General features: G+C 70.2%; 52 protein-coding genes (2 of these 52 only partly in view). 22 read left to right on the top strand and 30 right to left on the bottom strand.

The window, feature by feature from the left end; translation table 11 throughout:
* Nucleotides 1–1,986, top strand: partial view of a 1,4-alpha-glucan branching enzyme gene (gene glgB, locus ACWGIH_RS07400; protein WP_453449979.1) — the 3' portion only. 465 nt of this gene lie to the left of the window's left edge; 1,986 of the gene's 2,451 nt are visible here — the last part of the coding sequence; its start codon lies beyond the left edge, outside the window; it ends in the stop codon at nucleotides 1,984–1,986.
* Between the two features lies 1 nt (nucleotide 1,987).
* Here glgB and ACWGIH_RS07395 read toward each other — a convergent pair whose 3' ends face one another.
* The 9 genes from ACWGIH_RS07395 to ACWGIH_RS07355 all read right to left on the bottom strand — a co-directional run bounded on the left by ACWGIH_RS07395 (nucleotide 1,988) and on the right by ACWGIH_RS07355 (nucleotide 10,874).
* The gene (locus ACWGIH_RS07395; RefSeq protein WP_453449969.1) at nucleotides 1,988–4,243 is read right to left on the bottom strand and encodes a HelD family protein; all 2,256 of its coding nucleotides are present in this window, start codon (nucleotides 4,241–4,243) and stop codon (nucleotides 1,988–1,990) included.
* A gap of 175 nt (nucleotides 4,244–4,418) precedes the next feature.
* Nucleotides 4,419–4,757, bottom strand: a complete 339-nt coding sequence (trxA, locus tag ACWGIH_RS07390; protein ID WP_451207392.1) for a thioredoxin — start codon at nucleotides 4,755–4,757, stop codon at nucleotides 4,419–4,421.
* Nucleotides 4,758–4,783: 26 nt separating this feature from the next.
* Nucleotides 4,784–5,176, bottom strand: a complete 393-nt coding sequence (locus ACWGIH_RS07385; protein WP_453449968.1) for a MerR family transcriptional regulator — start codon at nucleotides 5,174–5,176, stop codon at nucleotides 4,784–4,786.
* A 71-nt stretch (nucleotides 5,177–5,247) separates the two neighbouring features.
* Nucleotides 5,248–5,610 carry a VOC family protein gene (locus tag ACWGIH_RS07380; protein ID WP_453449967.1) on the bottom strand — a complete coding sequence of 121 codons (363 nt, stop codon included), beginning with the start codon at nucleotides 5,608–5,610 and terminating at the stop codon, nucleotides 5,248–5,250.
* 48 nt (nucleotides 5,611–5,658) lie between these two features.
* Complete coding sequence (locus ACWGIH_RS07375; protein WP_453449966.1) at nucleotides 5,659–6,543, bottom strand: NAD(P)-dependent oxidoreductase; 885 nt, start codon at nucleotides 6,541–6,543, stop codon at nucleotides 5,659–5,661.
* A gap of 124 nt (nucleotides 6,544–6,667) precedes the next feature.
* A complete protein-coding gene (locus ACWGIH_RS07370) occupies nucleotides 6,668–7,273 on the bottom strand; it encodes a mycothiol-dependent nitroreductase Rv2466c family protein (RefSeq protein ID WP_453449965.1) in 606 nt (201 codons plus the stop codon).
* Nucleotides 7,274–7,371: 98 nt separating this feature from the next.
* Nucleotides 7,372–8,286 carry an SGNH/GDSL hydrolase family protein gene (locus ACWGIH_RS07365; protein ID WP_453449964.1) on the bottom strand — a complete coding sequence of 305 codons (915 nt, stop codon included), beginning with the start codon at nucleotides 8,284–8,286 and terminating at the stop codon, nucleotides 7,372–7,374.
* 240 nt (nucleotides 8,287–8,526) lie between these two features.
* Nucleotides 8,527–8,994 carry an HIT family protein gene (locus ACWGIH_RS07360; RefSeq protein ID WP_453449963.1) on the bottom strand — a complete coding sequence of 156 codons (468 nt, stop codon included), beginning with the start codon at nucleotides 8,992–8,994 and terminating at the stop codon, nucleotides 8,527–8,529.
* Between the two features lie 179 nt (nucleotides 8,995–9,173).
* Nucleotides 9,174–10,874 carry an MFS transporter gene (locus tag ACWGIH_RS07355; RefSeq protein ID WP_453449962.1) on the bottom strand — a complete coding sequence of 567 codons (1,701 nt, stop codon included), beginning with the start codon at nucleotides 10,872–10,874 and terminating at the stop codon, nucleotides 9,174–9,176.
* Between the two features lie 141 nt (nucleotides 10,875–11,015).
* Here ACWGIH_RS07355 and ACWGIH_RS07350 point away from each other — a divergent pair, with 141 nt between their 5' ends.
* Nucleotides 11,016–11,654, top strand: coding sequence for a TetR/AcrR family transcriptional regulator (locus ACWGIH_RS07350; protein ID WP_453449961.1), 639 nt, complete (start codon nucleotides 11,016–11,018; stop codon nucleotides 11,652–11,654).
* On the opposite strand, the gene ACWGIH_RS07345 is transcribed toward ACWGIH_RS07350, so the two are convergent.
* Nucleotides 11,651–13,039 (bottom strand): cation:dicarboxylate symporter family transporter, encoded by a 1,389-nt coding sequence (locus tag ACWGIH_RS07345; RefSeq protein ID WP_453449978.1) that lies wholly within the window; start codon nucleotides 13,037–13,039, stop codon nucleotides 11,651–11,653. The genes ACWGIH_RS07350 and ACWGIH_RS07345 overlap by 4 nt on opposite strands.
* 181 nt (nucleotides 13,040–13,220) lie before the next feature.
* On the opposite strand from ACWGIH_RS07345, the gene ACWGIH_RS07340 reads away from it, so the two are divergent.
* The 6 genes from ACWGIH_RS07340 to ACWGIH_RS07315 all read left to right on the top strand — a co-directional run bounded on the left by ACWGIH_RS07340 (nucleotide 13,221) and on the right by ACWGIH_RS07315 (nucleotide 21,333).
* A complete protein-coding gene (locus tag ACWGIH_RS07340) occupies nucleotides 13,221–14,894 on the top strand; it encodes a sensor histidine kinase (RefSeq protein WP_453449960.1) in 1,674 nt (557 codons plus the stop codon).
* Entirely contained in the window at nucleotides 14,891–15,577 is a 687-nt protein-coding gene (locus ACWGIH_RS07335; RefSeq protein ID WP_453449959.1) for a response regulator, read from the top strand. Before ACWGIH_RS07340 ends, ACWGIH_RS07335 begins: the two co-directional genes overlap by 4 nt.
* Nucleotides 15,578–15,787: 210 nt before the next feature.
* Nucleotides 15,788–17,149, top strand: coding sequence for an extracellular solute-binding protein (locus ACWGIH_RS07330; RefSeq protein ID WP_453449958.1), 1,362 nt, complete (start codon nucleotides 15,788–15,790; stop codon nucleotides 17,147–17,149).
* Nucleotides 17,150–17,267: 118 nt separating this feature from the next.
* Nucleotides 17,268–18,191, top strand: coding sequence for a carbohydrate ABC transporter permease (locus ACWGIH_RS07325; RefSeq protein WP_453449977.1), 924 nt, complete (start codon nucleotides 17,268–17,270; stop codon nucleotides 18,189–18,191).
* A 36-nt stretch (nucleotides 18,192–18,227) separates the two neighbouring features.
* Complete coding sequence (locus ACWGIH_RS07320; RefSeq protein ID WP_453449976.1) at nucleotides 18,228–19,055, top strand: carbohydrate ABC transporter permease; 828 nt, start codon at nucleotides 18,228–18,230, stop codon at nucleotides 19,053–19,055.
* A 61-nt stretch (nucleotides 19,056–19,116) separates the two neighbouring features.
* On the top strand, nucleotides 19,117–21,333 hold the full coding sequence (locus ACWGIH_RS07315; RefSeq protein WP_453449957.1) for a protein kinase domain-containing protein: 2,217 nt from the start codon (nucleotides 19,117–19,119) through the stop codon (nucleotides 21,331–21,333).
* 15 nt (nucleotides 21,334–21,348) lie between these two features.
* On the opposite strand, the gene ACWGIH_RS07310 is transcribed toward ACWGIH_RS07315, so the two are convergent.
* A complete protein-coding gene (locus ACWGIH_RS07310) occupies nucleotides 21,349–21,837 on the bottom strand; it encodes an HIT family protein (RefSeq protein WP_453449975.1) in 489 nt (162 codons plus the stop codon).
* Nucleotides 21,838–22,000: 163 nt separating this feature from the next.
* Between ACWGIH_RS07310 and ACWGIH_RS07305 the strand changes: the two genes are divergently transcribed.
* From ACWGIH_RS07305 to ACWGIH_RS07295, 3 genes are all read left to right on the top strand, one after another.
* Nucleotides 22,001–22,657, top strand: coding sequence for a hypothetical protein (locus tag ACWGIH_RS07305; protein ID WP_453449956.1), 657 nt, complete (start codon nucleotides 22,001–22,003; stop codon nucleotides 22,655–22,657).
* Nucleotides 22,645–23,700, top strand: coding sequence for a hypothetical protein (locus tag ACWGIH_RS07300; protein WP_453449955.1), 1,056 nt, complete (start codon nucleotides 22,645–22,647; stop codon nucleotides 23,698–23,700). The genes ACWGIH_RS07305 and ACWGIH_RS07300 overlap by 13 nt, the downstream gene beginning before the upstream one ends.
* A gap of 174 nt (nucleotides 23,701–23,874) precedes the next feature.
* A complete protein-coding gene (locus tag ACWGIH_RS07295; RefSeq protein WP_453449974.1) occupies nucleotides 23,875–24,510 on the top strand; it encodes a helix-turn-helix domain-containing protein in 636 nt (211 codons plus the stop codon).
* A gap of 25 nt (nucleotides 24,511–24,535) precedes the next feature.
* On the opposite strand, the gene ACWGIH_RS07290 is transcribed toward ACWGIH_RS07295, so the two are convergent.
* On the bottom strand, nucleotides 24,536–25,561 hold the full coding sequence (locus ACWGIH_RS07290) for a 6-phosphofructokinase (protein WP_453449954.1): 1,026 nt from the start codon (nucleotides 25,559–25,561) through the stop codon (nucleotides 24,536–24,538).
* Nucleotides 25,562–25,869: 308 nt separating this feature from the next.
* Here ACWGIH_RS07290 and pta point away from each other — a divergent pair, with 308 nt between their 5' ends.
* From pta to pyk, 3 genes are all read left to right on the top strand, one after another.
* A complete protein-coding gene (gene pta / locus ACWGIH_RS07285) occupies nucleotides 25,870–27,954 on the top strand; it encodes a phosphate acetyltransferase (protein WP_453449953.1) in 2,085 nt (694 codons plus the stop codon).
* Between the two features lie 23 nt (nucleotides 27,955–27,977).
* The gene (locus ACWGIH_RS07280; RefSeq protein WP_453449952.1) at nucleotides 27,978–29,186 is read left to right on the top strand and encodes an acetate kinase; all 1,209 of its coding nucleotides are present in this window, start codon (nucleotides 27,978–27,980) and stop codon (nucleotides 29,184–29,186) included.
* A gap of 100 nt (nucleotides 29,187–29,286) precedes the next feature.
* On the top strand, nucleotides 29,287–30,705 hold the full coding sequence (gene pyk, locus ACWGIH_RS07275; protein WP_453449951.1) for a pyruvate kinase: 1,419 nt from the start codon (nucleotides 29,287–29,289) through the stop codon (nucleotides 30,703–30,705).
* Nucleotides 30,706–30,780: 75 nt separating this feature from the next.
* Here pyk and ACWGIH_RS07270 read toward each other — a convergent pair whose 3' ends face one another.
* The 4 genes from ACWGIH_RS07270 to ACWGIH_RS07255 form a co-directional block, all read right to left on the bottom strand.
* Nucleotides 30,781–32,115 (bottom strand): hypothetical protein, encoded by a 1,335-nt coding sequence (locus ACWGIH_RS07270; protein WP_453449950.1) that lies wholly within the window; start codon nucleotides 32,113–32,115, stop codon nucleotides 30,781–30,783.
* Nucleotides 32,105–32,659 (bottom strand): DUF6114 domain-containing protein, encoded by a 555-nt coding sequence (locus tag ACWGIH_RS07265; RefSeq protein WP_453449949.1) that lies wholly within the window; start codon nucleotides 32,657–32,659, stop codon nucleotides 32,105–32,107. Before ACWGIH_RS07265 ends, ACWGIH_RS07270 begins: the two co-directional genes overlap by 11 nt.
* Nucleotides 32,660–32,798: 139 nt before the next feature.
* A complete protein-coding gene (locus ACWGIH_RS07260) occupies nucleotides 32,799–33,416 on the bottom strand; it encodes a DUF6230 family protein (RefSeq protein ID WP_363209339.1) in 618 nt (205 codons plus the stop codon).
* Nucleotides 33,417–34,053: 637 nt separating this feature from the next.
* Nucleotides 34,054–35,037, bottom strand: coding sequence for a tetratricopeptide repeat protein (locus tag ACWGIH_RS07255; protein ID WP_453449948.1), 984 nt, complete (start codon nucleotides 35,035–35,037; stop codon nucleotides 34,054–34,056).
* 363 nt (nucleotides 35,038–35,400) lie between these two features.
* Here ACWGIH_RS07255 and ACWGIH_RS07250 point away from each other — a divergent pair, with 363 nt between their 5' ends.
* On the top strand, nucleotides 35,401–36,036 hold the full coding sequence (locus tag ACWGIH_RS07250) for a TetR/AcrR family transcriptional regulator (RefSeq protein ID WP_453449947.1): 636 nt from the start codon (nucleotides 35,401–35,403) through the stop codon (nucleotides 36,034–36,036).
* Here the strand turns inward: ACWGIH_RS07250 and ACWGIH_RS07245 are convergent.
* Complete coding sequence (locus tag ACWGIH_RS07245; protein WP_453449946.1) at nucleotides 36,024–37,031, bottom strand: SDR family NAD(P)-dependent oxidoreductase; 1,008 nt, start codon at nucleotides 37,029–37,031, stop codon at nucleotides 36,024–36,026. The two genes, ACWGIH_RS07250 and ACWGIH_RS07245, sit on opposite strands and share 13 nt — an antisense overlap.
* The gene (gene murG, locus ACWGIH_RS07240) at nucleotides 37,028–38,221 is read right to left on the bottom strand and encodes an undecaprenyldiphospho-muramoylpentapeptide beta-N-acetylglucosaminyltransferase (RefSeq protein ID WP_453449945.1); all 1,194 of its coding nucleotides are present in this window, start codon (nucleotides 38,219–38,221) and stop codon (nucleotides 37,028–37,030) included. The genes ACWGIH_RS07245 and murG overlap by 4 nt, the downstream gene beginning before the upstream one ends.
* A gap of 79 nt (nucleotides 38,222–38,300) precedes the next feature.
* Here murG and ACWGIH_RS07235 point away from each other — a divergent pair, with 79 nt between their 5' ends.
* Together ACWGIH_RS07235 and ACWGIH_RS07230 are read left to right on the top strand one after the other, a co-directional pair.
* On the top strand, nucleotides 38,301–39,041 hold the full coding sequence (locus ACWGIH_RS07235) for a response regulator transcription factor (RefSeq protein ID WP_453449944.1): 741 nt from the start codon (nucleotides 38,301–38,303) through the stop codon (nucleotides 39,039–39,041).
* Entirely contained in the window at nucleotides 39,038–40,423 is a 1,386-nt protein-coding gene (locus tag ACWGIH_RS07230; RefSeq protein ID WP_453449943.1) for a sensor histidine kinase, read from the top strand. Before ACWGIH_RS07235 ends, ACWGIH_RS07230 begins: the two co-directional genes overlap by 4 nt.
* Nucleotides 40,424–40,438: 15 nt before the next feature.
* Here ACWGIH_RS07230 and ACWGIH_RS07225 read toward each other — a convergent pair whose 3' ends face one another.
* From ACWGIH_RS07225 to ACWGIH_RS07205, 5 genes are all read right to left on the bottom strand, one after another.
* Nucleotides 40,439–41,539 (bottom strand): alpha/beta fold hydrolase, encoded by a 1,101-nt coding sequence (locus tag ACWGIH_RS07225; protein ID WP_453449941.1) that lies wholly within the window; start codon nucleotides 41,537–41,539, stop codon nucleotides 40,439–40,441.
* 168 nt (nucleotides 41,540–41,707) lie between these two features.
* Nucleotides 41,708–43,408, bottom strand: a complete 1,701-nt coding sequence (locus ACWGIH_RS07220; protein WP_453449940.1) for an acyl-CoA mutase large subunit family protein — start codon at nucleotides 43,406–43,408, stop codon at nucleotides 41,708–41,710.
* A 108-nt stretch (nucleotides 43,409–43,516) separates the two neighbouring features.
* Entirely contained in the window at nucleotides 43,517–43,849 is a 333-nt protein-coding gene (locus ACWGIH_RS07215; protein ID WP_453449939.1) for a DUF3817 domain-containing protein, read from the bottom strand.
* 68 nt (nucleotides 43,850–43,917) lie between these two features.
* Nucleotides 43,918–44,427: a MarR family winged helix-turn-helix transcriptional regulator gene (locus ACWGIH_RS07210; RefSeq protein ID WP_363308244.1), complete on the bottom strand. Its 510-nt coding sequence runs from the start codon at nucleotides 44,425–44,427 to the stop codon at nucleotides 43,918–43,920.
* 10 nt (nucleotides 44,428–44,437) lie between these two features.
* A complete protein-coding gene (locus ACWGIH_RS07205; protein ID WP_453449938.1) occupies nucleotides 44,438–45,751 on the bottom strand; it encodes an MFS transporter in 1,314 nt (437 codons plus the stop codon).
* 106 nt (nucleotides 45,752–45,857) lie between these two features.
* Here ACWGIH_RS07205 and ACWGIH_RS07200 point away from each other — a divergent pair, with 106 nt between their 5' ends.
* Nucleotides 45,858–46,844 carry a DUF5937 family protein gene (locus ACWGIH_RS07200; protein WP_453449937.1) on the top strand — a complete coding sequence of 329 codons (987 nt, stop codon included), beginning with the start codon at nucleotides 45,858–45,860 and terminating at the stop codon, nucleotides 46,842–46,844.
* 81 nt (nucleotides 46,845–46,925) lie between these two features.
* Nucleotides 46,926–47,957 (top strand): glycoside hydrolase family 6 protein, encoded by a 1,032-nt coding sequence (locus ACWGIH_RS07195; protein ID WP_453449936.1) that lies wholly within the window; start codon nucleotides 46,926–46,928, stop codon nucleotides 47,955–47,957.
* 15 nt (nucleotides 47,958–47,972) lie between these two features.
* On the opposite strand, the gene ACWGIH_RS07190 is transcribed toward ACWGIH_RS07195, so the two are convergent.
* The 7 genes from ACWGIH_RS07190 to ACWGIH_RS07160 form a co-directional block, all read right to left on the bottom strand.
* The gene (locus ACWGIH_RS07190) at nucleotides 47,973–49,937 is read right to left on the bottom strand and encodes a galactose oxidase-like domain-containing protein (RefSeq protein ID WP_453449935.1); all 1,965 of its coding nucleotides are present in this window, start codon (nucleotides 49,935–49,937) and stop codon (nucleotides 47,973–47,975) included.
* Between the two features lie 3 nt (nucleotides 49,938–49,940).
* Nucleotides 49,941–51,776, bottom strand: a complete 1,836-nt coding sequence (locus ACWGIH_RS07185; RefSeq protein ID WP_453449934.1) for a glycosyltransferase family 2 protein — start codon at nucleotides 51,774–51,776, stop codon at nucleotides 49,941–49,943.
* Nucleotides 51,777–52,196: 420 nt separating this feature from the next.
* Nucleotides 52,197–52,829, bottom strand: a complete 633-nt coding sequence (locus ACWGIH_RS07180; protein WP_453449933.1) for a TetR/AcrR family transcriptional regulator — start codon at nucleotides 52,827–52,829, stop codon at nucleotides 52,197–52,199.
* The gene (locus ACWGIH_RS07175) at nucleotides 52,826–53,509 is read right to left on the bottom strand and encodes a DUF4166 domain-containing protein (RefSeq protein WP_453449932.1); all 684 of its coding nucleotides are present in this window, start codon (nucleotides 53,507–53,509) and stop codon (nucleotides 52,826–52,828) included. Before ACWGIH_RS07175 ends, ACWGIH_RS07180 begins: the two co-directional genes overlap by 4 nt.
* Complete coding sequence (locus ACWGIH_RS07170; protein ID WP_453449931.1) at nucleotides 53,509–54,201, bottom strand: hypothetical protein; 693 nt, start codon at nucleotides 54,199–54,201, stop codon at nucleotides 53,509–53,511. The genes ACWGIH_RS07175 and ACWGIH_RS07170 overlap by 1 nt, the downstream gene beginning before the upstream one ends.
* 139 nt (nucleotides 54,202–54,340) lie before the next feature.
* Entirely contained in the window at nucleotides 54,341–54,634 is a 294-nt protein-coding gene (locus ACWGIH_RS07165; RefSeq protein ID WP_453449930.1) for an MTH1187 family thiamine-binding protein, read from the bottom strand.
* Entirely contained in the window at nucleotides 54,631–54,975 is a 345-nt protein-coding gene (locus ACWGIH_RS07160) for a DUF3817 domain-containing protein (RefSeq protein ID WP_453449929.1), read from the bottom strand. The genes ACWGIH_RS07165 and ACWGIH_RS07160 overlap by 4 nt, the downstream gene beginning before the upstream one ends.
* Nucleotides 54,976–55,142: 167 nt before the next feature.
* Between ACWGIH_RS07160 and ACWGIH_RS07155 the strand changes: the two genes are divergently transcribed.
* The 3 genes in view from ACWGIH_RS07155 to ACWGIH_RS07145 are tightly spaced (at most 20 nt apart) and all read left to right on the top strand, a layout consistent with a single transcriptional unit that may run on beyond the window.
* A complete protein-coding gene (locus tag ACWGIH_RS07155; protein ID WP_453449928.1) occupies nucleotides 55,143–55,781 on the top strand; it encodes an AIM24 family protein in 639 nt (212 codons plus the stop codon).
* Nucleotide 55,782: 1 nt separating this feature from the next.
* Complete coding sequence (locus ACWGIH_RS07150; protein WP_453449927.1) at nucleotides 55,783–56,433, top strand: AIM24 family protein; 651 nt, start codon at nucleotides 55,783–55,785, stop codon at nucleotides 56,431–56,433.
* A 20-nt stretch (nucleotides 56,434–56,453) separates the two neighbouring features.
* Nucleotides 56,454–56,711: the start of an AIM24 family protein gene (locus ACWGIH_RS07145; protein ID WP_453449973.1), read on the top strand. It continues 549 nt past the right edge of the window; only the first 258 of its 807 coding nucleotides appear in the window; it begins with the start codon at nucleotides 56,454–56,456; its stop codon lies off the right edge, out of view.

Below are 56,711 nucleotides of genomic sequence, written 5' to 3'. Positions count from 1 at the left end.
GACTACCGGCTGCACATCACGTACGAGGACGCCGAACTGGAGATCCACGACGCGTACCGCTTCCTGCCCGCGCTCGGCGAGTTCGATCTGCACCTGATCGGCGAGGGCCGGCACGAGCAGCTGTGGCACGCTCTCGGGTCACGCCCGATGGTGCACGAGGGGGCGACGGGAACCCGCTTCACGGTGTGGGCGCCCAATGCCCTGGGCGTGCGCGTGGTGGGGAGCTTCAACTTCTGGGACGGGACGGGGTTCCCGATGCGCTCGCTCGGCGGCAGCGGCGTCTGGGAGCTGTTCGTGCCCTCCGTGGGCGAGGGCGAGCTCTACAAGTACGAGATCACCCGGCCCGACGGCACGAAGACGCACCGCGCCGACCCGCTCGCGCGCCGCACGGAAGCGCCGCCCGCGAACTCCTCGGTGGTGCACGAGTCGCACCACGAGTGGCGTGACGCGGAGTGGCTGGTGCGCCGGGCGGAGGTGCCGGTCCACCAGGCCCCCTTCTCCGTGTACGAGGTTCATCTGGCGTCCTGGCGCCCCGGTCTGACGTACCGCCAGCTCGCCGAGCAGTTGCCCGCGTACGTGGCCGACCTGGGGTTCACGCACGTCGAGCTGATGCCGGTCGCCGAGCATCCCTTCGGTGGTTCGTGGGGCTATCAGGTCACCGGCTTCTACGCCCCCACGGCACGCCTCGGCACGCCCGACGACTTCAAGTACCTCGTCGACGCCCTGCACAGGGCGGGCATCGGCGTCCTGATGGACTGGGTGCCGGCGCACTTCCCGCGCGACGACTGGGCGCTCGCCGAGTTCGACGGTCGGACGCTGTACGAGCACGAGGACCCGAACCGGGCCGCGCACCCCGACTGGGGCACCCTGGAGTTCGACTACGGCCGCAAGGAGGTCCGCAACTTCCTCGTCGCCAACGCCAGTTACTGGTGCGAGGAGTTCCACATCGACGGCCTGCGCGTCGATGCCGTCGCCTCGATGCTGTACCTGGACTACTCGCGCGAGGAAGGCGAGTGGACACCGAACGCGCACGGCGGACGCGAGAACCTGGACGCCGTGGCCTTCCTCCAGGAGATGAACGCCACCGTCTACCGCCGCGCGCCCGGCGTCGTCACCATCGCCGAGGAGTCCACGGCATGGGACGGCGTGACCCGCTCGACGCACCACCAGGGGCCCGGTGCCCCCAACAGTCCAGCACGCGGTGGGCTCGGCTTCGGCCTGAAGTGGAACATGGGGTGGATGCACGACTCCCTCGACTATGTGTCGAAGGAGCCCGTGCACCGCAAGTTCCACCACAACGAGATGACGTTCTCGATGGTGTACGCCTACAGCGAGAACTACGTCCTGCCGATCTCGCACGACGAGGTCGTGCACGGCAAGCGGTCCCTGGTGTCGAAGATGCCGGGCGACTGGTGGCAGCAGCGCGCCAACCACCGCGCCTACCTGGGCTTCATGTGGGCCCACCCCGGCAAGCAACTCATCTTCATGGGGCAGGAGTTCGCCCAGGGCGCCGAATGGGCGGAGGGCCACGGTCCCGACTGGTGGCTGCTCGATCCCGCGTACGGGGCGGAGGCCGACCACCGGGGCGTACGCGATCTCGTGCGCGACCTCAACACCGTCTACCGCGGCGAACCGTCGCTGTGGCAGCGCGACACCGACCCCGGCGGCTTCGCCTGGGTCGAGGGCGACGCCGCCGAGGACAACGTCTTCGCGTTCCTGCGGTACGCCGAACAGGAGACGGACGAGACGCCGCTCCTGGCCGTCTCGAACTTCTCGCCGGTGGTGCGGCACGAGTACCGCCTGGGCGTCCCCGGCGAGTACACCGCCTGGCACGAGGTCCTGAACACGGACGCGGGACGCTACGGCGGCGGCGACGTCACCAACCCGGACCCGGTCAAGACCGAGCCGGTGGCGTCGCACGGCCGCCCGGCGTCCCTGCGTCTGACCCTGCCGCCGCTGGCCACGGTGTGGCTGCGACCCGTGTGAATCAGTCGGCTGTGAACTGGTCGAACTGCTTGAGCGCCACCGGCAGCTCCTCGGCGTGCAGGATGCCGAGGCGCTGCGTGGCCCGGGTCAGGGCCACGTACAGGTCGCTCGTGCCGTAGCGGCCCGGCTCCACGACCAGGACCGTGTCGAACTCCAGGCCCTTCGCCTGACGCGGGTCGATCAGGACGACCGTCCGCGTCAGGTCCGGGGCCTCCCCGGCCGTCACACCGGGGAGCTTTCCGGCGAGCTCCTCATGCAGCTCGCGCGGGGCGATCACCGCGAGGCGGCCCTCGTCCCGTGCCTCGGTCGCCACCGCATCGGCCACGGCCGCGGCGAGGTCGACCGTGCGGCGCGCCCACGGGAGCACCCCGGTGGACCGCACGGAACTCGGCGGCTCGAAGTCGGGGTACGCGACGCGGGGCACCTCGGCTGCCACGTCCATGATCTCCACCGGTGTGCGGTAGTTGACGCCGAGCCGTGTGTACTCCCAGCGGTCGTCGACGTACGGCGACAGGATCGTCTCCCAGGAGCCGCAGCCGCCGGCCTCGGCCGTCTGCGCGGGGTCGCCGACCAGTGTCATGGACCGGGTCGGGCAGCGCCGCATCAGCAACCGCCAGGCCATGGCGGAGAGTTCCTGCGCCTCGTCCACGATGATGTGCCCGAACGTCCAGGTCCGGTCGGCCGCCGCGCGCTCGGCGGCGCTGCGGTGGTCCTCCTCTTCCTGGCGCTCGGCCATGCGCTCGGCGTCGATGATGTCGTGCGCGAGCAGGACCTCTGATTCCTCGTCGTCCTTGTCCTCGAACTCGTAGGTCCGGGAGGCGTACGAGACGTCGAGCACGCCCTGGGCGTAGGCGATCTGCCTGGCCCGTTCGGCTTCCGCCCTCGCCCGCGCCGCGCTGTCGTCGTTGCCGAGCAGCTCCGCGGCCTCGTCGAGCAGCGGAACGTCGGCCGCCGTCCACGCGGCACCGTGCGGGCGCCGCACCAGCCGGGCGTCCTCCTCCGACAGATGCGGGGTCGGCTCCTCCAGGAAGTCGGCGAGGAAGCCCTCCGGGGTGAGCTGGGGCCACAACTCGTCGATGGCCGCGTGCACTTCGGGGCTCGCGGCGATCGCCTTGCCGAGCTGGGCGATGTCGTCGGGGCCGAGGAAGTTCGGGCCGCCGTACGGGTCGGCGCCGAGTCGCTCGGCGAGCTGCTCGGTGAGCATGTCGATGACGCGGAAGGCGAAGTGCGGCCGGCCGAGGTTGTGCGGGACGTCCGCCTCGCGGGCCGCATCCCGGGCTTCGGTGGCGATCGTCCAGTCCAGGACGAGGTCGCCGTCGTCGTGCTCGATGATGATGGGGGCGCCGGGCTCCGGGGTCCGCTGCCGGTCGCGCACGGCGGCGGCGAGCACGTCCGCCATCTCGGCGCGGCCCTTGACCTCGGTCGCCTCGGGGGTGTCGGTGCCGGTGGCGCTCACCCCGGGGAACAGCTCACCGACCGTCGACAGGAGCACGCCCGTCTCGCCGAGCGCGGGCAGGACCTCGCTGATGTAGCCGAGGAAGGCGGGGTTCGGGCCGACGATCAGGACGGCACGCTTGGCGAGCAGCCGGCGGTGGGCGTAGAGGAGGAACGCGGCACGGTGCAGCGCCACGACCGTCTTGCCGGTGCCGGGGCCGCCCTCGACGACGAGGACGCCGTGGTGCGGGGCCCGGATGATGCGGTCCTGCTCGGCCTGGATGGTCTGCACGATGTCGTGCATGCGCCCGGTGCGTACCGAGTCGAGCGCGGCGAGCAGCACCTCGTCGGCGTCCGCGCCCTCGTGTCCGGTGCGTGTGGTGTCGCCGAGATCGAGGATCTCGTCGTGCAGGGCCGTCACGTCGCGGCCCTCCGTGGTGATGTGCCGACGCCTGCGGAGCCCCATCGGCGTATGCCCGGTGGCGAGATAGAAGGGGCGTGCGACTTCCGCGCGCCAATCGATCACCAGTGGGGTGCGTTCGACGTCGGGCGCGCGGATTCCGATGCGTCCGATGTGGTGATCCCGGCCGTCGCGGAATTCGAGCCTGCCGAAGCAGAGGCCGTTCTCTCCCGCATGGAAGGCGGCCAGCAGTCCGGACCGCTCGGCCACCAGGACGTCACGCTCAAGCCTGGCCTGCAGACCGTTGCCGACCTGCGTCAACGACGCCTGCACGGCGGCTTGTGCCTCCTCCCGCAGCGCGTCGAGGCGCGCGTACAGCCCGGAGACGAATTGCTGCTCTTCCCGCAATTCCTCGGTTGACAATTCAGCCCCTCGCCAGTTACAGTGCTCTTATACAGATTCTCGCGATACCGGTATGCCCGGATGGGTATGAGGTCGCGAAAGGATCTAATATACGCCAGGAAATGCCCCGGACGCCAATTCGTCCGGGGCATTTCTCTTTTCTGTTCGCGTGCCGCGCGGGTCTGAGCGCCTCGACCTAGAGCACCTCGGCCTCCGCGAGCTCGGCGAGGAGCTTGCGCTTGGGGCGCGCGCCCACCATCGACTTCACCGGCTCGCCGCCGCGGAATACCAGGAGTGACGGCACCGAGAGAATCCCGTACGCCATCGCCGTCTCCGGGTTGTGGTCCACGTCCAGCTGCACGATCTTCAGCCGGTCCGCCTCCTCGCGCGAGATCTCGCTCAGCACCGGCGCGAGCTGCCGGCACGGGCCGCACCACTCAGCACCGAACTCCACGAGCACCGGCAGTTCCGCCTTGAGCACCTCCCCCTCGAAGTCCGCGTCCGTCACCTCGGCCACGCCGTCCGCCTTGACCATCGCCATGCCGTGCTCCTCCCTCTCCCTCAACCCGTCAGTCCGCACCGGGGCTCCGGGCCCCCCGGGACCGCCGCCTCGGCGCGCACCAGCTGCGCCCCGACCTGTTCGCGCACCGCCGTCAACTCCCCTATCAGGGCGTCGAGTTCACCGAGCTTGCGGCGGTAGACGTCGAGTGACGCGGGGCAGGAGTCGCCCGCCGGATGCCCCGACCGCAGACACTCCACGAAGGGCCGCGTCTCCTCCAGCTCGAACCCGAAGTCCTGCAGGGTCCTGATCTGCTCCAGGAGACGCACGTCGTCCTCGTCATAGGTGCGGTAGCCGTTGCTCCCGCGACGGGCGGGCAACAGCCCCCGTGACTCGTAGTACCGAAGCGTCCGCGTGGTGGTGCCGGCCCGCTCCGCAAGTTCGCCGATGCGCATGCGTACGACGGTAATCCTTGACGCGGGCGTCAAGGCCAGCGTGCCGGGCGCCTCTTTCAGCGGGCTAGGGGCTAGCGGGCTTTCGGCGACTGGTGCAGGCCGAAGGGTGAGCCCTGGTCGTCCCTGCAGAGGCGGAAGCGGCCGAAGGCGGCGTCGGAGTCGTCGCTCTCCGCGCCGATGGGTGCCTCGACCGTGCCGCCCAGTTCGATGACCCTGGCCAGGGCCGTCTCCAGGTCGTCCACCTGGAAGAAGAGGTACGGCGCGGCCCCCGCGTCACCGCCGTGCAGGCCGCCGGAGACACCCGGGGTCCCGATCACATACCCCTCGCCCGAGGGCCCCGGCTCGAAGGACCAGCCGAGCAGTCCCCCGTAGAAGGCCCGCCCCCGCTCCGGATCCTCGACGCCGATCTCGAAGAAGCTCGGTTCACCGGTCATCGCACTGCTCCTGGTCCGGGACAGCGGTCACTTTCACCGTACGCCGCTTCAGCGCGTGCCGCGTACGGCCTCGATCGTCGCCGTCCAGCCGTCCGCGCCGTGCCCCTTGGCGATGGCTCGGTCCAGAACGGCCTTCATGCCGGTCAAGGTGCCCACGTCCAGGCCCCGGTGCTCGGAGGCGTGGATGATGTGGTCGACGTTGGCGGCCTCCGTGACCAGCGGGGCCTGCTCGCCCGGGTACGCGCCGGAGTCGACCTCGACCGCCGTCGACTCGATGGCCTCCGGGAAGATGGAGAGCAGGGCGCTCAGATACGGGGCCAGCTCCGCGCCCTTCACGCCGTCCGCCCCGGCCAGCGCGAAGGCGTGCACCAGGCCGGACATGCTGGTCCAGAAGAAGTCGAGCAGGGCGTTGTCGTAGAGGGCCGCGAGTCCGTGGTCCTCACCGAGGTACACGGTGTTGCCGCCGAGGACCTCGAGCGTGCTCTCGTGCCGCTCGTACACCGGCCTCGGTCCGCTGTGGAAGAGCAGCGCGTCAGCGGTGCCGATCACTGTCACCGGCACGAGGATGGCGCCGTCCAGGTACTCGATGCCGTGCCCGGCGGCCCAGGCCGCCGCCTCGCGCGAGCGCTCCGGGGTGTCCGAGGTGAGGTTGACCAGAACGCGGCCGCGCAGTTCCGCGGCGAGCGGTTCGAGCACGGTGTGCGAGGCGGCGTAGTCGTAGAGGCAGACGATCACCACATCCGAGGCGCGGACGGCCTCGGCCGCGGTCGTGGTGCGCGTGGCCCCGTCGGCCACCAGGTCTTCGCCCTTGCCGGGCGTGCGGTTCCAGATGGTGGTGGGGTGCCCGGCCCGGAGGAAGGCGGCGGCGAGGGCCTGGCCCATGGCGCCGAGGCCGAGGACGGTCACAGAGGTCTTGTGCTGCTGGTTCGTCATGTCGACCATGCTTGGCGAGCGCCCGCTGCCCCACAAGTACGGACTAATTAGTCAGGTACTGAGGAAAAGGTAAGCATGCGGGGGGACTTGGGGCTCCGCGGTCGGTTCGGGGTCGGCTCGGGAGTCAGCCGAAGTCGAGGTCGCCGTAGGCCCGCTTCAGCTCGCAGAAGCTCTCGACGCCCGCCATCAGCAGCACCCCGTCCCACAGCCGTCCCGCCGCCTCCCCCTTCGGCGCCGGGGAGACGACCGGGCCGAAGACGGCGCCGACGCCGTGGACGGACAGGACCGGCGTCCCGACGTCGGGGCCGGCCAGCGCGATGCCCCGCTCGTGCGAGGCCCGCACGGCTTCGTCGTACTCCCGCGTCCAGGCCACCGCCGCGAGTTCCGTGGGCAGGCCGGCATCGGCGAGCGCGCGCTCGGCCCCGTCCCACTCGTCCCGTTCGTGCAGCCGCACCCCGAGCGCGTCGAGATACCTGCCCAGCGCCTCGCTCCCGTGCCGCGCGGCCACCGCCGCGCAGACCCGGCCCGGGCCCCGCATGTAGTCGCCCCACTGCCCGTCGGGGTCCTCGGGGTCGACGTCGAGGTGTTCGTTCAGCGCCGAGAGGCTCATCACCCGCCACCGCACGCGGACGTCCCGCACCCGCTCGACCTCTCGGATCCACCGGGAGGTCAGCCAGGTGTAGGGGCACACGGGGTCGAACCAGAAGTCGACGTCTCGCGGCGCGCTCATTCAACTACCCTACTCTTGCGGGCAGTTGGCGCGCCGCGGTCAGTCGATGGCGGAGGACTGCGTGGCGGGGTGGACGGAGCGGCCCCGAGCCCGCGGGATCAGCCCAGCTTCAGTACGCCGATGGCCTGGTCGGCCATCCTCGACTCGCCGAGCGCGTTCGGGTGCACCGGCACGAAGTTGGTGCCGAACAGCACCGGCTCGATCCAGCGCGTACCCACCGGCTTGCAGGCGTCGTGCCCGTCCGACGCGGCGGCCATGTCGACGAACGTGGCCCCCGTCTCGGACGCGGCGCGCTGCACGGCCTTGTTCAGGTGGGCCTGGAGATCACGCAGGTAGGGGACGTCCCCGGTGGCGATCGGCATCTTGGCGAAGCAGTTGGGGTCGGCCTTCTCCGGCACGATCCACGGGTAGCCGAGTACGCCGACGCGCGCGTTCGGGGCCTTGGCCTTGACCGCCTGCAGGGCGGTCTTCAGCGCCGGGTACGTGCTCGCGTCGATCTGCCGGGTGAACTTGTCGCCGTTGGCGTCCTTGCAGGGGCTGCCCTTGCCACCGGAGAGCACTCCGGCGGAGCCGCAGGCGAGGATCGCGCTGATGAACGTGTTGTTGTCGTTGCCGCCGATGGTCAGCGTCACGACATCGGTGTCGGCCTTGACGGCGTCGAGCTGCGGCGCGACACCCGGGTACTGCGACCCGGCGAAGTCCTTGGTCTGAGCTCCGCCGCAAGTCACGTCGGTGAGCCGGGCACCGGTCCGGTTGGCCACGACGTGCGGGTAGTTGGCGGTCGAGCGCGCACAGAGCAGGGGCGCGGTCACGTCGAGGGGCAGGACGCCGGAACCTGCGCTGAAGCTGTCGCCGAGGGCGACGTAGTCGAGCGGGTCGCCGCCGGTCGCCTGGGCGGGTGCGGCGAGGCCGAGGGTGGCGGTTCCCGCGGCGGCGAGCGCGGCCGCCAGGCGCAGGGTGCGGGGGCGAGGGTGAGGGCTGGAGCCTGCGTGGGCGCGTGCGCGGATCACCATCTGGAGTCTCCTTTGAATCCGATGGGGGGCAGTCCCGGAGAGGAGCAAACAAGCCGCGGGCGCCAACAGCCGTACTGTGGAGGCGTTTTGAGCAGGCTTCAGCGGCTTTCGGCGGTTCTCAGTGGTGCAACGCTGAAGTTACTGGCAGGTTTGAACAAGAGTCAACAGTTTGCGCACGCGCCCACCTGGATGGCGGAATCCCCGTCCGGCGCGGCGGAATCCTCGCCCACCGAGAACCCCTCAGCCCAGCACGCGCCGCAAGCCCGCGCAGAACTCCTCCACCTCGCCCGGCTCCGGCGTCACGCCCCCGGCGAACATCGCCGTCTGGAGGGCGGGCCCGTACGCCTCGCCGTGCCGCTCGATGTCCGAGGTACGGGCGGGGTGCACCACGAAGTGGATGTGTCCGGGCACGCGCCCGGCGTGCGACCAGAGGCAGACGTAGACCTGCTCGCACTCGTCGCCGACCGCCGTGCGCAGGGCGGAGGTCACGCGCCCCAGCAACGGCCCGAGTTCCGCGCTCTCCGCCGCGCTCATCTCGTGTACGCCGGTGATGTGCCGCAGCGGCTTGACGACGAGGGTGCCGACCCCGAGGGGGCCGACACAGTGCTCGACGGTCCAGCGGTCGGTGCGCAGCAGGGTGCCGCCGGGCAGTGGGCGGGTGCCGTCGGCGAGCGCGCAGGCGACGCAGTCACGAGTCTTCTCCGGCAAGTCGGCTCCCCGTGACTCAGAACGGGACGCCGCCTTCACCGGCCCGCCGCTTCGCGGCGGATCTATCCCGCCCACCCACCTGTCTACCCCGGGTGGGCGGGTAAGCATTCGCCGCGAAGCGGCGGCTCAGACCGGAACGGTGCCCCACCCGCCCCCGGAACCGGGGCACCGCCCCACGACTACCGCCGCCCCGCACCTTCGGGGATCTCCGCAGCCTCCGGAACCTCTGCGGTCTCCTCGGCCTCGGCCGTAGCCGTAGCCCCCTTCCGCCGCCCCGGCAACAGCACCGCCACGACAACGGTCCCCACGCCCAGGATCACCGCGCCGACGAGGCTGGTGTGCGCCACCGCGTCGGAGAACGCCGAGCCCACTGCGTCGGCCATCTGGTGCGCGCCACCGGCGAGTTCCTGCGCCTGCGACTTCAGCTGCGCCGCCTCCTTGGGCGACGAGGCTCCCGCCGCCTTCTCCGAGAGCGCACGCGCCTGCTCGGCGATGCCCTGCGCCACGCCGTTGCCCGCGCCCACGGAGTCCTGGGCCGTGTCGAGCGCGGAGGCGGGAAGCTTGCTGCCCGAGGTCTCGTCGGCCAACTTCGAGGAGTACGCGTTCGCGAGGACCGAACCGAGCACCGCGATCCCGAGCGAGCCGCCGAGTTCGAGCGAGGTGTCGTTGACCGCGCCGCCCACGCCGAGCTCCGACTCGGGGAACGCGCCCATGATGACGTCCGTGCACGGCGAGACCGCGAAGCCGAGCGACAGGCCGAGGATGACCAGCGGCGCCACGAAGTCCCCGTACGTGGAGCCCGCCTCGATCTGCGTCAGGAGCGCCAGCGCGACCGTGCCGCCGACCATGCCAGCGACCACCATGATCTTGCCGCCGATGCGCGGCGCGAGGATCCCGGTGACCGCCGAGCCGACGAACACCGCGCCGGCCAGCGGCAGCATGCGTACGCCGGTCTCCAGCGGGTCGTAGGCGAGGACGAACTGGAGGTGCTGGGTCAGGTAGTAGAAGGCGCCGAACACCGCGAGGAAGAAGAGGGCCACGGCGAGGTTCGAGCCCGCGAAGCCGCGCTGCGTGAACTTGCGTACGTCCAGGACGGGGCGCGGGTGCTTCAGCTCCCAGGCGATGAAGGCGATCAGGCCGAGACCGGCCACCACCGCCGCGGAGACGGCACGCACGCCCCAGCCGAAGTGCGGACCGTCGATGATCATGAAGATCAGGCAGCCCACCCAGACGACCGAGAGCAGTCCGCCCACGTAGTCGATCCGGCCGTGCCGCGCCGCCTTGGACGGCGGTACGAGGACGAACGCGCCGACGATCGCGAGCACCGCCACCGGGATGTTGATCAGGAACGTCGAGTGCCAACCGTTGTCACGGAGCAGCGCCCCCGCGATCAGCGGGCCGGCGGCGATGGCGATGCCGGACGTGGCCGCCCAGATGGTGATCGCCTTGGCCCGTTCCGCGCGCGGGAAGGTCGCCGCGAGCAGTGAGAGCGTGGCCGGCATGATCAGCGCCGCGCCCACGCCCATCACCGCGCGGACCACGATGACCGCCGTCGAGCTGTCGACCACGGAGCCCGCGGCGGCGCCGACGGACATGATCAGCAGGCCGAGCACCAGCGCGCCCCGGCGGCTGTACTTGTCGCCGATCGCGCCGAGCAGCAGCATCAGCGCGGCGTAGGGAACGGTGTAGGCGTCGATGACCCATTGCAGGTCCGAGCTGGACAGGCCGAGGTCCATGGTCATGTCGGGCGCGGCCACCGTCAGCGCGGTGTTGGCCATCACCGCGATCAGCAGACTCAGGCAGAGCACGCCGAGGGCCCACCAGCGGCGGGCGTACGGACGGTCCATCCGTTCGACCGGTTCCTTGATCAGCAGAGGCATCGGATTCCACCCATCCCGTTTTCTTGCACAGACATTGCACAACCCTGTGCAACTACACACTGCTGTGCAAGATACTCCATGTTGCACAGCAGTGTGCAAGTGGGGGGAGCGTGGGCGCGGCCGAGTGGGCAGAATGGGGCCATGAATCCCCGCCCCGCGAGCAGCGTCAGAGCCGACGCCAACCGCCGCCGTATCCTCGACGTCGCCGTCGCCGAGCTGCTGCGCGACCCCGACGCCTCCATGGACCAGATCGCGCGGGCCGCGGGCGTCGTGCGGCGGACGGTCTACGGTCACTTCCCCAGCCGTGACGCGCTGATCGAGGCGATCGTGGAGCGGGCCATCGCGGCGGTGGAGACCGCGCACGCGGCGGGCCGCGCGGGCGTCGAGGACCCCGCGGAGGCGGTGGCCAGTTCGTTGCTCGCCGTGTGGGAGGTCGCCGACCGCTACCGCCTGCTGCTCTCCCTCGGCGAGCGGAGCGTGACGATGGGCGGCATCCGTGAACGGCTCGGCCGCGTCCACGAGGAGGGCCTCGAGACGTTCCAGCGCGGCCTGGACGACGGCACGTTCGTGTCGCCGCTGCCCACGCGGGCGCTCGGCTACGTGCTCGAAGGGATCCTGTTCGCCGTGATGGAGGCCGTCAACGACGGCGTCGTACCAGCGGAAAAGGCGGGCAGGTCCACCGCGATCACGTTTCTGACCGCGGCGGGCCTGCCCGCCTCACAAGCCACCGAGCTGGTGACGAAGGTCGCCGACAGAAGGGCGGCGACCGTCGAGGGCTAGGCCGACACCGACTTCTTCTCGCTGCCGCCCGGCTGCGTCGGGACGGCGTCCACCGTCTCCTGGTCCGCCTCGACGGGCTCGGCAGCACTGTCGTCGAGCAGCGTCTTCTCGTCGAACGGCACGCGTCCGGCGAGGACGTCGTCGACCCGCTGCCGGTCGACCTCCTTGGTCCACGTACCGATCAGGAGCGTGGCCACCGCGTTGCCCGCGAAGTTGGTCAGGGCGCGGGCCTCGCTCATGAAGCGGTCGACGCCGATGATCAGGCCGACACCGTCCACCAGGGCCGGCTTGTGCGACTGCAGGCCACTGGCCAGGACCGCGATGCCGGACCCTGAGACACCCGCCGCACCCTTGGACGCGATCATCATGAACAGGAGCAGGGAGATCTGCTCACCGATGCCGAGCGGCTGGTCCATCGCCTCGGCGATGAAGAGCGACGACATGGTCAGGTAGATCATCGTGCCGTCGAGGTTGAACGAGTAGCCCGTCGGGACGGTGATGCCGACGACCGGGCGGCTGACGCCCAGGTGCTCCATCTTCGCGATGAGCCGCGGAAGCGCGGACTCGGACGAGGAGGTGGAGAGGATCAGCAGGAACTCGCGGCCCAGGTACTTCAGGAGCTTGAAGAGGTTGACGCCGGTCACCAGGCGAAGCAGCGTGCCGAGCACGATGAGGATGAACAGCGCGCAGGTGACGTAGAACCCGATCATGATCGTGGCAAGCGCCTTCAGGGCGTCCGTGCCGGTCTCGCCGACCACCGCCGCCATCGCGCCGAACGCGCCGATCGGGGCGGCCCACATGATCATGGCGAGCACGCGGAAGACCAGCTTCTGGATGTGCCCGATGCCGCGCAGGATCGGCTCACCGGAGCGGCCCATGGCCTGCAGCGCGAAGCCCACGAGCAGCGCGACGAGCAGCGTCTGCAGCACCTCGCCCTCGGTGAAGGCGGAGACGAGCGTCTTCGGGACGATGCCGAGCGCGAAGTCGACGAGCCCCTTGTTCGCCTCTTCGGCCGCGTCGTGGCCCGCGCCCTTCTCGGAGTCCGTGATGTCCATGCCGGAGCCCGGGTGCAGGATGTTGCCGACGATCAGGCCGATGGCGAGCGCGACGACGGACATCGCGACGAAGTACGCGAGGGCGAGGCCGCCGACCTTGCCGACCTTGGCGGCCTTACGGACCGAGCCGACGCCGAGGACGATCGTGCAGAAGATGATGGGCGAGATCATCATCTTGATCAGGTTCACGAAGCCGGTGCCGAGCGGCTTGAGCTCCGTGGCGAAGTCGGGGAAGAGCAGGCCGACACCGATACCGAGGACCACGGCGATGATGACGGCTATGTACAGATAGTGGGTGCGGTCCCGCTTGGCTGCGGGAGCCTTGGCCACCTGGCTGTCGGTGGTGTCGGCCACGAGGGCCCTCCTTGAACGACTACGTCGGCGTTTTCGGCCAGTGCGTGCGGCTCACGTCCTGGGCAGGCGAATCTCGGGTGACTATCTCTCGCCCTGTGAGGGCGGTCACCCTTGCGTTCATTTAGTTCGTACTTATACGGCGAGGCAGACTGGCACCATGTCCCTCGCCCGTCCGCCCCGGCCACGCAGCCTCGCCGGACAGCTCTTCGCGATGCAGATCGTGCTCGTCACCGTCGTGGTGGCCGGATGTGCGCTCTTCACGTTCCTGAGCGACCGGCAGCAGGCCGAGGAGGGCGCGCGCCGCCAGGCGACGGCCGCGGCACGGGCGGTCGCGGACTCCCCCTCGGTGCGTGAGGCGGCGCTCGCCGAGGACCCGACGAGGACCCTCCAGCCGTACGCCACCGCCGTACGCCTGCACACCGGCGTCGACTTCGTCACGATCATGGACCCGGACGGCATCCGCTGGACGCACCCCGACGAGGAGCAGATCGGCGAGCGCTTCCTCGGCCACCGGGCGGAGGCGCTGCGGGGCCAGACCTTCACCGAGACGTACACGGGGACGCTCGGCCCCTCGGTGCGCGTGGTCACGCCGATCCGGGCGGCCGACGGCACGGACCGCATCATCGGCCTGGTCAGCGCGGGCATCACCATCGAGGAGATCAGCCAGAAGGCGCGCGGCCAGCTGGCCGCCCTGCTCGGCGTCGCGGCCGGCGCGCTCGCCCTCGGCGGACTCGGCACGTACGTCATCAACGCCCGTCTGCGCCGCCACACCCACGGCATGAACGCCACCGAACTGAGCCGCATGCACGACTACCACGAGGCCGCGCTGCACGCCGTGCGCGAGGGCCTCCTGATGCTGGACGGACAGCGGCGCATCGCCCTCATCAACGACGGGGGACGCGAGCTGCTCGGCGTCTCGGGCGACCTGGTCGGCCGGAACGTCGCCGAGCTCGGCCTGCCCGCGCCGCTGACGGGCGCGCTGCTCGCGGCCGAGCCGCGGGTCGACGAGCTGCACCTGACGGCGGACCGGGTGGTCGTGGTGAACACCTCGCCCGTGTCGAGCGGCGAGCGACGGGGCACGGTCGTGACGTTGCGCGACCACACCGAGCTGCAGGCACTGACCGGCGAGCTCGACTCGGAACGCGGCTTCACGCAAGCACTGCGCTCGCAGGCCCACGAGGCCGCGAACCGCCTCCACACGGTGGTCTCGCTCATCGAGCTGGGCCGCGCGGACGAGGCCGTCGACTTCGCCACGGCCGAGCTGGAGCTGGCCCAGACGCTGACGGACCAGGTGGTCGCGGCCGTGAGTGAGCCGGTGCTCGCCGCCCTGCTCCTGGGCAAGGCGGCCCAGGCGAACGAACACGGCGTGGAGCTCGTCGTGTCTCCCGACAGCAGCATCGACGACGGGATGCTGCCCGCCGGTCTGCCCGCACGCGACCTGGTGACGGTCCTCGGCAACCTGATCGACAACGCGGTGGACGCGGCCCAGGGCTCCCCCGCGGCCCGCGTCACGGTGACGGCACGCGCGGACGAGGCAGGACTCACGCTGCGGGTGTCCGACACGGGCCCCGGCGTCGCCCCGGCCCACGCGGAGGCGGTCTTCCGGCGCGGCTGGTCGACGAAGGCCACGGCGGGCCGCGGCCTGGGCCTCGCCCTGGTCCACCAGACGGTGACGAAGCACGAGGGGACGCTTAGGGTGCGGGAGGCGCCCGGTGGCGGCGCGGAGTTCGAGGTCCTCCTCCGGACGGCCGCCGCACTTGTGCCCACGACGCCGGGTGCCGATGAAGAGGCGTCCGGTCCACCGGACGCGGCAGACGGAGGCACCACGTGACAGAGCCCATCCGCGTCCTGGTCGTGGAGGACGACCCGGTGGCCGCCGACGCCCACGTCCTCTACGTGAACCGCATCCCCGGCTTCCACGCCGTGGGCAAGGCGCACAGCGCAGCCGAGGCGAAACGCGCCCTGGACCGTACGGAGGTCGATCTCCTCCTCCTGGACCTGCACCTCCCCGACGGCCACGGCCTCCAGCTGGCCCGCACCCTGCGCGCCGCGGGCCACCGCACGGACGTCATCGCCGTCACGTCGGCCCGGGATCTCGCCGTCGTACGCGAGGGCGTCTCCCTCGGCGTGATCCAGTACGTGCTGAAGCCCTTCACCTTCGCCACCCTCCGCGACCGCCTCACCCGTTACGCCGAGTTCCGCACCGCCGCGGGCGAGGCCACCGGCCAGGACGAGGTGGACCGCGCCCTGGCCACCCTGCGCGCGCCCGGCCCCGCCGCCCTGCCGAAAGGGCTCAGCGGCCCCACCCTGGAGCGGGTGACCCGCACGCTGCGCGACGCACCCGCCGAGGGCGTCACCGCCGCGGCCGCCGCCGAGGCCGTGGGGATCTCCCGCATCACCGCGCGCCGCTACCTGGAGCACCTGGTCACCACGGGCCGCGCCGCCCGCACCCCGCAGTACGGCCACGTCGGCCGCCCCGAGTACGCCTACCGCTGGCTGACGTCGAACACCTGACGCCTCAAGTCCCCGCCCGTGTACGCCGGTTGCCGCCCCTCCGAAACCCCGGAAGCGTCCGTGCGCCGCCTCCAATAACAACGTTGTCACGTTGATGACAAGGGGCGACGCACGGGCATTGACCTTGCTCCGAACCCGCCCTTACGTTCACCGGGCAGCCCCGCGTTGCGCCCCGCGTGATAACCCGGCCGCGTCGGCCAGTAGGAGGTCGTGCCCGTGCGTCCCACCACCCCTCTGCTCCTCGCCACCGCCCTGGTCGCCGCCGGCACCCTCACCGCGTGCGGCGGGGACTCCGGCGACGATCCGGACACCGTGAAGGTCTCCTTCAAGCAGTCCACGGACAACCAGGTCAAGGTCATGGACACCTTCCTGGCGGACATCAAGAAGCAGTTCGAGAAGGAGAACCCCGGCAAGAAGGTGAAGCTGGTGCCGATCAAGGCGCCGGACTCCGAGTACTACACGAAGCTCCAGCAGATGATGCGCTCCCCGAAGACCGCGCCCGACCTGGTCTACGAGGACACCTTCCTCATCAACTCGGACATCACCAGCGGGTATCTGAAGCCGCTCGACCCGTACCTGGACAAGTGGAAGGACTGGGACCAGTTCATCGACACGTCCAAGTCGGCGGCGAAGGCCGCGGACGGAAAGACGTACGGCGTGCCGGACGGCACCGACACCCGCGGCCTCTGGTTCAGCAAGAGCATCTTCAAGAAGGCCGGTCTTCCCGCCGACTGGCAGCCGAAGTCGTGGGACGAGATCCTGGAGGCGGCGCGGACCATCAAGAAGAAGGTCCCGGGCGTCACCCCCATGAACGTCTACACGGGCAAGCCCGCGGGCGAGGCAGCGACCATGCAGGGCATGGAGATGCTCCTGTACGGCACGGGCAAGGACCCGATGTACGACCCGAAATCGAAGAAGTGGGTGACGGGAAGCCAGGGCTTCAAGGACTCCCTCGAATTCGTCGAGACGGTCTACAAGGAGAAGCTCGGCCCTGACGTCTCCGACGCCCTCGACCCGAACTTCGCCACCCGGGTGCGCGGCGAGCTGCTCCCCGAGGACAAGCTCGGCATCAACCTCGACGGCTCCTGGCTGCCGCAGGACTGGGGCAAGGGCGCGGGTCACGAGTGGCCTCAGTGGTCCCAGAAGCTGGGCCTGGCCCACATGCCGACCCAGAACGGCGAGGCGCCCGGCAAGGTGAGCATGTCCGGCGGCTGGACCTGGGCCATCCCGTCCAAGGCGTCCAACCCGGACCTGGCGTTCAAGTTCATCGAGCAGATGCAGACCAAGGCCAACGCGCAGAAGTGGTACGTGGCGAACTCGGGCATCGCGGTCCGCGAGGACGTCGCCGCCGACCCCGACTACCTCAAGGCGCAGCCCGGCCTGAAGTTCTTCACCGACCTGGTGGCATCGACGCACTACCGGCCCGCTTACCCCGCCTACCCGAAGGTCTCCACCGCGGTGCAGGAAGCCATGGAGAAGGTCACGACGGGAGACGGGTCCGTGGCCGACGCGGCGAGCGGATACGACGACGAGGTCAAGGCGGCGACCGACGGCGAGGTCGTCGAGAAGTAGCCGGCACCCGTACGCGGAGCGGTGCGTGGCCATCCGCACGCGCCGCCCCGCGCCCGTCCGTACGCAAGGGAAGTGAGTGCCCGAGGTGACCACCGCACCCCCCGCCGGGCCCGGCGACATCGCCAAGACCGCGCCGGGCCCGAGCGCGCCGCGCCCGTCGCGCCCCCCGTCCCGCGGCAAGCTGACGGGCCGTGCCCTGTCCCGCGCGCTGCCCGTCTCCCCCGCCGTGATCCTGCTGCTGCTGTTCCTGGCGGGACCGATCGGCTACTGCGCCTACATCGCCTTCACCGACCTGCAGCTCACCGGCCAGGCGGAGTCGAGCTTCGTCGGGTTCGACAACTTCCGTAAGGCCTTCGGGGACGAGGCGTTCCTCAACGCGGTCTGGCTGACCCTGGTCTTCACCCTGGTGTCGTCGATCCTCGGGCAGAACACCATCGGCCTCGCGCTCGCGTCCCTGATGCAGCGGGCGTCCAAGCCGGTCCGCACCGTCACCGGCGCGATCGTGATCACGGCGTGGGTGCTGCCCGAGGTGGTGGCTGCCTTCCTCCTGTACGCGTTCTTCCGCCGCGAGGGCACCCTCAACGCGGTCCTGGACTTCCTCCATCTGCCGTCCCAGAACTGGCTGTACACGCTGCCGATCCTGGCGGTGTCGTTCGCCAACGTGTGGCGCGGCACCGCGTTCTCGATGCTGGTCTACTCGGCGGCCCTGAACGAGATCCCCAAGGAGATCACCGAGGCGGCCGAGGTGGACGGCGCGGGCGGCTGGCGCCGCATGTGGCACATCACGCTCCCGATGATCCGCCGCTCCATCGGCACGAACCTGATGCTGAACACCCTGCAGACCCTCTCCGTCTTCGGTCTGATCTGGGTGATGACGCGAGGCGGCCCGGGAAACCGCAGCCAGACACTCCCCCTGTTCATGTACGAACAGGCCTTCCAGAAGAGCATGATCGGTTACGGCACGGCGGTGGCGCTGCTGCTCCTGGTCGTCGGCTCACTCTTCTCCCTCGTCTACATGCGCCTGCTCCGCACGGAGGTCTGAGTGTCCGCCAACACCGTCAAGTCGCCCGCCCGCAGCATGGGTTCACGCCGTACGACACGGCGGCTCGCAGCGGACGCGGGGCTGCTCGTGGTCGCGGCGGCGTTCGTCCTGCCGCTGGCCTGGGTGATCCTGTCCTCGCTCGACACCGAGGCCGACCTCAAGGTGAAGGTCCCCGACGGCATCACCCTGGACAACTACGACGCGGTCCTGACCCCCGAGATCACCTTCACTCCCCTCCTCAACAGCCTGCTGCTGTGCGGCGGGGGCACGCTCCTGACGGTGGTCTGCGCGGCGCTCGCCGCGTACCCCTTGTCCCGCTTCACGTCCCGCCTGAACCGCCCCTTCATGCTGACGATCCTCTTCGCCACGAGCCTGCCGATCACGGCGATCATGGTCCCGGTGTACGCGCTGTTCGTGCAGGTCGACCTGATCGACACGATGCAGGGCACGATCTTCTTCTTTGCCGCGTCCCAACTCCCGTTCGCCATCTGGCTGATGAAGAACTTCATGGACGGAGTACCGAAAGAGCTCGAGGAGGCGGCGTGGACGGACGGCGCGTCGTCGTTCCAGTCGCTGATCCGTATCGTGCTGCCGCTGATGGGCCCGGGAGTGGCCGTGGTCACGGTCTTCTCGTTCGTCATGATGTGGGGCAATTTCTTCGTCCCGTTCATGCTGCTCCTGACCCCGGAGCAGATGCCGGCGTCGGTCAGCATCAACGACTTCTTCGGCAACAAGGGGACAGTGATCTACGGCCAGTTGGCGGCCTTCTCGATCATCTACTCCACGCCGGTGATCCTCCTGTACGTGCTGATCTCACGGCGGCTCGGCGGAGGGTTCGCGCTGGGAGGTGCGGTGAAGGGGTGACCCGGGCCCTCCTCGGCCACCCGCTCCCCTGGCTAGGATCGCCGCATCCGAGGGAGGGCACATGCGGGGGCGTTCGCTGAACGGCCGGTACGAGCTGCTTGAGCGGCTCGGCGCGGGCGGCATGGGAGAGGTGTGGCGGGCGCGGGACGCGAGCCTGGGCCGCGACGTGGCGGTGAAACTCTTCGCGGCGGCGGAGTCGGCCGACGCCGACGAGCTGGACCAGCTCCTGGCCCGCTTCCGGCAGGAGGCCCGGGCCGCGGCCTCACTGGACAGCCCGTACATCGTCGCCGTGCACGACCACGGCACGGACGACAGCACGGACGACGGCACCCCGCATCCGACCCCGTACCTGGTGATGGCCCTGGTGCAGGGACGTTCCCTCGACCACGTGCTGCGCGAGAACGTCCGCGTGCCCGTGGCGGACGCGCTGCGCTGGGCGGCGGACATCTGCCGCGCCCTGGACGCGGCGCACTCGGCGGGTGTCGTGCACCGTGACATCAAGCCCGGCAACATCATGATCACGCGGGACGGCACGGCCAAGGTCGTCGACTTCGGCATCGCGACGTTCATGGAGCGGGCGGCGGGCGACTCGCGTCTGACACGGACCGGAGAGCTGCCGTTCGGCAGCGTGCCCTATCTGGCGCCGGAGCGGTTCCGGCAGGAGCCGGGCGACGGCCGCACCGACCTCTACGCACTCGGCTGCGTCCTCTACGAACTCCTGGTCGGCAGGCCGCCGTTCACCGGCACAGCGGCCGGCGTCATGTACAACCACGTCAACGACGCCCCCCTGCGGCCCTCACGCGCGCGGCCCGAGGTGCCGGCGCCGGTCGAACGCCTCGTGCTCGACCTCCTGGCCAAGGACCCCGCCGACCGGCCCGCGGACGCGGCGACGACCCTGGAGCGGATCCTGGCGGCGGCGGACCAGGGCGTGGGTGACAGTGCGGGCGGGGCCGACGGTGCGGTGCGGGACGCCGTCGTGGCCGAGCGGGAGCGGCAGGTGGCTGACGACGTGGAGGACGCTCGCCCCCAGCCCGAGCCCCAGCCCCAGCCCCGGCCGGTCAGCAAGGTGTCCACGCCGCCGGGCGCGCGAGGCTCGCGGCAGAGCCCGCGCAAGAAGCGGCGGCTGCTGATCTCCGCGGCCTTGCTGCTCGCGGTCGGCATCCCCACGGGCCTCGGCGTACGTTCCCTCGCCGCGTCCGAGGGGGGATCAGGGGCCCCGGCCGTGTACGAGATAGGCGTCGCCCACAGCTATACGCACGTCGGCACGGCACGCTCCGGCGGCGGAGCCGACGAAACCTCGGAGTTCAAGCAGTTCACGACGCAGCAGCTGCGTACCGTCGAGTCCGCCTTCGCCGAGACGCTCGGCGAGAAGAGCGGCAGCCGCTTCCGTCTCGTCCCCGTGGCCGCGGACCCGGACACGACATCCCGCGAACTGCTCGCCGAGCACCCGGACATGCTCGCCGTCATCGGTGACACCGTCGACTTCTCCTGGGTGCACGACACGGACGAGGCGTTCCTGCCGGAGATCAGCACGTGCTACGACGTCGCCCACGCCGGGGGCGCGTTCGCGATCCCGGCCGACGACGAGCGGCAGGGCGAGGCGATGGCCGAGTACCTCCTGACCCGGACCGACGCGCGCCGGGTGCTGGTGGCGGAGGACAAGGTCTGGGCGGACCGGCACGACGGCATCGGGACCGGGCTGCGCGACGCGGGCGTGACCGCCGAGGCGCTGGAGGTGCGGCCTGACGAGGTGAAGACGGACCAGATCCCGGCGCTGGCCGACGAGGCGAGGGCGGACGCGGTGGTGGTGCCGATAGGGACGGACGTCGCCGTGTGGGCGAAGAAGCTCAGGGCCGACGGCTTCACCGGACCGGTCCTCGCCCAGAGCGCACCCGAGGGGGTCTGCGAGGACTCGGCGGAGCGGGCGCGGGCCGAGGAGACGGCGGCGGGTGTCCCGGAGGGGGTCCTGCGCACGCGCAACTACTCCGGTGAGCCGGGCGACAACCTCCCCGCACGCGGCAACCAGGAGCTGTACGACGGCGCCCTGGCACTGGCGACGGCGCTCGAAAAGCTTCCCGCGGACGCCTCGCCGACTTCACTCCGCCACACCTTGGACCGCGAGATCCAGGACGTCTCGGTCAACGGCGTCCTGGACGAGGTCTCCTTCGAGAAGCGCCGCTCGGCACGTGAACGCCCGGTGTGGTTCGACCGCCGGGGCAAGGGCACCTGGACCGAGATCGGCAAGGTGGACAAGGGGTACGAGCCGACGAAGCAGTAGCGGTGACGACGGTGGCTACGGGCCGACGGCGGCCCGCAGCCGCGCGGCGAGGTCGGCCATCTCCCCCGGCGGCACGTCCAGCACCCCGTTCTCGGTCATCAACACGTGGAACTGCTGCTCCTCGTAAGGGATTCCGGGCGGCAGGGCGGCGATGTGCCAGTGGAGGTGGCTGTTCCCTTCCTGACTTCCGAGGGAGTAGAGGTAGGTGCGCTCGGAGTCGAAGACCCGCTCGACGGCGCGGGTGACCTCGCGCACGAAGAGCATGATCCGTACGTACGCCGCCTCGTCCAGGTCGCGAACGGCGTGCTCCACGTGGGCTTTCGGCGCGACGAGGACCTTCCCGGGAAGGGTGGGCCACCGATCGAGAAAGGCGACGTGCGCGTCGTCCTCGTGGACGACGTGATGGGCGTAGCCGTCCTCTCCGGCAAGAAACGCACAGACGAAGCAGGGCCCGCTACGAGCCCGCTCCATGTACCCCGCGAGATCCATGGCCTTCCGCTCCATCACCACGTGCACTCCCTCTTCTCCACCGGTCAGTAGGCCGCCCGATTCACCGGGATGAACCCCTCACGCCCCATTGCTCATCAGATTTCTCTCTGGTGCCGCTGATCAGCTCCCGCTAGCGTGCTTAGCTCGCGCCAACTCTCACCCTCACCAGGAGCCGTCAGTGAACCGCCCTCTCCGTCTCGCGACGGTCGCCCTCACCGCGTCCGCGGCTCTGCTGCTCACAGCCTGCGGCAGCGGCGACGACGAGTCCAAGGACAACGACAAGATTGCCGGGGCGGACAAGGGGGGCGCGAAGGAGTCGGCTTCGCCTAGCACATCGGAACCGGCTGGGGCTGAGCGGCCCAAGATCAAACTCCCTTCCGACGTCAAGCTGTCCTTCAAGCCGGAGCAGACCGGCGAGACGGCCAAGGACGCGATCCTCCGAGACAACTCGGACTTCATCCGCGCGCTCAACGCGGCGATCGTCGCCGGCGACCCACGGCTCCCGGCACTGGAGTTCTATACCGAAGGCGAGGCGGCCGCGTCGTCGCAGAACTGGGTGAAGGCGTTCAAGGACGCGGGCTGGACGGTCACAGGGACGGTGAAGTACTTCAACCGCCAAGTGACCGTGAAGTCCAAGACAGCCGCGTCACTCACGTACTGCGGCGACGAGAGCAAGGGCTACAGCAAGGTCATCAAGACCGGTCAGGTCAAGCGCACCAAGGTGACCAAGAAGAGCTACATCCTGTACGGCGCTCAGGTCGAGAAGAACCAAGAGGGGGTCTGGGAACTCGTGAAGATCACATCCACCCGGGGTGCTGCGGTATGCCAGCCATGAGCCGACCAAGCCGGATCCTCACCGTCACAGCCCTGGCAGCCATGGCATGGACCCTTGTTCCGCCTGCCGCCTTTGCCGACCAGACGCCGCCAGGGGGCGGCGGGCTCGGGGGCGGCAACGGCTCCGACAGCGACGCCTCCGGCAACGCCGACGGAGACCAGCTGTCCGCCACCGCGTCCGGCATCGTCTACGACCGTTCCAAGAACGGCACCGGGGCCAAGACCGGGGCAGTCACCCCCGCCACGAACTGGACCCCGCCCGCCTGCTGGTACGCCCCCAAGTTCTCTCCCGCTCAGTTCAAGAAGTACGTCGAGCCGATCTGGCAGGCCGAGTCGACGGGCCATGAGTGGGACTTGACGCAGAAGAAGCGGTACGTGGACGGCGAGCCCTACAAGGACTTCAACCAGGACAAGACCGGCAAGGGCTACTGGTGGACGTCCTTCTCCAACGACAGCTACCCGCCCGGCTGGGACGCCTGCAACAAGCCCGTCTTCTGGGTCGACAAGGGCGATCCACCCCCGGCGGACATCCCCGAGGCCATCACCCCCGAGATCCTCGCGAAGCTCGCGTACGCCGAAGTCCGCGTACCCGGCACCGAGGTGACCCTCGCCCCGGAGGGCCCGACGAAGGTCAACCTGCCGACCTGGGCCTGGCTGGACGGCGCGGAGTTCAAGCCGGTGTCGGTGACGGCCTCCGTACCCGACATCGGCATCGAGGCGACCACGACCGCCGAACCCGTCTCCCTCAAGATCGACCCCGGCACCAAGGACGCCGAGACCTACCCCGCATCCGGCGTCTGCCCGATCAACGGCGACGGCAAGATCGGCGAACCGTACGCCAAGGGCAAGTCCGAGCAGGACCCACCCTGCGGCGTGAAGTACCTCCGCTCGTCCGGCGACGGCTCGTACCCGCTCAAGGCGACCGTCACCTGGAAGATCCACTGGACGGGCACCGGCCAGAACACACCAAAGAATCTGCCCGAGGGCGAGTTCGGCGCGGACCAGGACGTCGTGGTCGAGGAGATCCAGTCGATCAACCGGTAGAAGGGGTCCGCCCAGCGGCCCGTAGCTTCGCACCAATCCGCAACCTCGTATGAACGCACCGTAGTCGCCAGCCCCTCGCGCCCATACCGTGTGCCCGTGCAATCGAGCCAGCCCAACCAGCCGACACCCCCGTTCAACTTTCCCGCCGCCCGGCGTCTACGTGAGGCGCTGGGGATGGCGCACGGGCATGTCGCCTATGGGATGCGGGCGAGTTACGGGCTCACCTACATCACCCCCGAGACCATCGCCGCCTGGGAGCGCGGTCTCGCCGCGCCCACCTCCGCCGAGCTCACCGCGCTGGCGGGGACCTTGTGGTGCTCCCCCGGTGAGCTCATGGGCGCCGCCACCACTCTGCGCGAGCACCGGCTCGCCCGTGGGCTCGCGCCCGAGGACGTGGCGCGGGGGTCCGGTGTCGAGATCCAGGCCTATCTGCACATGGAGGAGACCAACACCTGGCGCGGCAACGAACGGCAGTCCGCCGCCCTCGCCGACGTGCTGCAGCTCCCGTTGCCCGACTTCATCAACGTCATCGGACGCTCCGACGAGCTGGCCGACCTGCTGCGCAGGGCCGTCACCACCCGCTGGCAGGGGTATGTGCGGCCCGTCAGCAAGATGCTGCCCGTGCAGAAGCGACACGTCGAGGACGTGCTGCAGCAGCTGCACGCCGACTACCAGTCGCGCATGGTCCGCACGCTGAGCTGGGGCGGCGGGGCCGGGGCCGACGCCTCGGGGAGCGCCGGCCAGGACTTCCTGGACAAGGTCCTGGAGCACTTCTGGACCCAGGTGCGGGGGACGGGGGCCGGGGGCTGAGCACCCCCGGCGGGCGGACCGATCCCTAGAAGACCGACTCCGCCTCGTCCATCCGGTCCTTCGGCACCGTCTTCAGCTCGGTGACCGCCTCCGCGAGCGGCACCATCGTGATGTCGGTGCCCCGCAGCGCCGTCATGCGGCCGAAGTCGCCGCGGTGCACCGCCTCCACCGCGTGCCAGCCGAAGCGGGTCGCGAGGACACGGTCGTACGCCGTCGGGGTGCCGCCGCGCTGGACGTGGCCGAGGATGACCGGCTTGGCCTCCTTGCCGAGGCGGGTCTCCAGCTCGAACGCGAGCGCCGTACCGATGCCCTGGAAGCGCTCGTGGCCGAACTGGTCGATCGCGCCCACGCCGTAATTCATGGTGCCCTCCTGCGGGTGGGCGCCCTCGGCGACGCAGATCACCGCGAACTTCTTGCCGCGCGAGAACCGCTCCTCGACCAGTTTGACCAGGTCAGCGGGGTCGAAGGGGCGCTCGGGGAGGCAGATGCCATGCGCGCCGCCCGCCATGCCGGACTCCAGGGCGATCCAGCCCGCGTGCCGGCCCATGACCTCGACGACCATGACGCGCTGGTGGGACTCGGCGGTCGTCTTGAGGCGGTCCATCGCCTCCGTGGCGACGCCCACCGCGGTGTCGAAGCCGAAGGTGCGGTCGGTGGAGGAGATGTCGTTGTCGATCGTCTTCGGCACACCCACCACCGGCAGGCCCGCGTCCGACAGCATCTTCGCGGCCGTGAGGGTGCCCTCGCCGCCGATGGGGATCAGGGCGTCGAAGCCGATCTCCTCGGCGAGCGCGGGCGCGTCCTCGCAGGCCGCGCGGAAGCGGTCCCGCTCCAGCCGCGAGGAGCCGAGAATCGTTCCGCCACGGGCCAGGATGCCGCTGACCTCGTTGAGGCCCAGCGAGCGGTAGCGGCCGTCGAGCAGGCCCGCGTAACCGTCCTCGAAGCCGATGACCTCGTCGCCGTAGTGCGTGACGGCTCGGTGCACGACCGACCGGATCACTGCGTTGAGGCCAGGGCAGTCGCCGCCTGCGGTGAGAATTCCGATGCGCATCGTGCTGTGTCTCCTGCTCGCTGTTGATGCGTGTGAGCCGGTCCGATTGTTCCATGGCCGCGAACCCGGTGCCGCTCACACACAGAGCGACCCGTTCACGGCTGGCCCGGCCGATCCTGGGGAGAAGGCCCTTGGGCCCGCTCCACCGGGCCTTTCGTCCGGCGGGCGACCTAGCCAGCCGCAGAGGTATTGTCAAGAGGGCACGGCAACCATATCGGGTCATTTGTCCGGCCCTGACGGAAGCTGCCCGGTCTCGCCGGGCGGCCAGGGAAACCCGCGGCGGAGCAGCGGAGAAGGGGAGAGCACGCGTGACGCGCAGCGTGTACGTGACCGGGATCGACCGGGGCGACGGCCGCCAGGTCATCGAGCTGGGAGTCATGGAACTCCTGACCCGCCAGGTCGACCGGGTGGGGGTCTTCCGGCCGCTGGTCCACGACGGACCCGATCGTCTCTTCGATCTTCTGCGGGCCCGCTATCGGCTCGCGCAGGATGCCGCGTCCGGGTACGGCATGGATTACCACGAGGCCTCCGCGATCCAGGCCGAGCAGGGTACCGACGAGCTGGTCAGCCGGCTCGTCGACCGTTTTCACCGGGTGGCCAGGGACTACGAGATCGTCCTGGTGCTCGGCACGGACTTCGCCGATACCCAGCTCCCGGACGAGCTGTCCCTCAACGCCCGCCTCGCCAACGAGTTCGGCGCCTCGGTGATAGCCGTCGTCGGCGGCAAGAACCAGACCGCCGAGTCCGTCCGGGCCGAGACGCGCAACGCCTACCGGGCCTACGAGAGCCTGGGCTGCGACGTCCTGGCGATGGTCACCAACCGGGTGGCGCCCGCCGACCGCGACGAGATCTACGACAGCCTCGCGGCCGGGCTCCCCGTACCCAGCTACGTCCTGCCCGACGAGCCCGCGCTCGCCGCCCCCACGGTCGCCCAGATCACCCACGCGCTCGGCGGCCGCGTCGTGCTCGGTGACGACGCGGGCCTGGCCCGTGACGCGCTCGACTTCGTCTTCGGCGGCGCGATGCTGCCGAACTTCCTGAACGCCCTGACCCCGGGCTGCCTCGTGGTCACCCCCGGGGACCGCGCCGACCTCGTCGTGGGCTCGCTCGCCGCGCACAGCGCCGGTACGCCGCCCATCGCGGGCGTCCTGCTGACCCTCAACGAGCAGCCCGGCGAGGCGATCCTGAAGCTCGCCGACCGCCTCGCGCCCGGCACCCCGGTCATCGCCGTCTCCGGCGGCTCCTTCCCCACCGCGGGCGAACTCTTCGCCCTGGAGGGGAAGTTGAACGCCGCCACGCCCCGCAAGGCAGAGACCGCCCTCGGGCTCTTCGAGCGGTACGTCGACACGGCCGGTCTGCTCAGCCGCGTACAGGCCCCCAGCAGCGACCGCGTCACGCCGATGATGTTCGAGCACAAGCTCCTGGAGCAGGCGCGCTCCGACAAGCGGCGCGTCGTCCTGCCCGAGGGCACCGAGGAGCGCGTCCTGCGCGCCGCCGACGTGCTGCTTCGCCGCGGCGTCTGCGACCTGACGCTCCTCGGCCCGGTCGAGCAGATCCGCAAGAAGGCCGCGGACCTCGGCGTCGACCTCGCCGCGTCGCAGCTCATCGACCCGCAGACCTCCGAGCTGCGGGACGCGTTCGCCGCCAAGTACGCCGAGCTGCGCGCCCACAAGGGCGTCACCGTCGAGCTGGCATACGACGTCGTCGCGGACGTGAACTACTTCGGCACCCTGATGGTGCAGGAGGGGTTCGCCGACGGCATGGTGTCGGGTTCCGTGCACTCCACGGCCGCCACGATCCGGCCCGCGTTCGAGATCATCAAGACGAAGCCGGACGCCTCGATCGTCAGCTCGGTCTTCTTCATGTGCCTCGCCGACAAGGTGCTGGTCTACGGCGACTGCGCGGTCAATCCGGATCCGAACGCCGTGCAGCTCGCCGACATCGCGGTCCAGGCGGCGGCCACCGCCGAGCAGTTCGGCGTGGAGCCGCGGATCGCGATGCTCTCGTACTCGACGGGTACGTCGGGTTCGGGCGCCGACGTCGACAAGGTGCGCGAGGCGACGGAGCTGGTGCGGGAGAGCCGCAGCGACCTGAAGATCGAGGGTCCGATCCAGTACGACGCCGCCGTGGAGCCCTCGGTCGCGGCGACGAAGCTGCCGGACTCGGAGGTGGCGGGGCAGGCGAGCGTGCTGATCTTCCCGGACCTGAACACCGGCAACAACACGTACAAGGCCGTGCAGCGCTCGGCGGGCGCGATCGCCGTCGGCCCGGTCCTCCAGGGCCTGCGCAAGCCGGTCAACGACCTGTCCCGCGGTGCCCTCGTGCAGGACATCGTCAACACCGTGGTCATCACCGCGATCCAGGCCCAGGGCCGGCCTGCCACCTCCGTATGACATCTACAGAAAGCGCCGCACCTGTGACCGCCACCCGTGTCCTCGTCCTCAACTCCGGCTCGTCGTCGGTGAAGTACCAGTTGCTCGACATGCGGGACAACGCACGTCTCGCCGTCGGCCTGGTCGAGCGCATCGGCGAGGAGACCTCACGGATCAAGCACACCCCGCTGACGGGCGGCGACGAGCGTGAGCGCGAGGAGCCGATCGCCGATCACGAGTCCGCCCTGAAGGCGGTCGCCGCCGAGCTGACCGCCGACGGGCTCGGCCTGGACTCCCCCGAGCTTGCCGCGATCGGCCACCGCGTGGTGCACGGCGGCCTGAAGTTCACCGCGCCGACGGTCGTCACGGACGAGGTGCTCGCGGAGATCCAGCGGCTCGTGCCGGTGGCGCCGCTGCACAACCCGGCCAACATCACCGGCATCCGCACGGCCCAGGCCCTGCGTCCCGACCTCCCCCAGGTCGCCGTCTTCGACACGGCGTTCCACACGACGATGCCGGAGTCGGCGGCGCGCTACGCGATCGACGTGGCCACCGCCGACCAGCACCGCGTGCGGCGCTACGGCTTCCACGGGACGTCGCACGCGTACGTGTCCCGGGAGACGGCCAAGCTGCTCGGCAAGACGCCCGGCGAGGTGAACGTCATCGTGCTACACCTGGGCAACGGCGCGTCCGCGAGTGCCGTGCGGGGCGGCAGGTGCGTGGAGACATCGATGGGGCTCACGCCGCTTGAGGGGCTCGTGATGGGTACCCGTTCCGGTGACGTGGACCCGGCGGTCGTCTTCCACCTGGCCCGCGTCGGCGGGATGTCGATCGACGAGGTCGACACCCTGCTCAACAAGAAGAGCGGTCTGGTCGGTCTCTGCGGCGACAACGACATGCGGGAGATCCGGCGCCGGATCGACGGGGGCGACGAGGCCGCCTCGCTCGCCTTCGACATCTACATCCACCGTCTGAAGAAGTACATCGGCGCCTACTACGCGGTGCTCGGCCGGGTGGACGCCATCGCGTTCACGGCGGGGGTCGGTGAGAACGCGGCGCCGGTGCGGGAGGCTGCCGTCGCGGGCCTGGAGGAACTGGGGCTCGCGGTCGACGGAGAACTCAACGCTGTACGTTCCGACGAGGCCCGGCTGATCTCACCGGAGTACGCCCGGGTCGCGGTCGCCGTCGTCCCCACCGACGAGGAACTGGAGATCGCGCGGCAGACCTACGCATTGGTCGGAAACCCGGCATGAACACCGTGCGTCAACGCCACGCCTGAGCGCAGTTCCGCCCATTTGTAGATTCCACCAGACGGAATATTCCGAAGCGAAACAAACCGATAGGATCGCCCCCATGCGCCGTTCCAAAATCGTCTGCACGCTGGGCCCCGCCGTCGACTCCGAAGAGCAGCTCGTCTCGCTGATCGAGGCCGGCATGAACGTGGCCCGCTTCAACTTCAGCCACGGCACGCACGCCGAGCACCAGGGGCGGTACGACCGCGTCCGTGCCGCTGCCGACAAGACCGGCCGTGCCATCGGCGTCCTCGCCGACCTGCAGGGTCCGAAGATCCGTCTGGAGACCTTCGCCGAGGGACCCGTCGAGCTGGTGCGCGGTGACGAGTTCACCATCACCACCGAGGACGTCCCCGGCGACAAGTCCATCTGCGGCACCACCTACAAGGGCCTGCCCGGTGACGTCTCCAAGGGCGACCAGGTCCTGATCAACGACGGCAACGTCGAGCTGCGGGTCGTCGAGGTGAGCGGGCCGCAGGTGAAGACGATCGTCGTCGAGGGCGGCGTCATCTCCGACCACAAGGGCATCAACCTGCCCGGCGCGGCCGTGAACGTGCCCGCGCTCTCCGAGAAGGACATCGAGGACCTGCGCTTCGCGCTGAAGATGGGCTGCGACATGGTCGCCCTCTCCTTCGTGCGCGACGCGAGCGACGTCAAGGACGTCCACAAGGTGATGGACGAGGAGGGCCGCCGGGTCCCCGTCATCGCCAAGGTGGAGAAGCCGCAGGCCGTCGCCAACATGGAGGGCGTCGTCGCGGCCTTCGACGCCGTCATGGTCGCCCGTGGTGACCTGGCCGTCGAGTATCCGCTCGAGAAGGTCCCGATGGTGCAGAAGCGCCTCGTGGAGATGTGCCGCCGCAACGCCAAGCCGGTGATCGTCGCGACCCAGATGATGGAGTCGATGATCACCAACTCGCGCCCCACGCGCGCCGAGGCGTCCGATGTCGCCAACGCGATCCTGGACGGCGCGGACGCGGTCATGCTGTCCGCCGAGTCGTCCGTGGGCGCCTACCCGATCGAGACCGTCAAGACGATGTCGAAGATCGTCGCGGCGGCCGAGGAGGAGCTGCTCGCCAAGGGTCTGCAGCCGCTCGTGCCCGGCAAGAAGCCGCGTACGCAGGGTGGTTCGGTGGCCCGTGCCGCGTGCGAGATCGCGGACTTCCTCGGCGGCGAGGCGCTGATCGCCTTCACGCAGTCCGGTGACACGGCCCGCCGTCTGTCCCGCTACCGCGCGGCCCAGCCGATCCTGGCCTTCACCACCGACGAGGCCACCCGCAACCAGCTCTCCCTGAGCTGGGGCGTCGACTCGTACGTCGTGCCGCACGTCGACAACACCGATGCGATGGTCGACCTCGTCGACGCCGAGCTGGTCAAGCTGAACCGCTTCAACGACGGCGACACCGTGATCATCACGGCCGGCTCGCCCCCCGGTGTCCCCGGTACCACCAACATGGTCCGGGTGCACCACCTCGGTGGCTGACACACCCTGATACGACACTGAGGGCGCCCCCTGACGCAGGGGGCGCCCTCAGCGCTTCGCGGCTCCCGGTGAAGATCAGTCGGTGATCGTCTGGCTCAGGCCGGGGACGTGCAGGTTGCCGCCGAACTGGCCCGCCTGCTGCACCTTCACGTCCGTGAAGTAGATCAGCGGGATGTTCAGGGGCGGCGGGTGCTCCGGGTCGAACGTGATCGGGATCAGGCCGAAGAGCTTGCCGGAGATCGACTCGGTGTACATCGTCGTCTCGCCGCCACGGATCGTGGACGTGGAGCCCTTCTCGGCCTGGACGTGGTACTTCTTGCCGGCCGGGCCCTCGACGATCTGGTGCAGGTCGCCGATGTCCGTGTTCTGGACGACGTACTTCAGGGCCTGCTTGGTCTTGCCGTTGGGCATCGTCAGGTTCACGACGCCCTGGTAGTCCGCACCCTTGAGGGTGAGCGAGCTGGCTTCCAGGTTCCACGGCTGGTTCGGGATCGGCGCGGGCGTCTGCTCGCCCTTTCCGTCGACCTTCTTCTCGACCACGCACGGGAACGGCTTCTTGCCGTCCTCGTCCGGTGCCATCGGGTCCTCGGCCTCGTCCTTGGCCTTGTCGGCAGCTTCCTCAGCCGCCTTCTCGGCCTCGTCCTTGGCCTTGTCGACCGTGTCCCCGGCCTTGCCGGCACCGTCCTTGACGCCGTCCGTGACGTCGTCGACGGTGTCCTCGACGGGCTTGGTGACGCCGTCGACGGTGTCCTTCGCCGTGTCCTCGGCCTTCTCCTCGGAGGACTTGCTCTCCTCGGAGGCGGAGGGGGTCGGCGTGGGGCTCTCGGACTCCTTCTCGTCGGGCGTGAAGAGGTCCTTGAGCGCGGGACCGACACCCAGCGGATCCAGCGGGTTCTTGGTCTCGGAGGGCTCCGGAGCGGGCTCCTCGGCCTTGTCCTCCGAGGGCGACGGGGTCGGCTCGGTCTTGTCGTCGCTGTCGGAGCCGTCGGAGTCCGAGCCCGCCTTGTCACCGGCGGAGGGCGACGGAGTGGGCTCGGCGGCCTCGTCCTTCTTGGCCGCGTCCTTCTCCGCCTGCTCGGCCTTCTCCTGCTCCGCCTTCTCCGCGGCAGCCTTGTCGGCCTCCTTCTCGGCGTCCTCGGTGGCCTTGGTGGCCTCGGACGCGTCGTCCGGCGCCGTGACACACGGGCCGTCCTGGAAGGGGTTCTTCGGCAGCGGCTTGGCCTGCGCGAGCTGGGGGGTCAGACCCATGCCCATGAGGACGGCGGTCGGCATGGCCGCGATGGCTATCGCCTTGCCCGCCGGGACGTGCAGGCGGGTGAGGAGCGGCTTTCTGGGTGCCGCGTGGCGCGGCCCGGATCTCGCGCGGGGCTCACCCGCGGAGTCCACATGGTGCACCTCGTCAGCCGGCACGGTGCCTCCCGTTCGTCCCGTTGTCCGGGCTCGTTCCTGACAGATCGTCCGTAGTGCCGCTCACCCCGTTCGCGGCCCCCGCGGCCGCGGGCTCCGGCGCCCCGTCGTCAGAGCCTTCGGTCCGCTTCCTCGCGGAACCCTTCACCGGCTTGGCCGCGGCCCAGGAGATGCCGAGGGCACCGCCGAGCAGAGCGAGCAGGAAGCCGACGACGAAGCCGCCGAAGTTGGAGACCACCAGAGACACCAGGGCGAGCAGAATCGCCGCGACACCCGCGAAGATCCGGGAATGCGGCTGGAACCACATGGTCAGGCCGAGCACGACAAGCAGGACGCCGATGATCAGCGAACCGGCACCGGCGGTCGTCGCCATCCGGATCGTCATCGTGCCGATCGTGAGGTTCGCGTACGGGAAGTACATGATCGGGATGCCGCCGAGCAACGTCAGCAGACCACCCCAGAACGGGCGCTGACCGCGCCACCCTCGGAACGATCGGCGCATCCGGCCGAGCTTGTCGCCCAGTCCCACTTGCGCTTCGGCGCTCATGTCGTACAGCTCCTCGGGGAATGGCGTTGGTTCTGTGTCCTGCGGATTCGGGCACGGGGACGGTCGAGGTCAAGATCCGTGCGCCCCCGCGCCCGGCCGTTTCTTCGCAACAAGTGCCGCTGCTAAGGCATCAGGCGCCTCAGTAGCACTCGTGCTTGCCCTTCTTGACCGACATGGCCAGACCAGAGAGCTTGAAGGTGCCGGCCGTGGTCGCCCACGCACGCTGCTTGACGTCGGTGAACCGCACCTTGTCAGCCTGCTGCGCGAACGAGTCGGGGACGTACTTGTCACCCTTCGACGGACCCGGGCCCTTGGTGGTCCGGTCGATCGAGACGCCGATGTCCACGTTGGTGAACGTGGCGTCGGCCTTCAGGTCATCGGCGTCGATGTAGAGCTTCTTCGCCTCGACCCTGGGGCCGCCCTTGCCGCCGGCCTTGAGGGTCATCGACACATCGCCGAAGACGGGGACCGGAACGACGACGGACTGACACAGGTTGGTGATCTTGGCCGAGTCGAGGCCGACGACGGCGACCGGGTGGTTACCCGACTTGCCGCTGTCGAGCGCCCCGTACTGGACGAATCCCGTACCGTCGAGCTGGTCGGCAGTCACCTTGAACTGCTGACCGGACACACTGAACGATGCCGCAAGCGCACCCTGCGAGAGGGCCACGCCTATCGCGGCAGTCGCCGCGACGCTCGGCACCATGACTACGGCGAACCGCTTCCATCTGGTTCCGCCACGAGCCACGGACTCCATGACTTTCCTCCTTCTCGGACGTACATCTCCGGCCCTGGCTGCTGCCGTTCGGGCGGCTCAGCCGGGCAGGGATGGGAGAAGCGCTACGTCCTCGGGAGATCACCCCCGAGCGACAACCACTGGTCGCACGCGACACGCACAACCTGCCGGACAGGCTCTGCCGGACGGCAGAGACCCCCCTGTCCTAGACCGGCGACGGGGTGTCTCCGGCCTGCTCGGTGGGGACCCAGAAAGCCCGCTCCCGACTGGCTTTCGGGCTGCGGGTTATTGGACCGAGCGTCGCCGATCGTGGTGCATTCTCGGCCCCCGCACAAGGGGGTTCGTTACTGGCTAGTAACGGCGCGATAACCGAACCACGACCGCCCGGTATCGGTCGGCCACAGACGGTGCACCCATGGGCAGGAACAGAACGGGATGTCGAAGGGCACATCAGGACAGATGACTGACCTGGACTTACTCCAAGTAACAGTGGCCGCGTTTACCAAGTTTTGGTAAAGCGCGGCCACTGTGACGCCTGTGCGACGAATTTTCACTCGGGCATCACAAGCCCCGGCGTTTAAGGACTGGTCAGCGAACGGCACCCGAGGCGCCGGACGGCCAGGTCCAGGTCGAACGTCCGAACAGGGTCGGAAACGGGTCAGAAAAGTACCCGCGCGAGCTGCGTGCGCGCCGCGGTCACCCGCGGGTCGTCCGAGCCGACCACCTCGAGGAGTTCGAGCAGCCGCACGCGCGCGGCGTCCCGGTCATCGCCCGCCGTGCGCCGCACCGCGTCGATGAGCCGCCCGAAGGCGTCCTCGACATGTCCGCCCACCAGATCCAGGTCGGCGGCGGCGATCTGCGCGGCCACGTCCGCGGGCCGGTCGGCGGCGTCCTTGCGGACCTGCTGCGGGTCCAGACCCTGGACGCGCTGCAGCAGTTCGGCCTGGCCGAGGCCGAGCTTGGCCTCGATGTTGCCCGGGTCGTCGTTCAAAACGTTGCGGTACGCCTGCACCGCGCCGCCCAAGTCGCCCGCGTCCAGCGCCTGGACGGCGGCTTCGAGCAGGGCGTCGTACGGTCCCGCGGGCACCTCGGCGGGGGCCTCCTGCTGCTCCGCGCCCTGCGCGTCCGGGTCGACGGCGAGGCCGGTCAGACCGAAGCGCTCCTCGCCGACCTGGATCAACTGGTCCAGGGTCTGCCGGATCTGCTCCACCGGAGCCGCGCCCTGGAAGAGCGGCAGGGCCTGTCCGGCCACCACCGCGAAGACGGCCGGAATCCCCTGGACCCCGAACTGCTGCATCAGCATCTGATTGGCGTCGACGTCGATCTTGGCGAGGACGAAGCGGCCGTTGTACTCCCGCGCCAGGCCTTCGAGCAGCGGGCTCAGCTGCTTGCACGGCTCGCACCACTCGGCCCAGAAGTCGATGACGACGGGTACTTCGGTGGAGCGCTGCAGGACCTCGCGCTCAAAACCGGCCTCGTCTACGTCGATGACGAGGCTCGACGGCGAGACGCCGGCTACGGCGCCCCCGCCCTGCCTGGCGGCTTCGGCGCGCGCCTGCTCCGCCTTCGCCTTGGCCTCCTGGGCCGCCTTCACGGCGGCGAGGTCGACGACTCCGCTCATGGACATGTTCCGTGGCTGCATGAGTACATCCTCCCCCAAGCCGTGCGGGAACCGCGCCCGTCCGAGGCCCCCCGCCGGATTGCGGGGCCGTGGACGGTCGTGGCGCCAAGGTCCCGAGGAGGACCGATGGTTGTGGCGCAGGGTCCCCACCCTGCACCGGTGCGTGCCGCTCTGGTTGTCGCTGTGGTTTGTCGCCGTTCATTCGCCGCGAAAGAAAGTGGGCGCCGAGGAGTTGCCGTTCATCTCGCCCACTTCTCTTTCGCTACGAGTCGTAGCGTAACTGCCATGCGGCGTCGTGTGGACGGCGGACCTGCGAGAACTTCGGTGATCTGGCTCACTCGCCCACGCTCCGACCGATTCCGTACTGGCCGGTATGGTCGCGGGATGCAGAGCCGCGTCCCCTCACCCGCCCGCACCGGTGGCCGACCCCGCAACGCCGCGGCGGACACCGCGATCCTGGAGTCGACCCGCCAGGCCCTGGTCGAGCTCGGCTGGTCCAAGCTGACCCTGGGAGACGTCGCCACGCGTGCGGGCGTCGCCAAGACGACGCTGTACCGGCGCTGGGCGGGCAAGAGCGAGCTGGTCGTGGACGCGGTGGCGGAGCTGTTCGACGAGCTGGAACTGCCGGACCGCGGCAGCCTGGCCGCGGACATCGAGGGCGTGGTGCTCCAGTTCGCGGCGCTGCTCGGCCGCCCCGAGACGAAGACCGCGCTGATGGCGGTGGTGGCCGAGTCGACGTCGGACGAGCCGCTGCGGGAGCGCATCCGCACGTCGATCGTGGACCGCCAGAAGCGCTTGGTCCTCGCGGGACGCAAGCGGGCGCAGGAGCGCGGTGAGCTCCCCCCGGAACCCGACCCCGCCGAGGCGGGCCGGACCGCCGACCTCATCTTCGACGTGATCGCGGGCGCGGTGGTGCACCGGGCCCTGGTCAGCGCGGAGCCCGTCGACGAGGCCTGGGCCCGCCGCTTCACCCTGCTCCTGCTCGGCGGGCTCGCGGCGGCCACGGGTCAGACCTGGTAGCGGTCCGGGGCGAAGAGGCGGAGGTTCTCGGCGACCCACTCCGAGGTCCGCTTCAGGCCCTCCTGCAGGGAGACCTCCGGGGTCCAGCCCGCCCACCGCATCGCCCGTGAGTTGTCCGACAGGAGCCGCTGGACCTCGCTGCCCGACGGGCGCAGCCGGGACGGGTCCACGACCACCTCCGCATCGCGCCCGGACGCCTCGATCAGCGCATGGGCCAGGTCCCCGACGGAGATCTCCCGGCCCACGCCGAGGTTCACCGCGTGCCCCAGGGCCGCATCGCACCGCGCCAGGGCCATGAAGCCCCGCGCGGTGTCCGTCACGTACGTGAAGTCGCGGGTGGGCGTGAGCGAGCCGAGCTTGATCTCCCGGGCGCCGGCGTGCAGTTGGGCGAGGATCGTGGGGATCACCGCGCGGGCCGACTGCCGCGGGCCGTAGGTGTTGAAGGGGCGCACGACCGTCACCGGCAGTTCGAACGCGTGCCAGTGCGAGAGCGCCATCATGTCGGCGCCGATCTTCGAGGCGGAGTACGGGGACTGGGGCTGGAGGGGGTGGTCCTCGCTGATGGGCGCCGTCAGCGCCGTCCCGTACACCTCGCTCGTGGAGGTGTGGACCAGCCGCCGCACGGCGTGGCGCCTGCACGCCTCGGCCACGTTCTCCGTGCCGACGACGTTCGTCTGGACGTACGCCCCCGGTGAGTCGTACGAGTACGGGATCCCGATCAGCGCGGCCAGGTGGAAGACCGTGTCGCAGCCCTCGACGGCGTCCATCACACGGCCCGCGTCCCGGACGTCTCCGGCGAGCATCTCGACCCGGGGGTCCCCGAGGAGATGCGCGAGGTGGCCCTTCTCCGCGTACGGCTTGTAGTGCACGAAGGCGCGGACCCGCGCGCCCTGTTCCAGGAGCAGGTCGACGAGCGTCGAGCCGATGAAGCCCTCGGCGCCGGTGACGAGGACCGTGCGGCCGGTCCAGCTGAAGGGGGCGTCGATGCTGCTCATGCGTACTCCAAGTGGGATGTGTGGTGGGTGAGTTGAATGACGCGTTCGGCCAGCAGCTCCGCGGCCCGCGCGTGCGGGCCCGGATCGGCCGCCCCGCTCATCGCGGCGAGCCGCGCCGGATCGGCGAGCAGCGGCCCGACGAGCTCCGCGAGCCGCTCGGCCGTCGTCTCGCCGTCGGGCAGCAGCAGCCCCGCGCCCGCGTCGGACAGGACGCGCGCGTTGTGGGTCTGGTGGTCGCCGGGCGCGTGCGGATAGGGGACGAGGACGGCGGGCACCCCGGTGGCGGCGAGCTCGGCGACGGTCGCCGAACCGGCGCGGCAGACCACCAGATCGGCCGCCGCGTACGCGAGGTCCATCCGGTCGAGGTAGGGCACGGCGCGGGCGGTCGCCTCCACGCCCGCCTCCGTCAGACGCCGCCGGGTCTCGTCGAGCGCGGCGGGCCCCGTCTTGATCAGGAGCTGTACGTCGGCGCGGTGCCGCCAGCGCGCCGCGAGCCCGACGGCCGCCTCGGTCAGCCGGGCGGCGCCGAGACTGCCGCCGTTGAAGAGCAGCAGGCGGGCCGTGTCCGGCACCCCGTACTCCTTGCGGGCCTCGGCCCGCAGCGCCTGCCGGTCGAGCGTGGCGAGCGGCCCCGCGATGGGCATCCCGGTGGTGTACGCGCGCTCGCCGCCCGGCAGATGCTCCCGGCTGCGGTCGAAGGCGACGGCGATGTTCGGGGTGAGGCGGGCCGCGAAACGGTTGGCGCGGCCGGGGACGGCGTTGGACTCGTGGATGAGGCTCGGAAGGCCCGCCATCCTGGCGCCGACGATGACGGGGGCGCTCGGGTAGCCGCCCATCCCGACGGCCACCTGCGCGCCCTGCTCCCGCAGGATCGCCCGGCACTGTGCGCCGGACTTCACCAGGGCGGCGGGCAGCAGGAACCGCTTGGCGCCGAGCGAGGGGTCGAACGGAATCATGTCGACGGTGTGGAGGCGGTATCCGGCCTCCGGTATCAGCCGGGTCTCCAGGCCCCGTTCGGTGCCGACGAAGGAGACGACCGCGCCCGGCACCGCACGGCGCAGGGCGTCGGCGAGGGCGAGCCCGGGATAGATGTGTCCACCGGTGCCGCCCGCGCCGATGACGACGGAGAGAGGGGCACGCCCGTCAGCACGGGCCCCTGCCTCGGAAGATCGCGCATCGGGAGATCGCATATCGGGTGTTCGCATGGCAATGGAGCATCACGAGCAGGTCTAAGAGGGTTTTAAGAGCCGCGTTTGGCACCTTGGGTCCATGAGCTTCACGAGCAGGCCGGGCCCACCCGTGACCGGCGGCGGCCCGCCGCCCGCCAAGATCCTCGTGGTCGACGACGACCCCGAGGTCCGTGCGGCGGTCGAGGACGGCCTCAGCGTCGAGGGCCACCTGGTGCGCGGCGCCGCGGACGGACAGCGCGCGCTGTCGGCGGTGGCCCGTTGGGAGCCGGACCTCGTGGTCCTGGACGTGCTGATGCCCGTCCTCGACGGCCTCGCCGTCTGCCGTCAGATGCGCGCCCTCGGCGACCGCACCCCCGTCCTGGTCCTCACCGCCCTCGGCTCCGTCAGCGAACGCGTGGACGGCCTCGACGCGGGCGCCGACGACTACTTGGTGAAGCCCTTCGCCCTGGACGAGCTGGTCGCCCGCGTGCGTGCCCTGCTGCGCCGCTCCGCCCCGGAGCCGCACGCGACCACCGATGCGGACGACCTCGCGTACGGCGATCTGGTGCTCGACCCGTCGACCCGCACCGGCCGCCGCGGTCACCGGACGGTCGAGTTCAGCCGCACCGAGGCCGCCCTGCTCGAACTGCTCCTGCGCAACGCCGGGCAGGTGCTCCCGCGTGAACTCATCCAGGAGTCGGTCTGGGGGCGCGACTTCGGCCCCGACTCCAACTCCCTTGCGGTGTACGTCGGTTACCTGCGCCGCAAGCTGGAGTCGGGCGGCGAACCGCGGCTCGTGCACACCGTGCACGGCGTCGGCTACCGGCTGGGCAGCCCATGAGCGCCCGGCGCAGGCTCGGCGCCCGGTGGCGGCGCAGGCGCCCGTTGCGCAACCGGCTCGCGCTCGCCGCGGCGGCGGCCGTCGCCCTTGTCGCGGTCGGGGTGTGCGTGGCCGCGTTCCTCGTCATCCGCTACAAGCTCTACCAGCAGCTAGACCAGAACCTCGCCCAGTCGGCGAGCCTCATCTCGCAGCAGCGGAACTTCGACAACGAGCCGGGCGTGGTCACGGGCGAGTGCCGCTATCTGGGCTCCCCCGCCTGCTCGCAGATCGTCCCCGCCGACCCCTCGGACGACCCGTCGAAGCCGTATCTGCTGCCGGTGGCCGAGTCCACCCGGAAGGTCGCGGCCGGCGAGGCGGGTCCGTACTACACGAGCCTCACCTTCCAGGGGAGGCCGACGCGGATGTTCACCACCACCTACGGCAAGGGCGACGCAGTCCAGGTCGCCCTGCGCGCCGACATCGCCGAGCGCGGGGTGCGGCAGGCCGCCGGGCTGCTCTCCGCGGTGGGCGGCGCCGGAGTGCTCCTGTCGGGGCTCGGCGGCTACTGGGTCTCGCGCACCGGCCTCGCCCCGGTCGCCCGCCTCACCGCCACGGCCGAGCGCATCGCGGCGACCCGTGACGCCCGCCACCGGATCGAGCTGCCGCCGGGGCCGCCGGGCCGCGAGGACGAGGTGACCCGGCTCGCGGCCTCGTTCAACGCGATGCTGGCCGAGCTGGAGAAGTCGGTCACCGCCCAACGGCGCCTGGTCGCCGACGCCTCGCACGAGCTGCGTACACCGCTGACAGCGCTGCGCACGAACGCCGAACTCCTCGCCCGCGCGGACCGGTTGACCGACGCCCAGCGCGACAGGGCGTCCGGCGCCCTTACCCGCCAGCTCCGTGAGGTCACCGGCATGGTCAACGACCTGATCGAACTGGCCCGCGACGAGGAGCCGCAGCCCCTCCTGGAGGAAGTGCGGCTCGCTCCCCTGGTCGCCCATGTCGTGGACGCGGCCCGCGGCCACTGGCCGCAGGTGCCGTTCACGCTCCAGGTGGCGCCCGACGCCGACGACGTGAGCATCCCCGGCGTTCCGGCGCGCCTCTCCCGCCTCGTCACCAACCTCCTGGACAACGCGGCCAAGTTCAGCCCGCCGGGCACGCCCGTGGAGATCTCCCTCTCCCCCGCCGCCCTGACGGTCCGCGACCACGGCCCCGGCATCGCGGAGGAGGACCTGCCGTACGTCTTCGACCGCTTCTACCGCGCCGAGAAGGCCCGCGCCCTGCCGGGCTCGGGCCTCGGTCTCGCGATGGCCCGCCAGATCGCCCACGCGCACGGAGCGGAACTCGTGGCGGAGAGGGCGCCGGGCGGGGGCGCCCTGTTCAGGCTGACGCTGCCGGGCTGATCACGCGCCGTCCGGCTAGTCGTTCTTCCAGGCGCAGCTGCCCAGCGTGGCCTTGCCCTTGGCGAGCAGCCGGTCGGCCTCGTCGGCGGGGATGACGCGGGTGCCCTTGCCGCGGCAGATGACCGTGCGGTCGCCGTGTCCCGCCAGGTCGACCAGGATCTGGTCCCAGTGGCGGTACTGCACGTCGTGCCCGGAGTCCGCGTACGTACGCACCTTCGCCTTGCCCGGCAGCTCGTCCTGCCAGGTCGTGAGGGTGGCCGGCGGCACGGTCGTGTCCTTCTTGCCGCCGTAGAGGTAGACGGGGGCGTCGAGCTTCGCGAGATCGGGGCCCGGCCGCCCGCAGTACAGCTTCTGCTCGTGCACCTGCGGCGCGGGGTCCGCCTGCTGGCCGCGCTGGTTGTAGGTGCGCGCGCCTTCCTCGTACGCCGTGTCGGCGAAGCCCGGTATCGACTTCACGGGGCTGTCGTCCGGGAAGGCCCACCACTTGCGCGGGTCCTTGATGGAGTCCTTCACGGTGCCGGCGAGCTCGTCGTCGGACATCGAGCAGTACGCGGGCTTCGTGCCGTAGGGCGGCAGGGCGGCCGCGAGGTGCAGGGCCGAGATCCGCTCGGGGGCGCGCCCGGCGAGCTCCGCGGCGTACGGGCCGCCGCCGGAGATGGCGATCACGCTCACGTCGTCCACACCGAGCTTGTCGAGCACTTCGAGGGTGTCGTCGGCGAAGTCGGCCTTGCCGAGCTTCTCGTCGTACTCCGTGTCGCCGAAGCCGTTGCGCTCGACGGAGATGAGGCGAAGCCCCAGGTCCTCGCGGGTCGTGCGGAAGAAGTCCGTCATGTGCGCCGCGCGGGCGCTCGTGCCGGTGCCGCCTATGAACAGGACGGGCTTGCCCTTCTTGTTCCCGGTGTCGGAGTAGTGAGCCGTCCGGCCGTTCGAGAGCTTCGCCGCGTGCACGTCGGGGCCCAGCGAGTCGAAGGTGTCCTGGACCTTCGGCTCGGCGGGCGGGCTCGCGCTCACCTCTCCGGAGCCGTACACCGTCAGCGCGCCGAGCAGCGTGAGCGTCGCCGCTCCGATGGCGATCACGGCGGTACGGGTGGGGCCGGGCAGGCTCACGGGTGACACAGGGTGACTCCAGGGGCAGGGCGGGTGGACGGGCGGCGCCTACCCAGCCGCGTGCAACTGACACCCACATTTTTCGGACGAGTTTCGAGGAGCGCCCGTAGGGGCGCGGGGAACTGCGCGACCAGCCACAACGGGCCCGCAGGTCCCCACGCACCACAGGTTCCGGAACTAGAACCCCGGCGGCTCGGTATAGATCCCCCACTCGTCCCGCAGGGCATTGCAGATTTCCCCGAGGGTGGCCTCCGCACGGACCGCCTCCAGCATGGGCCCGATCATGTTCGACCCGTCCCGCGCAGCCGCAACCATCGCGTCGAGCGAGGCCCGGACCCGCGCGTCGTCCCGCGCCGAGCGCCGCGCGCCGAGGACCTTGACCTGCTCCCGCTCGACCTCGTGAGAGACCCGCAGGATCTCCAGGTCGCCGGTGACGGAGCCGTGGTGGACGTTCACGCCCACGACGCGCTTGTCGCCCTTCTCCAGGGACTGCTGGTACTGGAACGCCGACTCGGCGATCTCACCGGTGAACCAGCCGTCCTCTATGCCCCGCAGGATGCCCGAGGTGATCGGCCCGATCGGGTGCTGTCCGTCCGGGTGGGCGCGGCGCCCCCGCTCCTTGATCTGCTCGAAGATCTTCTCGGCGTCGGCCTCGATGCGGTCGGTGAGCTGCTCCACGTACCAGGAGCCACCCAGCGGGTCCGCCACATTGGCGACCCCGGTCTCCTCCATGAGCACCTGCTGCGTGCGCAGCGCGATCTCGGCGGCCTGTTCGCTGGGCAGCGCGAGCGTCTCGTCGAGGGCGTTCGTGTGCAGGGAGTTCGTGCCGCCGAGGACCGCGGAGAGGGCCTCGACCGCGGTGCGCACGACGTTGTTGTAGGGCTGCTGGGCCGTCAGCGAGACACCCGCGGTCTGCGTGTGGAAACGCAGCCACTGGGCCTTGTCCGTCTGCGCGCCGTACACGTCCCGCATCCAGCGGGCCCAGATGCGGCGGGCGGCGCGGAACTTGGCGATCTCCTCGAAGAAGTCCAGGTGTGCGTCGAAGAAGAAGCTGAGCCCGGGCGCGAAGACGTCCACGTCCATGCCCCGGCTCAGGCCCAGCTCGACGTACCCGAAGCCGTCCGCGAGGGTGTACGCGAGCTCCTGCGCGGCCGTCGCCCCGGCCTCGCGGATGTGATAGCCGGAGACCGAGAGGGGCTTGTACGCGGGGATGTCGCGCGCGCAGTGCTCCATCAGGTCGCCGATGAGGCGCAGATGCGGCTCGGGCTGGAAGAGCCACTCCTTCTGCGCGATGTACTCCTTGAAGATGTCCGTCTGGAGCGTGCCGTTCAGGACGGCCGGGTCGATGCCCTGCCGTTCGGCGGCGACCAGGTACATGCAGAAGACGGGGACGGCGGGCCCGGAGATCGTCATCGACGTCGTGACGTCACCGAGCGGGATGTCCTGGAACAGGACCTCCATGTCGGCGGCCGAGTCGATGGCGACCCCGCAGTGCCCGACCTCGCCGAGGGACTGGGGCTCGTCGGAGTCGCGGCCCATCAGCGTCGGCATGTCGAAGGCCACGGAGAGACCGCCGCCGCCGTTGGCCAGGATCATCTTGTAGCGCTCGTTCGTCTGCTCGGCGTTGCCGAATCCTGCGAACTGGCGGATGGTCCAGGTCCGGCCGCGGTAGCCGGTGGCGTGCAGTCCGCGGGTGAAGGGGTATTCGCCGGGCCACCCGATCCGCTCGAATCCCTCATAGGCGTCCCCGGGCCGGGGCCCGTAGACCGGCTCGACCGGGTCACCGGAGAGCGTGGTGAAATCCGCGTCGCGCTTCTTCGCGGTGTCGTACCGGGCCTGCCAGCGACGGCGGCCCTCCTCGATGGCGTCAGCGTCCATACCCTCGAATTTACTTGGACGTCCTAGTAAATGTCGAGGCGCTACGGCATCGGCTGCTCCACTGCGGGGGCCACGGGCATGTCCGTGACCCCGTTCCGGGCTGTGGGGCTACGCCTTCGCGGTGGCCGGGGAACCGTCGACGATCAGCGGCTCGACCTCACGCGCGACCTTGCGCTCGACGAAGAACGCGGCCGTCGGGATGGTGCCGGAGACCAGCACCCACAGGAGCTTGCCGAACGGCCACTTCGCCTTGGAGCCCAGGTCGAAGGCGAAGATCAGGTAGATGATGTAGAGGACGCCGTGGACCTGCGAGACGACCAGCGTCAGGCCCTCGCCCTTGTCGAAGCCGTACTTGAAAATCATGCAGGCGCACAGCACGAGCAACATGACGGCGGTGACGTAGGCCATCACCCGGTATCGGGTCAGCACGGATCGCTTCATGCCCACGAGCGTATCGGCCCGTTTTGCGCGATCTTCGGGCGGCCCCGGCACGAACGGAACCCGGGGTTCTACTGCTCCTCGAAGTCCTCGGCGGCGACCCGCAGGGGCCGCAGCATCGCGAAGATCTCCGCGCACTCCTCGGCGTCGTACACCCCGAGCCCGAAGTCCATGGCCATCAGCTCGCGGGTGGCCGCCTCGACGACCTCGCGGCCCTTCTCCGTGATGGAGGCGAGGGTGCCGCGCCCGTCGTTCGGGTTGGGGCGCTTGTCGACGAGGCCGGACTTGACGAGCCGGTCGACGGTGTTGGTGACGGACGTCGGGTGGACCATGAGCCGCTCGCCGATCTTGGACATCGGCAACTCGCCCGCCTGCGAGAACGTGAGCAGAACCAGTGCCTCGTACCGCGCGAAGGTAAGTCCGTAGGGCTTGACGACCGCGTCGACCTCGCCGAGCAGGATCTGGTGCGCCCGCATGATCGAGGTGATCGCGCCCATGGCCGGAACGGATCCCCAGCGCTGCTTCCAGAGCTCGTCGGCGCGGGCGATGGGATCGAAGGGGAGGCTGAGCGGCTTCGGCACGCCAAAGACCTTACCCGCCGGTCACATGGTGGTCAGCCCCGTCTCGCGATTCGGTCGTCTGTTCCCGTAGGTTGGCGGGTTCGCCGTCGGCCGTACGACGCGTGGCGCGCACCTCGGCCGCCAGGGCGAGGCAGCAGACCGTGCCGAGCACGCCCGACGCCGCGACGACGGTGCTCACCGCGAAGAACTCCGCCGCGAGCCCGGCGAGCGCCATCCCGACGCCCTGGATCGTCATGAGCCCCGCCGTGTGCACGGTCATGGCCCGCCCGCGCAGCTCCTCGGGGACGGCGTCGACGAACCACCGGTCGACACCCAGCGTGTACGCCGACCCGGCGCCGGCGAGCACGAGGGCGAGCATCGCCCACAGGAGGCCCGGCGTGACCACGTACACCGTGAGCGGCAGTAGCGTGACGGACGCCAGCGGCAGGGCGACGCGGGCACGTGAGGTAGCGGAGAGCAGGGAGCCCGCGTACAGCTCCGCGGCGATCGTGCCGACCGGCAGCGCGCACATCAGGAGTCCGACGCCCGCGACCGTGACCCCGATCTGATCGGCGTACGGAGCGGCCAGCGCCTCGGGGGCGACCATGAACATCGGCGGCGCCCAGAGCAGGAGCAGCAGCGCCCTGATCCGCCGGTCGCCGAGCACCTGCCCGGCGCCGCTGAGCGAGTACTTCACCAGGGCCGAGCCGCCGCCCCCGCGCGCGGGCCTGCGCCTGGTCCCGCAGCGCAGGAGCAGCGCCGAGGCGGCGAACGTACAAACGGTGATGAGGAGCGCCCCGCGCGGCGACACGACGGTGAGCAGGACGCCGCCGAGTCCGAACCCGACGAGCACGGAGCTCTGCGAGACGATCCGGAGCAGGGAGCGCCCGAGGATGAACAGGTCACCGTCCCCGAGGATGTCGGTGAGGGTGGCCATCCGCGTCCCGTTGAACACCGGCGACACGAGGGCGATGACGCACCGCAGCGCGAGCAGGGCGTAGACGGGTGTGGCGGGCAGGGCCATGAGCGCCGCGCAACCGGCACACACCACGTCGCACAGCACGAGCACCCGGCGCGGCGGATACCGGTCGGCGATCCCGGACAGCAGCGTCCCGCCCACGAGGTAGGGCAGCATCCCGAGCGCGAAGGTGAGCGCACCGAGCAGCGGTGAGCCGGTGAGCCCGTACACGAGCACGGTCAGCGCGACCTCGCTGACGACCACGCCGAGCAGCGAGAGCGCGTGGGCGAGGAAGACGGCACGGAACTCGCGGATCGTGAAGAGGCGGAGGTAGCCGGTGGGTTCGGGGGCGGTGGGTTCGGGGGCGGTCGGGTTCTCTTCGGGCATGCCCGCACCCTGCACGCGCGCGTGCCCCGCGCCCTAGAGTTTCGGTTCCAGGCGAATCATGGTTCCAGGCGGAACAGGGTTCCAGGCGAAACATGGGGGTGAGCACGTGCCGAACCGGCTGCACTTCGGCCCCGACGACCTCCTGCGGTGCCGGTTCGCCGTGTCGCCGCTGTGGGAGACGCAGGAGGCCGTGCGCACCCTGAAGCGACCCGACCGGCACGGCTACCACCCGCGGTGGCTGCGGCGGATCCGCGGGGCGAGCGCCGGGCTCGAACTGCAGGCCCTGTGGCTCCTGATGCCGGCGCGCGGCTACACCCCGGACTTCATCGGCCCTCCCCCCATCGGCCCCGCCGCCACCTTCGACGAGGAGATCGCGGCCGTGCGCGCGGCCGACCCCGAGGCCGCGCGGGAGGAACTGGCACGGGCCCTTGCCGGCACCGCGGGGGCCGTCGAGTCCCCGCGGGGGCGCGCGCTGCTCGCCGATCCGGTGCGCGCGGTACGGGAGTTGGCCGATGCCATGGAGGCCGCCTGGCACACCCTGGTCGAGCCGGACTGGCCCCGGCTCCGGGCGCTCCTCGAGGCGGACGTCGCCTTCCACTCGCGGCGGCTCGCGGAGGTCGGCCTCGGCGCCCTCGTCGCCGAACTCGACCCGCGATTCACTTGGGACGCGGGCACGCTGACCGTCGCCAGGCGGGACGACCACGTGCGGCATCTGGCCGGTCAGGGTCTCGTCCTGATGCCCAGCGTCTTCGCCTGGCCCGACGTGGTGGGCGGCCACGAACCGCCCTGGCAGCCGACCCTGGTCTACCCCGCGCGCGGCCTCGCCGGGCTCTGGACCGAGCCCGGCGAGCACACCGCCGAAGCGCTCGTACGGCTCCTGGGGCGGGGCAGGGCCGCCGTACTCGCCGCACTCGACGACCCCGCCACCACCTCGGCCCTGGCGCACCGCCTGGGGCTCGCCCCCTCGTCCGTGTCCGCGCACCTCGGCGCCCTGCGCGGCGCGGGGCTGCTGGTCTCGCGGCGGTACGGGCACCAGGTGCTGTACGAACGCACTCCGCTCGGCATCGCGCTGGCGGGCGGCGGAGGCATCTGAGGCCCGCCCCGGTGTCGTAACCAGGGGCGATTGGTCCGTTATGTAACGATTGCCCGGTCACCGTCGCCCATAGGGGGCTGGATGTACCGGCTGCTCCGCACGTTCACCGCACTCACGGCCCTCACGGCCCTCGGGCTCACGGCAGGGTGCTCCTCAGAATCCGGCCCGAAGGGCGAGGAGCGGGCGGCCACCGAGGCCGGCGCCTCCCCCGCGGGCACCGAGAAGGCCCGGCAGAGCACCTTCTGGGTCGACCCGCAGAGCGCCGCCGCCCGGCAGGTCAGGCAGTGGGAGCAGGAGGGCCGCACCCAGGACGCCGCCGCGCTCAAACGGATCTCCGAGCAGCCCATGGCCGTGTGGCCCGCGGGCGACGACCCGGCCCCGGACATCAAGGCGGCCGTCGACGGCGCCGCGCAGGGCGATCGCACCGCCGTACTCGTCGCGTACAACATCCCGCACCGCGACTGCGGCCAGCACTCCGCGGGCGGCGCGCACAGCCCGGAGTTCTACGGGCAGTGGATCGACAAGTTCGCGGGGGCCATCGGCGACCGGCCGGCCGTCGTCATCCTCGAACCGGACGCGATCCCGCACATCGTGGACGGCTGCACCCCCGCCGAGTACCACGCCGAGCGCTACCAACTGCTCTCCGACGCCATCCAGCGGCTCAAGCAACAGCCCCGGGTGAAGGTCTACCTGGACGCGGGCAACCCCGGCTGGATCTCCGAGGCGGGCAAGCTCGCCGAGCCGCTCCAGCAGGCGGGGATCGCGCAGGCGGACGGCTTCTCGCTGAACGTGTCGAACTTCCAGGACGACGACACCATCAAGGCGTACGGCCGCGGCCTCTCGGGGATCGTCGGCGGCAAGCACTTCGTGATGGACACCAGCCGCAACGGCAAGGGCCCGCTCGCCGGCGACCGTGAGGACGCCTGGTGCAACCCGCCGGGGCGCGGTCTGGGCACCCCGCCCACGGACAAGACCGGTGACGCGCTGCTCGACGCGGTCCTGTGGATCAAGCGGCCCGGCGACTCGGACGGACCGTGCCGGGGCGGCCCGGCGGCGGGCCAGTGGTGGCCCGACTACGCGCTCGGTCTCGCGCGCAACGCCAAGGCCACCTGACCGCGGCTCACACGGCTACTTGCCGCCCACGTGGATCCACTTCGCCTCTGACGACGTGCCGTCCCGGTCCGTCACGAAGAGCATGTACCAGCCCGGCGGCACCAGCGCGGTGTCGCCCCTGGGCACCTCCACCGTCACCTCACCCTTGCCCTTGGTGAGGCCGAGCGCGATCGACCGCTGCTCGACGTCCGTCGTGTGCGTCACCGCGCTGGGGCGCATCAGACGGGCCGAGGCGATCTTCCCGGGGCTCTTCGTACGGAACGTCGCGCGGCCGTCCGCCGCCAGTTCCTCCGGGCCCTCGCCGAGGACCGGGCGGTTGTTGCCCGCCTTGTGCAGGGCGGGCGGCGTGAAGACCTCCATGCGCTGCTCGAAGTGGCCGAGCTTGGTGTTCTGCTGGTTGTCGTAGAGCGGGTCGGAGCCGAAGGTGACGACCCGTCCGTCGGGCAGGAGCAGCGCCTCGGAGTGGTAGTTGCGGCCCACCTTCGGGGACGCCGCCTCCCGGAAGCTGTTCGACTTGGGGTCGTAGAACTGAGCCTTGAGGATGTTGCTCGCGCCGCGCCCCCGGTAGTCCTTGGAGCCGTTGGCCGTGAAGACCGAGTCGTCCGGCAGGATCACGCTGTTCAAGTAGCGCGTGCCCTGCGGGAGTTCGGGGCCCGTCCGGAACGCGGGGCGCTTCTCCTTGAGGTCCACCACGGCCGTGCGCCGGGTCGCCTTGTCGGACTCGCCGACGCCTCCGCCGCCCAGGATCATCACCTTCTGGTCCTGCGCCGGGGGCAGCAGGAGGGACGCGGACGTCTCGGTCTGGTCGAGGTCGACGAGGCCGGGGATCTTCTCGAACTTGTTGGTCTTCAGGTCCCAGAGGCCGGGCTCACGGCCCTGGTCGGCGGGGCCGTAGCCCGCGTTCGACGCCGGGTAGAAGAGCTTGCCGCCCTTGGTGAGGAAGAGCGCCGGGTAGGTCGGGAAGTAGCGTTTGGGGCCGTTGGTCCACTTCTTCGTCTTCGGGTCGTAGATCTCGTTGTCGCCCGGGTCGATCTTGCCCACGTCGTCGAGGCCGGAGACCGCGAGCACCTTGCCGTCGTCGAGACCGACGAGCGTGGGGTACCAGCGGGCCTTCTCCATCGGCTCCACGGGGACGTACTTCTCGGCCTTCGGGTCGAACTCGTACGCTGCCTTGATCCCCTGGAAGTCCTGCTTGTCCATGGTGATCTTCTCGGCGATCCCGTACGCGTTGTCCGCCTCCTTGCCGGTGAGGCCCTCGATCTCGTACTGCGCCGACTTCTGCGTGGCGAACTCCTCGCCCTCCCGGGCGGCCTCCACGAAGACGCGCGCCTCGCTCGCCTTGACCGTCGTCTTCCAGGGCTTCATCACACCGGACTTGGTGTACGTGATCTCGTAGTCCCGCTTGGCCTTGGGCACCTGGACGTCGAACTTGCTCACGTACTCGATGCCCGAAGGGGAGCGGAACCGCGTGCCCTTCTTGAGGACGATGGCCTTGTCGGGGTTCTCGTTCTTGACGCGCATACCGCCGCCGGCCCGGTTGATCTCGCCGTCGAGGAGTTCGTAGCGCGCCGTGCCGCCCGCCACCAGGAGCCGCCCGTCGGGGAGTTGGGCGTGGCCCGAGCAGAAGAAGTCCTCCGGGGTCCTGACCTTCTTGAAGGTGTCGTTCCGCGGGTCCCAGAGGATCGTGTCGAAGGCGCCCTTGTCGAACTTCTTCTGCTCGTTCCCGGAACCCGCGACGATCAGGACCTTGCCGGTGTGCAGGAGAGCGGCGTGGATGGCGTTGGTGCGGAACTCCTCGGGGATGCCGATCTGCTTCCAGGAGCCGTACTTGGCCTTGTAGCCGGGCTGGGCGATCTTGTACTCGTAGTACTGCTCCTCGGCGAAGGAGAGCGCCGCCGGTGCGTTGAGCCCGACGAGCAGGGCGCCCGCCCCGACACCCAGGAGTGTCTTCTTCGTCCGCTGAGAGGGCCGGTATGCCATGGGTCAGTTCCCTCCTGTGGTCGTACCGGTGGCGAACGCCGGCTCCGGCTCGCCGTCCGCGGCCGCGGTGCCGATGGCTTCCGCGTCCTGCCTGCCGCGCTGCCGGGCCCGCGCGCGGGCCTCCTTGCGCCCCTCGCTCGCCCTGCGCTCCTTGAGCAGCGTGAAGCACCAGATCGTGACGGGGGCCAGCGAGATAACCAGGGCGAGGACGGCCCAGGTGCGCATGGCCGCGTGGGTGTGGCCGAGCACGAAGGACGCCACCAGTGAGCTGGTGAGCACCGCCGCCCAGAAGAGGTGGATGCGGAAGGTGAGCAGCCGGTCGGGGCTCGCGTCACCGCCCTTGGGCGTGACCACGAAGCGGCTCGGGCGGCGCACGACGGCGGCGCCGAGCGACTTGGCGTAGATGGGTGCGGAGAGGGCGGACATCCCCATCCCGGCGAGGCCTCCGGAGCCGGCCGGTTCGTGCGGGGAGACGTTGTGGCGGCGGTTCCACAGATAGAGGCCCACCTGGAGGGCGGCCGCGTCGCTGTAGAGCATCAGCCAGACGGAGGCGGCGACCTGCGTGCCGGACGCGCCGAACCAGAGGAAGAGGACACAGCTCAGCACACCGAGCAGCCAGTTGATGGCCGTCATGGGGTAGTAGACGAGCATCATCGTGTACGAGAAGAGACGGCCGGGCGGCATCGTGAACGGTGCCTTCCAGTACTGCTTGAACAGCGTCTCGTACGTCCCGCGCGACCAGCGCATCTGCTGGGTGAAGAAGTCCGTCCAGGAGGCGGGTCCCTCGCCGACGGCGAGCACGTCCGGTGTGTAGACCGACCGCCAGTGGCGCCTGGTGACGGGGTTCTTGTGCCGGTGCAGCTCGAAGCCGGTCGCCATGTCCTCGGTGATGGAGTCGTACAGGCCGCCGACCTGGCGGAGCGCCTGGATGCGTACGACGTTGTTGGTGCCGACGAACATGGGTGCGCGGTAGCGGTTGCCCGCGCGCTGGATCAGGGCGTGGAAGAGGAACTGCTGGGATTCGGCGGCCTTGGTGACGGGGCTGTCGTAGTTCCCGTACACCTGCGGTCCGACGACGAAGGCGACGTCCTCGTCCCGGAAGTAGCCCATCATCCGCTCCAGGAAGTTGGGGAGCGGCACGTGGTCGGTGTCCACGGAGGCGAAGAAGTCGTAGTCGCCGCCGTGCATCGCGAGCCAGGCGTTGTAGTTGCCGTGCTTGGTGCGGGCCTTGTGGACGCCCTTCTCGCGGTTCCACTCGGGCACGCCTTTGCGGGTGAAGTGACGTACGTCGAGTTCGACGCAGAGGGCCTTGGCGTCCTCGTCGTCCCCCTCGTCCAGGAGCCATACGTCGAGGGGGCCGGTGTGGCGTATGTCCTTCGCGCCCTCGAGGGTGGCGCGGACCATGCTGAGGGGTTCCTTGCCCGGGACGTACGTCGTGAGGAACGCGACGCGGGTGCCGGGTTCGGGGGTGACCGGGATCGGGTCCCTCGCCACCATGGTCGCGTGGGCGATGGACACGACGTTGACGAGCATGAAGAGCTCGATCAGGCCGATGGCCACGAGCATCGTGATGTCGAGGCCGATGAGCCAGCTGTCGGCGCCCTCGCGTTCCGTCCAGTGGCTCGGCCACACGAGGTAGACGAGGAGGAGACCGGTGAGGACGGGGGCGAGCGTCATCAGGATGACGGCTCGTATTCGGTGGGGCTCACTGGAGAGAAGCTTGTTGTACTGCACCCGATAGCGGCCGCCTTCGCCGCTGCCGCTGTCTCCGCCGTCCGGCTCCGTGAGCGGTCCGGCGAGTGTGCTGTGGGTGTCGTAGTCGTAGCCCTCCGGCCGCACAGCGCCCTCCAGGTCGTGGGTGATCTGGCTCTGGCAGGTTCAGATGCGAACGAGCCGATAACCACACAAAAGTGGAGTTTTACCGGCGTGTCGAACCGGACGCGTCCGTGCGAGCGGTCTTACGGTGAGCGGTTCGGTTGGGGTTACAGGCCGGAAGACCTCGGGGCATGGATCTGACGGCGTTGCTCCGTCCGAGCCCCAATCCCCCTCAGAACCAACGCCACCAGCGAGAGAGGCCCCGGGCTGCCGGGCCGGCGCACCCCAGGCCCCAGCACCGCGCCCGCCCATCCACCCAGCCCCTGACACCGCGGGGCAATCGGATGGGTGGGCGGGAAGGCTTGTTCGGTCAGAGGCGGATGCGGGGTAATTCGGGCAGGTGGGCGGGAGAGGCCCTTACGGAACCCGCCCGCCGCAGGGGACTCAGGACCGCGTAACCCGCCGTAGGCGAGCCCGCATGGCCCGCTGGGCGATCGGCCCCAACTCCTCGACAGCCGTCACCAGGACGGACAACTGCTCCAGGGCGTCCAGCGCCCTCTCCGCCCCCTCCGCGTCCACCCCCTCGTACAGCTCCAGCCCCACGAAGGACGCCGCCACCGCACGTGCGAGGCCCACGGGATCCGCGAACTCCCCGAGCGGCGTCGCCGACAGGACCCGGATCAGGACCTTCTCGATCTCCTCGATCCAGAGTGCGAGACCCGCCGCCGTGGCGGGGGCGAGGCGAGGCTGCGTCTGGGCCCCGGCCAGGAGCTGGCCGAGGACCGCGACATGCCCGGCGGCTCTCTCCTCCTCGTGCATCTCACGGCCGAATTCGAGGAGTTCGCCCAGCGAGGAGACCGCGTCAAGACGCTCCCGGTAACGCGAGACCCGCTGCTCCGAGCCGTGCCGGCAGGCCGCCGCCAAGAGCTCGTCGACGGACCCGAAGTGGTAGAAGACCAGCGCCTGGTTGACCCCTGCGGCAGCCGCGATCGTCCGCGCTGACGTCTTCGCGATGCCCTGCTCCGTCAGCGTGCGCAGCGCCCCTTCGAGGAGCTTCTCCTTCGTCTCGGCGCTCACGCCCTCGCCTCCTCGCGGAGCGGCCGCAATCCCGGCCGCACACCGCAGCCGCGGACATCCGCGTACTGAGCCGCGAAGGAACCCTCGTACCCGAAGAGCGGCCCGAAGTACCGGTTCACCACCCTGACCCGGATACGGAAGCGGCCGGTGGAGTCGTCGTAGGACTCCCGCACCTCCGCGTCACCGCCGATCAGCCCGGGGACGCCGACGTCCACCGGCCCCTCCCGGAAGCGGTGTGCCCCGGACCGGATCAGCAGGGAGCCGTCCGGCTCGGCCCGGAGATGGAGGTCGCTCGCGAGGTGCTGGTGAGTGCCCAGGTAGTCAAGGATCCGGTCGCCCTTGGGGCCCAGGACCATCTGGGCGTCGAAGCGGCGGGAGCGTCCTGGCAGATCGAAGGTGCGCACGAAGCTCACCGTCTCACGGCCAAAGGTGTCGACGTACGGCACGTTCTCGATGGTGAAGGGCACGTGACGGCCCGCCCGGGGAACGAGGATGTTGCGCGTGCCCCCGAGGGCCAGGAACGGCTTCACGAAGCCTCTGCCGTGCCAGATGCGGTCCATGACACCCCGCCCGGTGCACGCCTCGCCGCTCGCAAGACCCACGGAGAAGCGGCGCTGCAGCTGGGGGTGCAGACGGTCGAAGTCGGCGCCGAGCACCGTACGGAAGATCGAGGTGCGCATCACTTCTCCTGGAGGGTCGCGAGAACACGCGGCGCACGCGTGCGTGGCGGTGGATTGCGCAGGCAGCGGCGCGCCGCCGGCGTCGTCGGCAGGGGCGGCAGGACGAAGGCGAGGGCCAGGACCGCGGGTGCCATCATCGGCGCGGAGAGGGCGGCCGCGGCCACGCACCCGACGCGCACACCCACCTCGGCCAGTGCGTGCAGCAGTTGACGCTCGGGGGTGATCCCGCGCTCCAGCCAGAGCCGGAGCCGGTCGAAGGACCAGGCCGTGGCCCAGCCCATGAGCGGGCGGAAGACGGCACGGTCGGCGAGCGCGCCGAAGCGGCCCCAGCGCGGGCGGTAGTCGTAGCCGGTGAGGAAGCGGATGCCGCCGCCGGGGACGGGGACGTAACGCCAGTAGCCCGATCCCTCCCGCAGGAGCGACAGCGGGTGCGGCGAGGCGAAGCGCAGCGCGGACGTCCTGGTGCCGTCCGCGCGGCGCTTCTCGCCCGCGGAGATCCCGGTGCCCGCGACGGTCAGGAAGGGCAGTACGCGCGTGCCGTACCGGAAGTGCCGCGGCTCGCCCGGAGCCTGCGGCAGGTAGTCGATCTCGGTGAAGCGGAGGTCCCAGCGCTGGTGCTGGGACGGCTCCTGGGTGCGTGCCCAGAGCTCGTCGAGGTCGGCGTCTATGCGTGCTTCGACGTACAAACTCACGGCATACCCCCAGGTCAGTGCAGTTTTGAGCGACTGCTCAAGAGAATCGTAGAGATTTTTGAGCGATCGCTCAAGCCCGTGAGCAGCAAGAAGCCCCCGCCGGATACCGGCGGGGGCTTCTTCGCAGTGCGGGCGGCGGCTACGCGGAGAGGTGCCGCTCCACCGTCTCGACCTTCGACGTCATCCCGTCCGTCACCCCGGGGCGGATGTCCGCCTTCATGACGACGGAGACGCGCGGCGCCCGCGCCTCGACCGCCGCGACGGCACGCTTGACGACGTCCATCACCTCGTCCCACTCACCTTCGACCGAGGTGAACATCGCGTCGGTCCGGTTGGGCAGACCGGACTCACGGACGACGCGGACCGCGTCGGCGACGTACTCGCCCACGTCCTCGCCGACGCCCAGGGGGGTCACGGAGAAGGCGAGGATCATGCGCTCACGACGCCTTCGCGGCGGGCGCGCGACGCGATCACGGCGGCCTCGGCCTCACGCTTGAGCTTGCGCTCTGCGTAGAAACCACCGGCCGGCAGGACGGAGAGGACGAAGTAGAGGGCGGCGGTCTTCACGTCCCACTTCGTGCGGTTCCAGGCGTCGAGCCAGAACAGCACGTAGAGGATGAAGAGCACGCCGTGGACCATGCCCATCACCGGCACGGCGTTGAAATCCGTGGTCCGCTTGAGCACCGAGCAGATGATCAGGAGCAGGAAGGAGACGGCCTCGGGGGCCGAGACCAGACGGAGGCGGCGGAGTGCGGAAGCGGTCTTGATGTCCACGGATCACCTTCGGTGTGAGGCGGGAGCGAGGGGCGGGGCCGCTCGGCGGCATTGATCTTGTGAATGCGCGCACAAGCGACCCCCATTGTGACATCGGGGTGTTCTCCGGGTTCCCTCAGGGGCCGTTGCCCTGTTCCGACCCCATATCCGACGGCTACCGTCGATACGTGGCAACGTTCCGACTGCAAGGCAGCAGGGTGCTCGCCGTGGACATGACCGGCGACACCGTCAAGGCGAAGAACGGCTCGATGGTCGCGTACGACGGCCAGATGGCCTTCAAGAAGATGACCGGGGGCGGCGAGGGGATACGCGGCATGGTGACCCGGCGCGTCACCGGCGAGCAGATGACGGTGATGGAGGTGAAGGGGCACGGCACGTGCTGGTTCGCCGACCGCGCCACGGAGATCAACCTCGTGCAGTTGCGCGGCGAGAAGCTCTTCGTCGAGGCCGGCAATCTCCTGTGCACGGACGGAGGGCTGCGCACCGGCACGCAGTTCACCGGCGTCCGCGGCGCCTCCCAGGGCAATGGCCTGTTCACCACCACCGTCGAGGGCTCGGGCCAGGCGGCGATCATGTCCGACGGGCCCGCGGTGGTGCTGCGCGTGAGCCGGCAGTTTCCGCTGACGGTGGACCCGGGGGCGTATGTCGCGCATCAAGGGGACCTCCGCCAGAACCTCCAGTCGGGCGTCACTTTCCGTACGTTGCTGGGCGAGGGCGGCGGCGAGGCCTTCCAGATCCGCTTCGAGGGCGAGGGGCTCGTCTATGTCCAGCCCAGCGAGCGGACGACGATCGCGGGGGACGTCTGACATGCCCTTCCGAGAGATCAACTCGAAGATGGTCGAGGCGACCGTCCTGCCGGGCCAGCGCCTGTTCAGCCAGCGCGGCGCCATGCTCGCCTACAAGGGAGATGTGGCGTTCACGCCCAACGTCCAGGGCGGTCAGGGCGGCCTGGCCTCGATGATCGGCCGCCGCGTCGCGAACGAAGCCACCCCCCTGATGACCGTGGAAGGCAGCGGCACGGTCCTCTTCGGGCACGGCGGCCACCACATCCAGGTGATCACCCTCTCCGGGGACACCCTCTATGTGGAGGCGGACCGGCTGCTCGCCTTCGACGGGACGCTCCAGCAGGGCACGATGTTCATGGGCTCGCAGGGCGGCGTCATGGGCATGGTCCGCGGTCAGGTCACCGGTCAGGGCCTCTTCACGACGACCCTCAAGGGCCAGGGCGCGGTCGCCGTCATGGCGCACGGCGGTGTCATCGAGGTCCCGATCACCCCGCAGCGCCCGGTCCATGTCGACCCCCAGGCGTATGTGGCCCACCACGGGGACGTACGCAACAAGCTCTCCACGGCGCTCGGCTGGCGCGACATGGTGGGTCGGGGCTCGGGCGAGGCGTTCCAGCTGGAGCTGTCCGGAAGCGGTGTGGTGTACGTCCAGGCGTCGGAGGAGAAGCTGTGAACCCCGCTGGGAACCCCTCGATGCCCGCGGGAGCGCCCGCGCCCCTCGACCCGATGACGCTGCCGAGCGACGACAGTGTGAACGCGTACACCTTCTGCGTGGAGCTCAAGGGGAGCCAGTGGTTCCTGCAGAAGGGCAAGATGATCGCGTACTACGGATCGATCGAGTTCAACGGCATCGGGCACGGCCGCCTGGACCGTCTGGTGCGCACGAGTTTTCATTCGCCCCTGCACGCGAGCGACTGGGTGGTGGCCGAGGGCCAGGGCAAGATGCTCCTC

This window comes from Streptomyces sp. NPDC054872 (assembly GCF_053610705.1).
The sequence above is the reverse complement of the archived record's forward strand: the minus strand, read 5'-3'. Positions and strand labels throughout refer to the sequence as shown.

Excerpts from the sequence above, each read along its gene's own strand:
- ACWGIH_RS07290 (WP_453449954.1), bottom strand. The coding sequence starts at position 25,561 with ATGCGCATCGGAATTCTCACCGCAGGCGGCGACTGCCCTGGCCTCAAC.
- ACWGIH_RS07175 (WP_453449932.1), bottom strand. The coding sequence starts at position 53,509 with ATGCGCACCTCGATCTTCCGTACGGTGCTCGGCGCCGACTTCGACCGT.
- ACWGIH_RS07245 (WP_453449946.1), bottom strand. The coding sequence starts at position 37,031 with ATGAGCAGCATCGACGCCCCCTTCAGCTGGACCGGCCGCACGGTCCTC.
- ACWGIH_RS07310 (WP_453449975.1), bottom strand. The coding sequence starts at position 21,837 with ATGGAGCGGAAGGCCATGGATCTCGCGGGGTACATGGAGCGGGCTCGT.
- ACWGIH_RS07355 (WP_453449962.1), bottom strand. The coding sequence starts at position 10,874 with ATGCCTCTGCTGATCAAGGAACCGGTCGAACGGATGGACCGTCCGTAC.
- ACWGIH_RS07315 (WP_453449957.1), top strand. The coding sequence starts at position 19,117 with ATGCGGGGGCGTTCGCTGAACGGCCGGTACGAGCTGCTTGAGCGGCTC.
- ACWGIH_RS07250 (WP_453449947.1), top strand. The coding sequence starts at position 35,401 with ATGCAGAGCCGCGTCCCCTCACCCGCCCGCACCGGTGGCCGACCCCGC.
- ACWGIH_RS07255 (WP_453449948.1), bottom strand. The coding sequence starts at position 35,037 with ATGCAGCCACGGAACATGTCCATGAGCGGAGTCGTCGACCTCGCCGCC.
- murG (WP_453449945.1), bottom strand. The coding sequence starts at position 38,221 with ATGCGATCTCCCGATGCGCGATCTTCCGAGGCAGGGGCCCGTGCTGAC.
- ACWGIH_RS07215 (WP_453449939.1), bottom strand. The coding sequence starts at position 43,849 with ATGAAGCGATCCGTGCTGACCCGATACCGGGTGATGGCCTACGTCACC.
- ACWGIH_RS07205 (WP_453449938.1), bottom strand. The coding sequence starts at position 45,751 with ATGCCCGAAGAGAACCCGACCGCCCCCGAACCCACCGCCCCCGAACCC.
- ACWGIH_RS07235 (WP_453449944.1), top strand. The coding sequence starts at position 38,301 with ATGAGCTTCACGAGCAGGCCGGGCCCACCCGTGACCGGCGGCGGCCCG.
- trxA (WP_451207392.1), bottom strand. The coding sequence starts at position 4,757 with ATGGTCAAGGCGGACGGCGTGGCCGAGGTGACGGACGCGGACTTCGAG.
- ACWGIH_RS07320 (WP_453449976.1), top strand. The coding sequence starts at position 18,228 with ATGGGTTCACGCCGTACGACACGGCGGCTCGCAGCGGACGCGGGGCTG.
- ACWGIH_RS07295 (WP_453449974.1), top strand. The coding sequence starts at position 23,875 with ATGGCGCACGGGCATGTCGCCTATGGGATGCGGGCGAGTTACGGGCTC.
- ACWGIH_RS07190 (WP_453449935.1), bottom strand. The coding sequence starts at position 49,937 with ATGGCATACCGGCCCTCTCAGCGGACGAAGAAGACACTCCTGGGTGTC.
- ACWGIH_RS07340 (WP_453449960.1), top strand. The coding sequence starts at position 13,221 with ATGTCCCTCGCCCGTCCGCCCCGGCCACGCAGCCTCGCCGGACAGCTC.
- ACWGIH_RS07365 (WP_453449964.1), bottom strand. The coding sequence starts at position 8,286 with ATGGTGATCCGCGCACGCGCCCACGCAGGCTCCAGCCCTCACCCTCGC.
- ACWGIH_RS07220 (WP_453449940.1), bottom strand. The coding sequence starts at position 43,408 with ATGGACGCTGACGCCATCGAGGAGGGCCGCCGTCGCTGGCAGGCCCGG.
- ACWGIH_RS07150 (WP_453449927.1), top strand. The coding sequence starts at position 55,783 with ATGCCCTTCCGAGAGATCAACTCGAAGATGGTCGAGGCGACCGTCCTG.
- ACWGIH_RS07380 (WP_453449967.1), bottom strand. The coding sequence starts at position 5,610 with ATGACCGGTGAACCGAGCTTCTTCGAGATCGGCGTCGAGGATCCGGAG.
- pyk (WP_453449951.1), top strand. The coding sequence starts at position 29,287 with ATGCGCCGTTCCAAAATCGTCTGCACGCTGGGCCCCGCCGTCGACTCC.
- ACWGIH_RS07385 (WP_453449968.1), bottom strand. The coding sequence starts at position 5,176 with ATGCGCATCGGCGAACTTGCGGAGCGGGCCGGCACCACCACGCGGACG.
- ACWGIH_RS07265 (WP_453449949.1), bottom strand. The coding sequence starts at position 32,659 with ATGAGCGCCGAAGCGCAAGTGGGACTGGGCGACAAGCTCGGCCGGATG.
- ACWGIH_RS07370 (WP_453449965.1), bottom strand. The coding sequence starts at position 7,273 with ATGAGCGCGCCGCGAGACGTCGACTTCTGGTTCGACCCCGTGTGCCCC.
- ACWGIH_RS07165 (WP_453449930.1), bottom strand. The coding sequence starts at position 54,634 with ATGATCCTCGCCTTCTCCGTGACCCCCCTGGGCGTCGGCGAGGACGTG.
- ACWGIH_RS07350 (WP_453449961.1), top strand. The coding sequence starts at position 11,016 with ATGAATCCCCGCCCCGCGAGCAGCGTCAGAGCCGACGCCAACCGCCGC.
- ACWGIH_RS07195 (WP_453449936.1), top strand. The coding sequence starts at position 46,926 with ATGTACCGGCTGCTCCGCACGTTCACCGCACTCACGGCCCTCACGGCC.
- ACWGIH_RS07260 (WP_363209339.1), bottom strand. The coding sequence starts at position 33,416 with ATGGAGTCCGTGGCTCGTGGCGGAACCAGATGGAAGCGGTTCGCCGTA.
- ACWGIH_RS07230 (WP_453449943.1), top strand. The coding sequence starts at position 39,038 with ATGAGCGCCCGGCGCAGGCTCGGCGCCCGGTGGCGGCGCAGGCGCCCG.
- ACWGIH_RS07300 (WP_453449955.1), top strand. The coding sequence starts at position 22,645 with ATGCCAGCCATGAGCCGACCAAGCCGGATCCTCACCGTCACAGCCCTG.
- ACWGIH_RS07375 (WP_453449966.1), bottom strand. The coding sequence starts at position 6,543 with ATGACGAACCAGCAGCACAAGACCTCTGTGACCGTCCTCGGCCTCGGC.